The sequence below is a fragment of the Rhodococcus sp. PSBB066 genome (genome assembly GCF_017068255.1).
Classification (GTDB): Bacteria; Actinomycetota; Actinomycetes; order Mycobacteriales; family Mycobacteriaceae; genus Rhodococcus; species Rhodococcus aetherivorans.
Genome location: NZ_CP070859.1, coordinates 5,887,631 through 5,945,301, shown reverse-complemented (window position 1 = coordinate 5,945,301; position 57,671 = coordinate 5,887,631). Strand labels below are relative to the sequence as shown.

Genomic DNA, 57,671 nt, shown 5'->3' with positions numbered 1-57,671 from the left:
GTCGCCGTCGAGGTGCCGGCCGGACTCGGCGACCGGCTCACCGGCCTGGCCCGCGACGCCGGCGTCACCCTCAACACCGTCCTGCAGACCGGGTGGGCGCTGCTGCTGTCCGGGCTGCTCGGCCGCGACGACGTCGTCTTCGGCGCCACCGTCTCCGGGCGACCGCCGGAACTGGCCGGCGTCGAATCCATGGTCGGGTTGTTCATCAACACCGTGCCCGTGCGGGTGCGCCTGGATCCCCGCGCCACCGTCACCGAGCTGCTGCGGCGCGTGCAGCTGGCGCAGTCCCGCACCGTCGACCACCAGTACCTCGGCCTCGCCGAGGTACAGCGCGACGTGGGACTGGGGGAGCTGTTCGACACCCTCACCGTCTTCGAGAGCTATCCCGTGGACCGCGACGCGCTCGACCGTGCCCAGCGCGCCGGCGGGGTCACGATCGCCGCCGTCGAGGGCCGCGACGCCACCAACTATCCGCTCGTGCTCACCGCGGGCGTCGCCGACACCCTCGTCATGACCCTCGACTACCGGCCCGGCCTGTTCACCGCGGACGACGCCGCCGCCCTCGCCGGCCGCCTCGTCCACATCCTCGGTGCCCTCGCCGCCGCGCCGGACCGCCCGGCCGCCGCGCTGGACCTGCTCACCGGCACCGAACGCGGTCGCGTCCTCGGCACGTGGTCCGTCGCGCCGGCCGCGCCCTCGGACGGCACCGTCGCGGCGCTGCCCGCCTCGGCGGGTCCGGACACCCTCGCGGTGGTGTGCGGCGCCGAAGAGCGCACCTTCGCGGAGCTCGGGGCGAACTCGGCGCGGCTCGCGCGCCTGCTGATCGGGTTCGGTGTCGGACCCGACGTGCTCGTGGGCCTGGCTCTGCCACGCTCCGCCGCCACCGTGGAGGCCGTCCTCGCGGTGCTCGCCGCCGGGGGTGCCTACCTGCCGCTCGATCCGTCGTACCCGGCGGAGCGGTTGGCGCACATGGTCGCCGACGCCCGCCCCGGTGTCGTGCTCACCACCCGTGCCGTCGCCGACGAACTCGGAGCGACCCTCACCGGCAGCGGCGCGCGCCTCGTCGTGCTCGACGACCCGGACCTGCGCGCCCGGCTCGCCGCGCTGCCCGCCGCCGCGGTGGCCGACGCCGATCGTCTCCGCCCGCTCCGCCCCGGTCACGCCGCGTACGTCGTCTACACCTCCGGCTCCACCGGCCTCCCCAAGGGTGTCACCGTCACCCACGCCAATCTCACCGATCTCGTTGCCGCGCAGCGAGAGACGATCATGCGGTCGGCGTCCGGCACGTGGCGGGTGCTGCTGACCTACCCGTTCGCCTTCGACTCGGCCGTCGCCGCCCTGACCTGGCTGCTGTCCGGGCACACCCTGCACGTGCTGCCCGACGAGCACCGCACCGACACCGCGTTCGTCGTCGACTACGTGCGGACCCACCGCATCGATCATGTCGACTGCGTGCCCGTGCTGATGAGCGGACTGCTCGACGCCGGTCTGCTCGACGGTGACCGCCCCCGGCCCGCCAAGGTGACCGTCGGCGGCGAGGCAGTCGGATCGGCGCTGTGGCGGCGCCTCGGCGCCGCGGACGGCGTCGAGGCCTACAACTGCTACGGCCCCACCGAATGCACGGTCGACGCAACCTGCTCCCGTATCGCGGGAGACACCGTGACCATCGGCGGACCGACCCCCGGCACCCGGCTGTACGTGCTGGACCGGTGGCTGCGACCGGCACCGCCCGGCGTGGCCGGGGAACTGTACGTCGCCGGCGGGGGTGTCGCCCGCGGTTACCTGGGACAACCCGGCCGGACGGGGGAGCGGTTCGTCGCCGACCCGTTCACCGGCCGGGGCGAGCGGATGTACCGCACCGGCGACGTCGTGCGATGGTTGCCGGACCCGGTCGACACCGAACGCGGTGCCCTCGAATACGTGGGCCGCGACGACGACCAGGTCAAGATCCGCGGGTTCCGCGTCGAACTCGGCGAGATCGAGGCCGCGCTGGGTGCCGTGCCGGGGGTGCGTGCCGCCGTCGTCGTCGCGCACACCGACGCCCGCGACGTGCGCCGCCTGGTCGGCTACGTCACCGGAACGGCCGAGCCCGTGACCGTCCGCACCGCCGTCGCCGCCCACCTGCCCGAGTACCTGGTGCCCGCCGCGATCCTGCGGGTCCCGGAACTGCCGACCACCGCGAACGGCAAGGTGGACCGGAAGGCCCTGCCGGAGCCGGACTTCGGGGCGCTCGCCGGATCCGGTGCGCCACGCACCGCGACGGAGTCGGCGCTGTGCTCCGCGTTCGCGGAGGTCCTCGGCCTCGACCGCGTCGGCGTCGACGACGACTTCTTCACCCTCGGCGGCGATTCCATCGTCTCGATTCAACTGGTGTCCCGCGCTCGCGCCGCCGACGTCCGGATCACCGCGCGCCAGGTGTTCGAACTGCGCACCGTCGCCGCGCTCGCCGCGGCCTGCGAGTCCGACACCGGTGACGAGCAGCCGGCGCGGCCCGCCGGCGCGGCCACCGGCCCGGTGCCGCTCACCCCGATCGTGCGCGAAACCCTCGACCACGGAGGGGATCTGCGGCGCTTCGCGCAAGCCCGCCTGCTGATCGCTCCGCCCGGGCTCACCGAGGCGCACCTCGTCGCGGCCGTCGACGCACTGCTGCGCACCCATCCCATGCTCCGCTCGCGCCTGACCGTCGCCGGAGGCGACGCGGACTGGGTGGTGCCCGAGGGTATTCCGGACGCGGCGACGGCGGTGCGCCGGGTCTACGCGGCAGGTCTCGACGACGCGCGGTGGCGCGCCCTGTTCGAGGCCGAACGCGACCGCGCGCTGGCTGACCTCGACCCCGCGGCCGGGCAGATGATCCGCGTGGTGCTCCTCGACGCCGGCCCCGACGTGGCGGGCCGCGTGTTCGTCGCCGTGCACCACCTCGTCGTCGACGGTGTGTCGTGGCGGATTCTCGTGCCCGACCTCGCGGCCGCCGTCGATCGGGTGCGCCGCGGCGCCGCGCCGGACCTCGAGCCGGCCGGCACCTCCTTCCGGGACTGGGCGCTCGGGCTCACCGAAGCCGCCACGTCCGATCGCATTGCGCAGTCTCTGCCGCGCTGGCAGGAGATCGCCGAGACCACCGAACCGCCGCTGGGCGCCCGCCCGCTGGATCCGGCGCGCGACACCGTCGCCACCGCGCGGTCGCGCGAGGTGCGGGTACCCGTGGCGGTCACCGAGCAGATCCTCACCACCGTGCCCGCCGCGTACCGGGCGGGCGTCGCGGATGTGCTGCTCACCGCCCTCGCGCTGGCCGTGACGTCGGTGCGCGGCGGCGACGTGCTGCGCGTGCACCTCGAGGGCCACGGCCGCGCCGAGCACGCCGTGCCCGGCGCCGACCTCACCCGCACCGTCGGCTGGTTCACCACCCTGTACCCCGCCGTGCTCGACGTGTCCGGCATCGACCCGCACGAGGCCCTCGCCGGTACCGCGGCAGCCGGAACCGCTCTGGCCCAGGTCAAGGAGTCGCTGCGGGCCCTGCCCGACGACGGCCTCGGATTCGGGCTGCTGCGCCGGCTCGCTCCCGAAGGAACGCGGCACTTCCCGGGGTACCGGGCCCCCGACGTGATGTTCAACTACCTCGGCCGGATGACGCTCGGGGAGAACACAGGTCAGGCGTGGTCCGCCGCGCCGGAGGCGGGTGCCCTCGGCGGCGCCGTCGATCCCGGCACACCCCTCGACCACGTCCTCGACGTCAACGCCGTCACCGAGGACGGCCCCCGCGGCCCCGAGATCGTCTGCGAATTCACGGCGGCGGGCGTCCTCGACGAGGAGACCGTCGCCCTCGTCGCCGGCCGGTGGGTGGAGGCGCTCGCCGCGCTGGCCCGGCACGCCGGCACCCCCGGCGCCGGCGGACCCACCCCGTCGGACCTGACCTACCGGGGGCTGGCGCTGCCCGAACTCGCCTCGCTCACCACCGAACTCGGCCCGATCGACGACGTCGTACCGCTCACGCCGCTGCAGCGCGGCATGTTCTTCCTCGCCGGTCTCGACGACGGCACCGGCACCGACGTGTACTCGATGCAGACCGTCCTCGATCTGCGCGGCGACCTCGACCGGGACACGTTGCGGCGCAGCGTCGTCGCGCTGCTGGACCGGCACGCGACCCTGCGCACCGGATTCCGCACGACCGCAGCCGGTGACCCCGTCGGCGTCGTTCTCCGGGACCCCGGCCTGCGGTGGACGGACGTCGACCTCACACACGACCCCACCCCCGTGACCGAATGTCACACCGCTTCGGTCAGATCGACGCGATGTGACATTCGGCCCTTCGAGGAGCGCAGCGACGACCTCGTCGCCGCCGACCGCGCCACCCGGTTCGACGTCGCGGCCGCGCCGCTGGTGCGGTTCACCCTCGTGCGCCTCGCACCGGACCGGCACCGGCTGATCTTCGCCGCCCACCACCTGCTGCTCGACGGCTGGTCGTCGCCGCTGCTGATGCAGGAACTGTTCACCCTCTACGGCGCGGGCGCCGACCCGGCGTCGCTGCCCGGGGTCCGCCCGTTCACCGACTACCTTGCGTGGCTGGGCGACCGCGACACCGACGAGGGCTTGCGCCGCTGGACCGAGGCGCTCACCGGCGTCGAGGAACCCACGCTGCTTGCCCCGGCCGGCTCGTCGCTCGACGCCACGCTGCCCGCCGAACTCTCGGTGCCGGTGCCGGCCGGTCTGGCCGCGCGGCTGCAGCGCCGCTGCCGCGACCTCGGCGTCACCGTGAACACCGCGGTGCAGACCGCGTGGGCGGTTCTCCTCGGCGCCCGGCTCGACCGCACCGACGTGACCTTCGGCGCCGTCGTGTCCGGCCGCGTCCCGGACGTTCCCGGCGTCGAGACGATGATCGGCCTGTTCATCAACACCGTGCCCGTGCGCGTCGCGCTGCGCCCCGGCGAGCCCGCCGCCGAACTGCTCCGGCGCGTCCAGGACGAGCAGAACCGGCTCCTGGAGCACCAGTACGTCGGCCTCGCCGACATCCAGCGCGCCGTCGGCCTCGGCGAACTGTTCGACACCCTCATCGTGTTCGAGAGCTACCCGATCGACACCGACGCCCTCGCCCGCGCGCAGCGCTCCGGTGGTCTCGATGTCACTGACGTCCGCGGTCACGACGCCACCAACTTCCCGCTGGTGCTCGTCGCCGCACTCGACGACGAGCTCGCCCTCACCCTCGAGTACCAGCAGGCGTTGTTCACCGCCGCCGACGCCGGCGCACTCGGCCGGCAGCTCGTGGGCCTCCTCGACCAGCTCGCCGGGGAACAGTCGCTGCGCGTCGCCCAGCTCGACGTCCTCGGTCCGGCCGAGCGAGGGCGGCTGCCCGAACTCTCGTCGACCGCTCCGGCACCGTCGAACGGGCACCGCACCGTGGCCGACCTGCTCGCGGCGCAGATCGCCCGCACCCCGGACGCGGCGGCCGTCGTGTGCGGCGCCGTGCGGCTCACCTTCGCCCAGCTCGGCGCCGCGTCGGCACGTCTGGCACGACGGCTGATCGACGAGGGCGTCGGACCCGAGACGCTCGTGGGCCTGGCCCTGCCGCGCTCGGCGGACATGATGGTCGCGCTCTGCGCCGTGCACGCCGCCGGCGGCGCCTACGTGCCGATGGACCCGGCGTACCCCGCGGAACGCCTCGCGCACATGGTCGGCGACGCGCGGCCGCGGGTCGTGGTCACGAACGGTGCCGTGGCGCAGACGCTGCGACCGGTGCTCGGTGGGGTGCCGGTGCTCGACCTCGACGACGAGACGGTCCGTGCCGGCGTCGGGGCCCGCCCGGCCGCACCCGTCGCCGACCACGAGCGCACCGCACCGCTCCGACCGGAGCACCCCGTGTACGTCATCTACACGTCCGGCTCCACCGGGTTGCCGAAGGGCGTGGCGATCACCCACGCGAACCTGCTCAACCTGTTCGACAGCCACCGCGCCGACCTGTACGTGCCCACCGTGGCGGGGGCGGGCCGGACGAGCGTGGGCGTCGGGCACGCCTGGTCGTTCGGGTTCGACGCCTCGTGGCAGCCGATGCTGTGGCTGCTCGACGGCCACGCCGTGCACGTGTTCGACGAGGACACCCTGCGCGATCCCGAGGCGATGGTCGCGTACGTCGCCGAACACGAACTCGACTTCCTCGAGGTCACCCCGTCGTTCCTCGACCGCATGGTCGCCGCCGGGCTGTTCGACGGCGGACACCGGCCCGCCACGGTCGGGTTCGGGGGCGAGGCCGTCAACCCGGCGCTGTGGCGGCGGTTGCGGGAGCTGACCGACGGACGTGCGTTCAATCTCTACGGGCCCACCGAGTGCACCGTCGACTCGCTCGTCGGACAGGTCACCGACGCCGACACCCCGTGCCTGGGCCGGGCCGTGCACGGCGCCGCCGCCTACGTCCTCGACCGGATGCTGCGCCCCGTGCCGGTCGGCGTCGCGGGTGAGCTGTACGTCGCCGGATCCGGCGTGGCCCGCGGCTACCTCGGCCGCCCCGACCTGACCGGCACCCGCTTCCTGCCCGACCCGTTCGGTCCGCCGGGAACCCGCATGTACCGCACCGGCGACGTCGTGCGCCGGGCCCCGGCCGGCGACGGCCGTGTCACCCTCGAATTCCTCGGCCGCGGCGACGACCAGGTCAAGATCCGCGGCTTCCGGGTCGAGCTCGGCGAGGTCGAGGCGGCCCTGACCGCGGTGCGCGGGGTGCGCGACGCCGTCGCCGTCGCCCACACCGACGAACGCGGCGTGCGCCGGCTCGTCGGCTACGTCGTGCCCGACGGCGACGTGGACCCGGCCGTCGTGCGGGCCGTGCTCGCCGAGCGGCTCCCGGACTACATGGTGCCGGCCGCGGTGCTCGTGCTGGCCGCATTCCCCGTCACCGCCAACGGCAAGGTGGATCGGAAGGCGCTGCCGGAGCCGGACTTCGGGGCACTCGTCGGCTCGGGTGCGCCGCGCACCGAGCGGGAGGCGGTGCTGGCGGAGGTGGCCGCCGAGGTGCTCGGCCTCGACCGGGTGGGCATCGACGACGACTTCTTCGCACTCGGCGGTGACTCGATCGTCTCGATCCAGTTCGTCTCCCGCGCCCGGGCCGCCGGGCTCCGGCTCACGGCCCGGCAGGTGTTCGAGCTGCGCACCGTCGCGGCCCTGGCCGCGGTCGACGAGACGGACACGGCCCCGGCGGCGGTGCCCGCGGTCGCCGCGACGGGCGACGTGCCGATCACCCCGATCGTGTGGGAGGCCCTCGCGTGGGGCGGCGACCTCGCGCGGTTCTCGCAGGCGCGGTTGCTCGTCGCGCCCGTCGGCCTCACCGTGGACACGCTCGGGAAGGCCATCGCGGCGCTGCTCGACACCCATCCGATGCTGCGGTCCCGGTTCGCCGTCGCCGGGGGCCGACCCCGCTGGACCGTCCCCGAGACCGCACCGGGCATCGAGACCCTGGTGCGCCGCGTCGAGGTCGGTGAGGTCGACGACGAGCAGTGGGCGGATCGGTTCGCTGCCGAACGCGAAATCGACTACAGGGCACTCGATCCGGAATCCGGAGTGATGGTGCAGGCGATCTTGTTCGACTTCGGGCCGCACCGCCCCGGCCGCGTGTTCGTCGCCGTGCACCACCTGGTGATCGACGGTGTGTCGTGGCGCATCCTCGTGCCCGACCTCGCCGACGCCGTCGAACAGGCCGGACGCGGCGAGACCGTCGCGCTGACGTCACCCGGCACGTCCTTCCGGGCGTGGGCGACCGGCCTCGCCGAGGCCGCGCGCTCCGAGCGGATCAGGGCCTCGCTGCCCGCCTGGCAACCCGCGGTCGACGCGGTCGAACCACCCCTCGGCGTCCGGGCCCTCGACCCGGCACGCGACACGGTCTCGGCGCTGCGCTCGACGCACGTGCGGGTTCCCGTGCCGGTCACCGAGGACGTCCTCGCCTCCGGGGCCGTGAACGACGCGCTGCTCGCGGCGCTCGCCGTGGCGGTCGCCTCGGTCCGCGGCGGCGACGTCGTGCGCGTCGAACTCGAGGGTCACGGCCGCGAGGAACAGGTCGTGCCCGGAGCCGACGTCGCGCGCACCGTCGGGTGGTTCACGTCGATGTTCCCGGTCGCGCTGAACCTGGCCGGTATCGACCCCGAGGACGCCCTGACCGGCGCGGCCGCCGCGCGCGAGGCCCGCGCGCGAGTCGCGCACGCGCTGAACGCCGTGCCCGACAACGGCATCGGCTTCGGACTACTGCACCGCCTCGCGCCCGACCACGTCTTCGACCGCTATCGGCGGCCCCAGGTGGTGTTCAACTACCTCGGCCGGATGACGCTCGGCGAGGACACCGGCGCCCCGTGGTCGGGCGCACCCGAGGCCGTCGCGCTCGGCGGTTCCGTCGACCCGGCCACGCCGCTCGACCACGTCCTGCACGTCGACGCCGTCGTCGAGGACACCCCGGAGGGGCCCGTGCTCGACTGCGAATTCGCTGCGCCCGACGAGGTGCTCGACGAGCACACCGTCGCCGTCGTGGCCCGGCGCTGGGTCCAGGCCCTCACCGCGGCCGCCCGCATCCCCGCACCCGTTGCAACCGAGAAGGAGTGACCTCATGTCAGCACAGTCCGGCATCCTGGACCGCGAGACGATCCGCACCGATATCGCACGGCTCCTCGAGATCGAGGCCGACGAACTCGACCCCGCGCTCAGCCTCGTCGACCAGGGCCTCGACTCGGTGCGTCTGATGGCGCTCGTGGAGCAGTGGCGCGGCGCCGGCGCGGATGTCGACTTCGTCTCGCTGGCCACCGAACCGCGGCTCGAGGCGTGGTACGACCTGCTCGCCCCGCGGTGACCCGGCCGTGGCCCTGATCGACAAGCTGGTCCTCGACGTCGACCCCCTGCGCACCAGCCGCGAATTCCGCTACATCTTCACCGCCCGGGTCGTGTCGCTGTTCGGCCTCGGCTTCCTCGTCGTCGCCGTGCCGCTGCAGGTGTACCGGCTCACCGGGTCCACCGCGCAGGTCGCCGCCGTGTCGGCGGTGCTCGGCGTGACCACGTTCGCCGCCACGTTCGTCGGCGGGGTGCTCGCCGACCGCTACGATCGCCGGCGCGTCATCGCCGTCGCCCGGGGCACCGCGGGCGTGGCGTTCGCGGTGCTCGCACTCAACGCGTTTCTGCCCGACCCGAAGATGTGGGTCGTCTATGTGGCGGCCGTGATCGACGGCGCGTGCGGCGGCATCTCCGCGACCGCCCTCATGGCCGTCACCCCCAGCCTGCTGCCGCGGGAGAAGATGGCGGCGGCCGGTGCGCTCATGGCCCTCACCGGCGACCTGGGCGCGATGGTCGGACCCGCACTCGGCGGGGTCGTCATCGCCGCCGGCGGAGTCGGGGTGGCCTACGCTCTCGCGGCATTCACCACCGCCGTGACCACGTTCTGCATCACCCGGCTGCCGTCCCTGCCGCCGACGCACGTCGCCGACGAGTCGCCGCTGCGCTCGGTGCTCAGCGGCTTCCGCTACGCGTCGGGGAACCGTGTCATCGGCGGCGTGCTCGTCTGCGGATTCGTGACGATGCTGCTCGCCGGCTGGTCGGTGCTCGTCCCCGAGTACGCCACCGAGGTGCTCGGCGCGGGACCGTCGGTGGTGGGGCTGCTCTACACCGCCCCGGCCGTCGGCGCGGTGATCGGCTCGCTCACCAGCGGCTGGACCGGCCACCTCCGCCGATCCGGGCAGGTGGTCTTCCTGCTCATGGCCGTCTCCGCCGCTGGGCTCGTCGGGGCGGGCCTCACCGCGACCGTCGCGGTGGCGCTGCTGGGCCTGGCCGCGCACGGCTTCGGCGACGCGCTCACCGACATCGTCCGGTACGCGACGGTCCAGAAACACACCCCCGACGAGTACCGGGGGCGCATCGCCGCGGTGTGGGCGGCGCAGGTCACCGCCGGTGCCTCCGTCGGCGCGGTGGTCGCGGGCGCAGTGGCGGCGCTGGTGCCGATCTCGGCGGCGCTGCCCGCGTACGGTGCCGTCGGGCTGGTGATCACCGCGCTGCTGTGGGCCACCTTGCGCACGCTGCGCCGGCTCGACGAGGGGACCTCGCTCGAGCGCGTCGCCTGAGCCCGTCCTGCCGAACGCCGCTGCGCCGGCACCCGTGTGCGGGTGCCGGCGCGGGCCGGTTCCGCTCGGTCGAACACGATCACGCCGCGGATGTTCTTGCCGGCGTGCATGTCCTCGTATGCCTCGGCGACCTGGTCGAGGGTGTAGCGGGTGGTGATCAGCGCGCATACCCCCGAGATCGTGAGCTACGCGGTCCGAAGGCTCGCACCGGCGTGAGACCCGCCTCGTCGTACCGCTGTTTCCGGACTCCGGCGAGGGGAATCCCGACGGCATGTCCACCAACGAACCGTTCGTGCCGTTCGAGCGCACGCCCGGAGAAGAGATCGATGCTGCGCACCCCTCTGCACGCTGGATGACGAGTGACGCAGCGCAGGCCCGGGACTACGACACCTGGTTCGCCAGCCCGTGGGGCGCCCACGCCTGGGCCGTGGAGCGTGGCGCGATCGATGTGGCCCTGCCGGAGGTGGCAGGCCGCACCGTGGTCGAGATCGGCTGCGGGACCGGACGGCTCGTGTGCCATCTTGTTCACCGTGGTGCCCGTGTGCTCGGTGTGGACCTGTCGGCGGGCATGCTGGCCGTCGCGGCCGGCCGGGCACCCGGCCGGGTCGTGCGCGCCGACGCCGCCCGCCTGCCGGTGCCGGACGCTGCGGCCGACGCGGCCGTCACCGTCGCGACCCTCGAGTTCACCGACGCCGCGGCGGTGCTCACCGAGATGGCTCGCATCACTCGTCCGGGCGGGCGCATCGTCGCACTCACCCTGAACCCGACCAGCCCTTGGGGGTGGCTCGATCGGCCCACCCGCCGAGCGCCGTACTCGGACGGACGCTTTGTCACGCGGCGAGAGCTGCGCCGTCTGGGCGCTCGACACGGCCGAGCCCGGGTGCAGGGCCGGTTGTTCACCGCGGCGCATCCGCGGTTCGGGCACCGGCTCGAGCCGCCGGCGGCCCTGATCGGCCGGATCGTCCCGCAGTTCGGTGCCGTCCAGGTGCTGGTCGTCGACCGGATGCGATGAGAGGTGAGTCGCCGTCGCGACGAACATATTTCTGCAACTGGGGGGTTGCAGCCGAGGAAGAAAGGTGCAACCCTGGAGTTGCACAACCCCTACCCGAACTGGAGGCGATCATGGCCCCGCTCGACATCACCCGCACCATCGACATCGCGGCACCGGCCACCAAGGTGTGGTCCGCCCTGACCGAACCCGCACTGATCGCGCAATGGTTCGGCGACAGAATCGAATTCGACGCATCGCCCGGCGGTACCGGCACGTTCGGCTGGACGGGCCACGACGCCGGACCCTTCCGGGTGCTGGTCGAACACGTGGACGAGCCGAAGACACTGATCTACCGCTGGGCACGCGACGCGAATGTGGACCCGGTACCGGGCAACTCCACGGTCGTGCGGTTCGACCTGGCCGAGATCGACGGCGGCACCCGGTTGACGATGGTGGAGACCGGCTTCGAGGAACTCGTCGACCCGCAGTCGGCCCACGACGGCAATGTCGACGGCTGGCGTGCCGAACTCGGCGATCTGGTGGAGTTCCTGGAATCCCGGTGAACGATGTGCCGAAGGGCGTTCCAGCGGTGCTCGCGGTACTGGCCGACGAGACCCGCTGGAACATCCTCACCGCGATCGGCGCCGAGGACCTGTCCGCCAGTGCGCTCGCGGGGCGGCTGCCGGTCAGTCGTCAGGCGATCGCCAAGCACCTGACCGTGCTGGCCGACGCCGGGCTCGTGGAGTCGGTTCGGGTCGGACGGGAGATCCGCTACCGGGCGGTCGGTGCCCGGCTCGGCGAACTGGCCGGCGAGCTGGAATCGATCGGACGGCAGTGGGACCGCCGGCTCGAAGCGATCAAGCGCATCGCCGAACGTCCCTAGCTGCACGGGCGGCCGGAGCGCGGCGAGGCCCGAGCGGCGACGCGCTCGGCGAGGAGGGTGGAGCGCCGTCCCGAGGGGTTGTCCATCGACACCCTCGGGGTGGTGGTGCCGGTCGCCGCCGGCACCGACCCTGTAGTGGTCCGAGGAGAGATTCGCCTCTCCGATCGAGTACCACTGGAGGGCAGGTCGATTCATGGCGGCGAGTGGAGAGCGCAGGACCCGGGACCGGGTCCTGCGGTTCGTGACCGCAACGGGAGCGGCGACGGCACTGATCGTGGGCGGGTTCACGTCTCCGGTCGGCGCGGCCGGCTTCGCCTCGGCGGCGGGGGAGATCCCGCCGGGCCTCGAGCCCTTCTACACCCAGCAGCTCCAGTGGGGCTCGTGCGACGGCTACAGCACCGACGGATCGGACCTGGCCGGGGCCGGGCTCGAGTGCGCGCGGGTGACCGTGCCGATCGATTACGAGAACCCCCAGGGCGATACCGCGCAGATCGCCCTGTCCCGATCACGGTCGACGGGGGAGAAGGTCGGGTCGCTGCTCGTCAACCCGGGTGGACCGGGAGCGTCCGGCCTCGGGATGGCCGTCGTCGGCGCCGGCACCGAGCTCGCCGAGCGGTTCGACGTCGTCGGATTCGACCCGCGCGGCATCGGTGCGTCGACACCGCAGATCGACTGCCTGACGCCCGAGGAGACCGACGCGTGGCGGCAGGACCCCGCGGTGGACATGACCCCCGAGGGGATCGCCCGGGCGGAGCAGAACCGCCGGGAGTACGCGGCGCGCTGCGCCGAACGCACGGGCACCGACGTGCTGGCGCACGTGGGCACCCGCGACGTGGTGCGGGACATGGACGTCATCCGGGCCGTTCTCGGCGACCCGAAGCTGAACTACCTCGGCTACTCCTACGGAACCCGGCTCGGTTCGGCCTACGCGGAGGCGTTTCCCGGCAACGTGCGGGCGATGGTGCTCGACGGGGCGCTCGATCCTCAGCAGGACCCGGTCGAGGAAGCGGTGCGGCAGGCCGCCGGTTTCCAGCAGGCCTTCGACGCATTCGCCACGGAGTGCGCGACCCGCGAGGACTGCCCCCTCGGCTCCGATCCCGCGGTCGCAGTCGAGCGGTTCCGCTCGCTGGTCGATCCCCTGATCGATCGGCCGGCCGCGACGGAGGATCCGCGGGGGCTGAGCTACGCGAACGCGATCAGCGGCGTCATCGCGACCCTGTACTCGCCGGAGGGCTGGGAATACCTGCGGGACGGGCTCGCCGAACTGGTGCAGGGCCGGGGCGACACACTGCTGGTGCTGTCCGACATGTACGAGGGCCGGTTCGCCGACGGTTCGTACTCGAACTCTGCCGAGGCGATGGCGGCGGTGCGGTGCGTCGACGACGCCGCCGTGACCGACCCCGCCGTGGCCGGTGAACTCGACACCCGGTCCCGGCAGGCGGCCCCGTTCCTCGACGACGGCCGCGGCACCGGCAACGCGCCGCTCGGTGCGTGCGCCTTCTGGCCCGTGCCGCCGACGGGAGATCGGCACGCCGTGGAGGTCGACGGTCTGCCCCCGATCGTCGTGGTCTCCACCACCGAGGATCCGGCGACGCCGTATCAGGCGGGTGTGGACCTGGCGAAGCAACTGGACGCGGTGCTCGTCACGTACCGCGGAACCCAGCACGGCGTGGTGCTGAGCGGCCAGTGGTGCGTCGACCTGCCCGTCGCGCGTTACCTCGTCGATCTGGCTGTGCCGGAGGGGGATACGACATGCTGAGCCGGACCGGAGCCGATCCGTCGTGACAGACGTTCGGGGCGCCCGCGGTGGTCACCGCGGGCGCCCCGCGAATTCGGAGCCGAACGGCAGGGTTTCCCAAGGCTGCTGCCAGCTGCGCGGGTCAGTGTGGAGTCGTCCAACGGGCGGGGAACCACCTCGCCCCCGACGAGAGGACTGCGAAGTCGTGAAGGTTCTGAACACGAAGCTGGGCAAGGTCGCGGCGACGGGGACGATCGCGTTGGCCGCAGTGGGCGCCGGCGCCGGCGTCGCGAGCGCCGCACCCGGTTCGTCCCCGGTTCAGCAGCAGCCGGCGCCGCAGCACCAGCCGGCCCCGCAGCATCAGCAGCCCGGGCCGCAGGGGCACGGGTTCTGGCTGTTCGACCAGTCGGTGCCGCTGCCGTGGTGACGACTGCGCCCGTCCATCCCGGCTGAGGGTGCGCGGCGACCGTGCCGCTCCGGCGCGGTCGCCGCGTGCCGCCCTCACGCTCGTCACCGCGGCTCCGGGTCGGCGCCGGGCCGCACCCTCGGCCGACCTGGCAGACTCGATCGGGAAGGCGATGAGGAGACAGACGGTGACGGAAACGGTGGACGGCGCTGACGACGTGCAGCTGAGGCAACCACGAGTCGAGCCGGCGCAGCTCAACCTGGACCCGCCGCAGATCGCGCTCCAACGGGAGTTCCGCCGCGTCCTGATGGTCTACAAGTTCGGTATCGACGAGATGATGACCAAGATCAACATCCTCCGGGAGGAGTTCGGCTTCACCCACGACCACAACCCGATCGAGCACGTCAAGTCGCGGCTGAAGACACCGGAGTCGGTCGTCGAGAAGGCCGTCCGCAAGGACCTGCCGCTCACCCTCGACGCGATCCGCGAGAACATCTACGACATCGCCGGCATCCGCATCACCTGCAGTTTCATCTCCGACGTCTACCGGATCTTCGACTTGATCACCGGGCAGCGCGACGTCCGGGTCGTCCAGGTCAAGGACTACATCGCGCATCCGAAGCCCAACGGGTACCGGAGCCTGCACGCGATCGTCGAGGTCCCCGTGTTCATGTCCGACCGGGTGCAGCCGGTGTTCGTCGAACTGCAGATCCGCACGGTCGCGATGGACTTCTGGGCCAGTCTCGAACACAAGATCTTCTACAAGTACGACAAGGCGGTGCCCGTCGGACTGCTCGACGAACTCCGGGCAGCGGCCGCGACCGCCCGCGATCTCGACGTCCGGATGGAGGCCCTGCACGACCAGGTGCACGGGCCCGACTCGTCGCCCTGACCTCCTGCGGGGCGAGCGAATGTATCGCTCGCTACCGCTGAGGAGATGGACGATACATTCGCTCGGCCCGGGGCGGCCCGGGGCGGCCCGGGGCGGCCCCGAGGCGGCCCAAGGCGCGCGTCGCTCGGCCCGGCTCAGGCGTCGTGCTCGGTGAAGTCCCGGTCGTGATCCGTGGTACGGCCGTACCCGGTCTCGGTCATGCCGTGCCGCCAGTAGCCGATGACGAGGGTGGACCTGCGGTCGAAGCCCGCCTCGTTCCGCAGATACCTGCGCATCCGCAGCACAGTCGCGGATTCGGCCGAGACCCACGCGAACCGCTTCAATTCGCCGTCGGGGATCGGCACGGCGGTCGCCGCGTCGGCCAGGTGTGTGGTGGTGCCCGCGGGCGCCCCGTCGCGGTGCACCCAGCGGATCTCGATGTCGGCGGGGGAGCGCAGATCCTGCCGTTCACCCTCGTCGGCGACCTCGACGACGGCGGTGCCGCGGGCGCCCTCGGGTAGGCGTTCGAGCATGCGGCCGATCGCCGGCAGCGCCGTCTCGTCGCCGACGATCAGATACCAGTCGGCCGGGGGCGCGACGATCCCGCCGCCGCCGGCCGCCGCGATGCGGTCACCCGGACGGGCCCGCTCGGCCCAGGCGCTGGCCAGCCCTTCGTCGCCGTGCCGGACGAAGTCGATGTCCATCTCGGAGGCCGCGGGATCGAGCCGCCGCACGGTGTAGGTGCGGACCTGTGCCTTGAGCGTGGGGTCGGGCCACTCGAGGCGACGGCCGCCGGTGTTGACCGGCAGGTCGAGGTCGCCGTTCTCCCGCGGGAAGATCAGTTTGATGTTGGGCACGCGGGTCGGGTCGCTCGCGTAGACCTCGACCCCGCGGCCGGCGAACGTGACGCGGCGCATGCGGGGGGTGATGTCCTCGACCTTCGCGACTTCGATGACGCTGGGCAGCAGCCCGTCTTCGTTCGACATGACCCACACCTTAGGTGAGCCTTTCCAACCTAAGGGGTGCCGGGTGGTTCGGCGGGCCGGTTCGGCATCGTCGCGGCCGTCACCGCCAGGCTCACCGCGGCCACGAGAAGGGCGACGAACACCGGAGCCACCGCGTCGGCGAGCCGCTCCGGCTCCAAGGGGCCCGACCCGGCGACCCCGTCCGCGGCCAGCGCCGAGTTCGCCAGCGCGCCGAACACCGCGACCCCGACGGCGCTGCCGATCGATCGGGCGAACGAATACGCCCCCGTCACCACGCCCCGCTCGGCCCACGTCACGCTCGACTGCGCCGAGATCAGCGCCGGGCTCGCGATCAGGCCCATCCCGAGACCGACCAGCACGCAGCACACCGCGACGTGCCACACCGGCGATTGCTCGTCGAGCAGCGTCAGCAGACCCGTGCCGGCCAGCACCGGCACGGACCCGATCATCGCGGTGTTGCGGAACCCGATCCGCAGGTAGAACCAGCCGGAACGAGCCGCCGCGAGCGGCCAGCCGATCGTCATCGTCGACAGGGTGAATCCCGCGACCAGTGCCGTGGTGCCCAGTGACCCCTGCACGAACGCGGGCACGTAGGAGGTCAGCCCCAGCACCACGGCGCCGACGAGGGCAGCGACCGCGCTGCTGGTCAGCACCACACGACGGGCGAACACCCACGGCGGCAGGATCGGCTCCGGCGCCCGCCGCTCGACCCACACGAACAGCAGCAACAGCGTCGTGCCGGCCGCGAACACCCCGGCGCTCGGCGCCGATGCCCACGCCCACGCCTGCCCGCCCTCGAGCAGACCCAGGATCAGCAGACCCGAACCCGTGGCGAGCGTCGCGGCGCCGGCCAGGTCCACCCGCCGCCGGGCGGCCGGGGGCCGTGGCTCGGCGAACGCCCGCAGGAGCACCCCCGCGGCCAGCGCACACAGCGGCAGGTTGACCCAGAAGATCCACCGCCACGACACATAGTCGGAGAACACGCCGCCGACGGCGGGGCCGACGATCGCCGACATGCCCCACACGCTCGCGAGGTAGCCCTGCGCCTTTGCGCGCTCGGCGACGGTGTAGATGTCGCCGGCGATGGTCTGCGCCATCGGCAGCACGGCCCCCGCCCCGAGACCCTGCACCGCGCGGAAGGCGATCAGTGCCGGCATGCTCCACGCCAGCGCGCACAGCGCCGAGCCCAGCGCGAACAGCGCGATGCCGAACAGCAGCACGGGTTTGCGCCCGTACACGTCCGACACCTTGCCGTAGACCGGCACGAGCACGGCCTGCGTGAGCAGGTAGCTCGAGAACAGCCACGGGAACTGCGTGAAGCCGCCGAGGTCCGCGACGATGGTCGGGACGGCGGTGGCCAGGATGGTGCTCTCGAGTGCGACGAGCGCGGTGGCGAGCATCAGAGCCGCGAGAATCGGTCCGCGTTCCGAGCGCAGACCCACGTCGATCCGGGGTGCGGCCGACATCACGCTCCTGTTCGGGGTGGGGTTCCGGTCACGATCATTGTCATAGTGAACGATCCGGCGATCGGACGGGGGTGCGGTGCAGGTCGGCGCGGCGCACTAGGGTGGCAGCGTGCGTCCATCACTCCAGTCCTACCCCCACCTCGCCGGCGGCAAGGTCCGGGACCTGTATGTCATAGACGACGAGCACCTGCTCCTCGTGGCCAGCGACCGGATCTCGGCATACGACCACGTGCTCGACACCCCGATCCCCGACAAGGGCCGGGTGCTCACCGCGATGAGCGTGTTCTTCTTCAACCTGCTCGAGGTGAACCACCACCTCGCCGGGGAGCCCGACGACGAACGCATCCCCGCCGAGGTCCTCGGCCGCGCCCTCGTCGTCAAACGGCTGAAGATGGTGCCGATCGAGTGCGTGGCCCGCGGCTTCCTCACCGGGTCGGGCCTGCTCGACTACCGGAAGACCGGCGCGGTGTGCGGCGTCCCGCTGCCCGAGGGCCTCGTGGAGGCCAGTCAGCTGCCGGATCCGATCTTCACCCCGGCGAGCAAGGCCGAACTCGGCGACCACGACGAGAACATCACCTTCGAGGAGGTCGCCGACAAGGTCGGCGTGGATCTCGCCGTGAAGCTGCGCGAGGACACCCTCGACATCTACGGCCGTGCCGCGATGTACGCGGCGGACAAGGGCATCCTGCTCGCCGACACGAAGTTCGAGTTCGGCCTCGACGACGACGGCAACCTCATCCTCGCCGACGAAGTGCTCACCCCGGATTCGTCACGCTACTGGCCCGCCGAGGGCTACGAGCCCGGCAAGGTGCAGCCCAGCTTCGACAAGCAGTTCGTGCGCAACTGGCTGACGGGCCCCGAGTCCGGCTGGGACCGTGCGTCCGACACCCCGCCGCCGCCCCTGCCGCAGCACATCGTCGACGCCACCCGGGAGCGCTACATCGAAGCCTACGAACGGATCTCGGGCCTGTCGTTCGCCGACTGGTGGGGGCCGAGCGCATGACCCCGCCGATCGCCAAGCGGGTCCCGTCCGAGCGGGTCCATCACGGACACACCTTCGTCGACGAGTACGAGTGGCTCCGCGACAAGGAGAATCCCGAGGTCATCGCCCATCTCGAGGCCGAGAACGCGTGGACCGAGAAGCAGACCGCGCATCTGGCGCCGCTGCGGGAGCGGATCTTCGAGGAGATCAAGTCCCGCACGCAGGAAACCGACATGTCGGTGCCCACCCGCATGGGGGACTGGTGGTACTACGCCCGTACCGTCGAGGGCAAGCAGTACAGCATCCAGTGCCGCTGTCCGATCGCCGACCCCGACGACTGGAATCCGCCGGAGCTGGCGCCGGGTGTGGAACTGCCGGGCGAGCAGGTGCTGCTCGACGGCAACGTCGAGGCGGCCGGGCACGAGTTCTTCTCCCTCGGCGCGTTCTCGATCAGCCACGACGGGACGCTGCTCGCGTACTCGGTCGACGTCGTCGGCGACGAGCGCTACACGCTGCGGTTCAAGAACCTCGGCACCGGCGAGCTGCTCGCCGACGAGATCCCCGGGACCGCACCCGGCGCGACGTGGGCGATCGACCACAGCCACATCTTCTACCTCACCGTGGACGAGTCGTGGCGGCCGGACACAGTATGGCGGCACCGTCTCGGCACGTCCCACACCGAGGACGTCAAGGTCTTCCACGAGCCCGACGAGCGGTACTGGGTGTCGGTGGGTACCACCCGCAGCGAGAAGTATCTGATGATCTGGGTGGGATCCAAGATCACCACCGAGGGCTGGGTGCTCGAATCCGCGGATCCCACCGGCGAATTCCGGGTGTTGCTGCCGCGCCGCGAGGGCGTCGAGTACGGCGCCGAGCATGCCGTCATCGGCGGCGAGGACCGGTTCCTGGTCATGCACAACGACGTCGTCGAGGTGGTGAACGACGCGACGGGGGAGATCACCCGCGAGAAGGCGGAGAACTTCGTCCTCGCCGAGGCGCCCGTGGACGATCCGTCGGCGCTGCGCACTCTCATCGGGCACCGGCACGACGTGCGTCTCGAGGACGTCGACGCGTTCGCCGGGCACCTCGTTCTCGGGTACCGGCGGGAGGCGCTGACCCGGCTCGCGGTGTGGCCGCTGACCGCCGACGGCTACGGCGAGCTGACCGAACTCGAGTTCGACGAGGAGCTCTTCGCCGTCGGCCCGGGTGCGAATCCGGAATGGCACCAGCCGATGCTGCGGCTCGGCTTCACGTCGTTCATCACCCCCAGCCGGGTCTACGACTACGTCGTGGATTCGGGAGAGCTGTTGCTGCGCAAGGCCCAGCCGGTGCTCGGTGACTTCGACCCGTCGAACTACGAACAGCGCCGGGACTGGGCGGTGGCCGAGGACGGCACCCGTATCCCGCTGTCGATCGTGACCCGCAAGGGCACGCCCGAGAACTCGCCGGCGCTGCTCTACGGTTACGGGTCGTACGAGGCCAGCATCGACCCCGGTTTCTCGGTGGCGCGCCTGTCGCTCCTCGACCGGGGCATGGTCTTCGCGGTGGCGCACGTGCGGGGCGGCGGCGAGATGGGCCGGCACTGGTACGAGAACGGCAAGACGCTGGCGAAGAAGAACACCTTCACCGACTTCGTCGCCTGCGCACGGCACCTGATCGACGCCGGTGTCACCGGCCCGGACCGGCTCGTCGCCGACGGCGGCAGCGCGGGTGGCCTGTTGATGGGCGCGGTGGCGAACCTGGCGCCGGAGCTGTTCGCCGGGATCCTTGCGAACGTGCCGTTCGTCGACCCGCTCACGTCGATCCTCGATCCGTCGCTGCCGCTGACGGTGATCGAATGGGACGAGTGGGGAAACCCCCTCGACAACCCCGAGGTGTACGAGTACATGCGCTCGTACAGCCCGTACGAGAACGTCGAGGCGAAGGACTACCCGGCGATCCTCGCGATCACCAGCCTCAACGACACCCGGGTGCTCTACGTCGAGCCGGCCAAGTGGGTGGCCAAGCTGCGCGCCACCAAGACCGGTGACGCCCCGTTGCTGCTCAAGACGGAGATGAGCGCCGGCCACGGCGGCGTGTCCGGCCGGTACGAGAAGTGGCGCGAGGTGGCCTTCGAGTTCGCGTGGGTGCTCGAGACCTCCGGGGCATACCGCGGCTGAGAACCGCCGGGGCCGAATGTCACACGCGTTCGATGTAAACGACACGGTGTGACATTCGGCCACAACGGCCGCCGCTCAGCGCGGGGCGTAGCGGATCTGCGGACGGCCGGCACGGCCGTACTCGGTGTGCCGGGAGGCGACGCCGTCGTCGGCCAGGCGCTCCAGATACCGCCACGCCGTCACCCGGGACACGCCCACCGCGCTGCCCACCTCGGCGGCCGTCAGCGGGCGCGACGCGTCCCGCAGGCACCGGGCCACCGCATCGAGGGTTTGCGGCGCAACGCCTTTCGGGGACGAGGCGCGCGGATCGGAGGTCCGCAGCGCAGCCATCGCCCGGTCGATGTCGTGCTGGCCGGTGGCCGTGCCCGACGCGCCGAGCGCGTCGCGGTAGGCCAGGTAGTGGTCGAGCTTGTCGCTCAGGGCCGCGAATGTGAACGGCTTGAGCAGATACAGCACGATGCCCCGGGCGACGGCGGTGCGGACGACCTCGAGGTCGCGGGCGGAGGTGACGGCGATGATGTCCGGGCTCGGGCGGATCCCGCTCATCGCTGCAGCCACGTCGAGGCCGCTCATGTCGGGCAGGCCGATGTCCAGCAACACCAGATCCACCGGCTCGGCGGTCCGCGCGGCGTCGGCGACGGCGCGCAGCGCGGCCTGCCCGGTGTTGGCGACGGCGACGACCCTGAACTGCGGCAGCCGATCGACGTAGGCGCGGTGGGCATCGGCGATGCGGGGCTCGTCCTCCACGACGAGGACGCGAATCATCGTGCGCCGCCTCCGTGCTCGGCCTGCAGGGGGATCTCCGCGACGACCATCGAACCCAGCGACGGTTCGGTCCGCAGAGTGCCGCGGTGCCGCGCCACCACCTGCGCGACGAGGGCCAGGCCCAGGCCGTGGTGGTCCGCCTTCGTGGAGTAGCCCCGCGCCATGGCACGGGCGAGGGTTTCCGGCGACATCCCCGGCCCGCTGTCCGCCACCTCGACGATCATGTTCGAATCATCCTGCCGTATCGTCACTTCCACCCAGGGCTCGTCGACGGCCCGCGCGGCGTCGATGGCGTTGTCCACCAGGTTGCCGACGAGCGTCACCAGGTCCCGGGTGCCGAGCGGCGTCGCGCCCAGTGCGGTGTCGTCGGTGACTGTCAGCTCCACGCCGCGCTCGGCGGCGTCGTTGATCTTCCCCAGCAGCAGGGCGACCAGCGCGGGTTCCTGCACCGACGCGGTGAGCCGGTCGATGAGCTGCTGCGACAGGCGTAGCTCCTCCGTCGCGAACGCGACCGCCTCCTCGGGGCGTCCCAGTTCGACCATCGTGACGATGGTGTGCAGCCGGTTCGCCGACTCGTGCGCCTGCGCGCGCAGCGCGTCGGCGAATCCGCGCACCGAGTCCAGTTCGCCCAGCACCCTCCGCAATTCGGTGCGATCCCGCAACGTCATCACCGTGGCGATCCGTCGGTCCTCCCACTGCACCGGGCTGCGGTCGACGACCAGGACGCGGTCCTCGGTGAGAAGTACGTCGCCGCGGGCGTCCGGGTCCGAGCCGGCCACCCGCAGCGCCTCGGGCAGGTCCTCCGTCGTGACCGGGCCGTCGCCGAGGCCGAGCAGGCGCCGCGCCTCGTCGTTGACGACCTCCACACGTGCGGGCTCGTCGGTGCCGAGCACGATCAGGCCCTCGCCGATCGCGTGGAGGACCGCGTCGTGGTGCTCGTAGAGCCGGCGCAGCTCGTCCGGTGCGAGTCCGAGGGTCTGGCGGCGCAGGCGCCGGCTGACGAGCACGGCGCCGGCGGCCGCGACGGCCAGGGCCGCGGCCGACAGGCCCAGGAGGGCGGGCAGCCCACGGGCGAACTGGTCGGCGACCTTCGCGCGGGTGACGCCGACGGCGACCAGGCCGACGACGCGTTCGTCGTCGAGGATCGGCGCCACCGCCCGGATGGACGGGCCGAGCGAGCCGGCGTAGGTCTCGGTGAACGCGGTGCCGGCGAGGGCCGGTTCGATGTTGCCGCTGAACGGCAGACCGATCATCGCGGGGTCGGTGTGGGTGTACCGGGTCCGGTCCGGCGCCATCACCACGATGAAGTCGGTGCCCGTCGCCTCCCGGATCCGTTCGGTGCGCGGTTGCAGCACCGCGGTCGGGTCCGGCGTGCGCAGCGCCGCGGCCGTCGAGTCGGACCCGGCCAGGGATTCGGCGATGGCGAGGACGGTGCGGCGGGTGGCGTCGTCGCTGTCGCGGCGCTCGTCGATCCCGACGAGGACGGTACCTGCGGCGATGACCAGGGCGAGCACAGCCAGCTGCAGCACCAGCAGCTGACGTGCCACGCTCATCGACGGCCGGTGCGCGGTCGGCGGCACGGACGTACTCCTTCCGGATGCCGGTGGGTCCGCCTCGTGAGCGCGACATCACCTGAACGAAATGAACGCAATCTTCACCGGGTGAGGCTGCGCTACCACCATTTCTATCAGGAACGTGACCGCGATCACGAAGTCCCCCGAAACGTCCCATCCGAGAGGATCCGCCATGAGCACGTCCACAGACTCCCGGCCACCCGGTGCCAAGTCGCCGGCCAAGCGCAAAGACCGGACGCACTGGCTCTACGTCGGTGTCATCGTGGCGGTGGTGGCCGGCGTCCTCGTCGGCTGGCTCGCCCCGGACGTCGCCAAGTCGTTCGGCGTCCTCGGTACGATGTTCGTCGATCTCATCAAGATGATGATCAGCCCGGTCATCTTCTGCACGATCGTCCTCGGCATCGGCTCGGTGCGGGCCGCCGCCAGCGTCGGCAAGGTCGGCGGCCTGGCGATGGTGTACTTCCTCGGCATGTCCACCGTCGCGCTCGCTATCGGCCTGGGGGTGGGTAACCTGCTCGATCCGGGCAGCGGCCTGAACCTCTCTCCGGAGACCGCCGGCACCGGTGCCGCGCTGGCCGACAAGGCCCACGCCGCGGGCGGGACCATGGACTTCATCGCGTCGATCATCCCCACGTCGCTGCTGTCGGCGCTGACCGAGGGCAGCGTGCTGCAGACCCTGTTCGTCGCACTGCTGGTCGGCTTCGCGCTGCAGGCCCTCGGGAAGACCGGCGAGCCGGTCCTGCGAGGCATCGGCTACGTGCAGAAGCTCGTGTTCAAGATCCTGTCGATGATCCTGTGGCTCGCTCCGATCGGTGCCTTCGGCGCCATCGCCAACGTGGTCGGGCAGACCGGTCTCGGCGCGGTCGTCCAGCTCGGCACCCTCATGATCGGGTTCTACCTCACCTGCGTGCTGTTCGTGTTCGGTGTGCTGGGCTCCCTGCTGCGCATGGTGTCCGGGGTGTCGATCTTCAAGCTGGTCAAGTACCTGGCCCGCGAATACCTGCTGATCTTCGCGACGTCCTCGTCCGAGTCCGCGCTGCCCCGGCTCATCGCGAAGATGGAGCACGTCGGTGTCGAGCGCACCACCGTCGGCGTCGTGGTCCCCACCGGCTACTCGTTCAACCTGGACGGCACCGCCATCTACCTGACGATGGCCTCGCTCTTCATCGCCGATGCGCTCGGTTCGCCGCTGTCCCTGGCCGAGCAGCTCTCCCTGCTGGTGTTCATGATCGTCGCGTCGAAGGGCGCGGCCGGAGTGAGCGGCGCGGGCCTGGCCACGCTCGCCGGCGGCCTGCAGAGCCACCGTCCGGAGCTGCTCGACGGCGTCGGCCTCATCGTCGGCATCGACCGGTTCATGTCCGAGGCGCGCGCGGTCACCAACTTCTCCGGCAACGCCGTCGCCACCCTGCTGGTGGGAACGTGGACCGGCACCGTCGACCGCGGCCGCGTCCGCGACGTCCTCGCCGGCCGCATCCCGTTCGACGAGGAGACCATGGTCGACGACGGCCACGGTCCGGTCGCCGAGCCGAAGCCGGCCGTCGCCGCCGAGCCGGAAGAGAAGGTGCTGGCACGCGCCTGACCCGCCTCCGCGAAACCCCTTGTGGCCGAATGTCACACCGGTTCGATCAGATCGAGCCGGTGTGACATTCGGCCACAGGCGTTCGGTCAGACGTGCGTCCGGGACAGCGCGGCGAGGTGCGCCCCGACCCGCTCGACGAGGTGGTCGAAGAACAGCGGCGGGTCGGTGGCGACGACGATCTCGGCGTTCGGTTGCCGGCCCCACATGCCGGACCAGTCGGCGACGGTGGTGCCGCGGGTGAGCCGGCCGTCGAGTTCGACGTCGACCGTCGCCGGACGGGTGGTGACGGGCACCGCTCCCAGGGCGACCGCCGCCGCGAACGGATCGTGGACGTGTGCCAGGAAACCCTGATCCTGATCGCGGTGGAATTCCATGTAGAAGCGCAGGGCGTCGGACAGGTACCGCACGACCGGGTGGGACGCCTCCGAGCGCAGTCCGCGCGGATCGTCCGGCGAGAGGATTTCGGCCGGCACGCTCCCCGCGGTCTCGGCGAGCCGTCGCAGGTGTTCGGGTCGCATCGCGATGGACTCGGTGGTGTCGAGCGAGCACACGATCGGCCGACGGCCGGGCTCGACCGCGGAGAACGCGTCGAACACCGCCTTCGCGGCCTCGGGGTCCACCGCGACGTTCCACTCGGAGGTGGGTGTGGTGTTGCCCGGGTAGTTGAACGCCCCGCCCATCACGACCAGACGACGCAACCGGTGGGGGAGTTCCGGGTCGAGCCGGACCGCCAGTGCGAGATTGGTGAGCGGACCGGTGACGAGCCCGACGAGTTCGCCGGGGTGGGCGCGGGTCAGCTCCACCCATGCCTCGGCGGCGCTGCGGCCCGACGGGCCGCGTCCGGGGGCGGGCAGGTCGGCGTAACCGACGCCGCGCGGGCCGTGCGTGTCCTCGGTGGTCATCAGCGGCGCGACGAGCGGGGCCTCGGAGCCGACGGCGACCTCGATGTCCGGCCGGCCGCACACCTGCAGCCACGCCAGGTTGTTCGTGGTGACCTGCTGCACGGGCACGTTCCCCGCGGTGGAGAGCACCGCGACGAGCTCCGCGTCCGGACTCGCCAGCAGGTAGAGCAGGGCGAGTGCATCGTCGATGCCGGTGTCGACGTCGGCGACGAGGCGGGTGGGTTCGGGCACCCGCCCATCCTGCAGTACGCGGCCGCGGCCCGGAACGGTCGGGGCGGGCCGGATGGGTGTGGATGCCGACCACACCGCGGACGGACGGCCGATCGCGGCTCGGGCAGTGCGATTGCGGTCTCAGCCGACGATGCGCCGCAACTCCTCGCGGCAGCGGCGGTAGACCTCCACCGGTTCCGCGGCCTCGCCCGCGAGGGCGAGTTCGCCCCAACGCTCCCAGCTCGTGCGCCACACGGCCACGGCCGTCTCGGCGACCAGCAGGATCGTCGCCGGGTCGTAGTGCGGGAGCTGTTCGGTCAGGCGGGCCCGGAGGCGGGACGTGAGGACCTGCTCCTGCGATGCGGCGAGCGCCTGCAGGTCGGGCTCTTTCGCCAGCAGGCGCGCGACGCGCCGGTGTTCCTCCAGGTCGGGGTCGGTCTCCCGGCTCATCACCGCCTCCGCGGCGGCCTCGACGCTTCTCAGGACGGCGGCGGGATCCGGGCCGGAGACCTCCAGGGCGTCGATCACCAGGAGCAGGCGGCGCTGTCCGGGCAGGGCGGCCTGCTCCTTGGAGGTGAAGTACCGGAAGAAGGTGCGGGCCGAGATGCCGACCCGGTCGGAGATCTGCTGGACGGTGGTCTCGCGGACGCCCTGTTCCTCGAACAACTCGAGGGCAGCCCGGTGGATCTCCTGGTGGGTGTCCAGGCGGCGCCGGGTCCGCAGATCGCGGGGGATGTCGACGTTCATGCGGTCCTTCCTCAGCCGGTGTCCTGCGATTATGACCACCTCCGTCGATGCCGGCGTGCGGGCGGCGACCCGGCCGTCGCCTCGGGTTGCCGGCTCAGGAGGGCGGTGTCGTGTCGACCAGGCCGGCGGGGAGCTGGCGGAACATCTCGGCGAGCTGAGGCAGGAAGTCGCGGAAGCCGCTGCTCTTGCGCCAGAACATGCCGATGCGGCGATGCGGGACGGGATCTTCGAAGCGCAGCAGCCGGATGTCCGGCGGCTGGGTGACCGGGGTGGTGACGGCCAGGCGGGGCAACAGTGTCACCCCGACCCCGGCGATCACCATCTGACGCAGGGTCTCCAGGCTCGTCGCCCGGAAGCCGTTGCGTTCGGCGGCTCCGGTCAACCGGCACACCTCGAGGGCTTGGTCCCGCAGGCAGTGACCGTCCTCGAGCAACAGAAGGCTCTCGTCCGCGATCACCGACATAGGGGCAGGTTCGGCCGTGGCGGCCAGCGGATGCGTGGCCGGGACGGCGAGCACGAAGTCCTCGGAGAACAGGTACTCCTGGTGCAGGTGTTCGTCGTTGACCGGGAGCGCCAGCACGGCGACGTCGAGGTCGCCGCCGCGGAGCCGCTCGAGGAGGTCCTCGGTCTTCTCCTCGATCAACAGCAGTTCGAGGTCGGGGAACCTCGCCCGCACCTTCGGCACGACATGGGGGAGCAGGTACGGCGCGAGGGTCGGGAACAGGCCGATGCGGAGCGTGCCCGACTCCGGGTCGGAGGACTGCCGGGCGATCTCGCGAATGTTCGCCGTCTCGCTCAGAATGATCCGGGCCCGCTCCACGATCTGCCGGCCCGCGTCGGTCAGGGTGATCTGACGCGGGCTCCGCTCGACGAGTTCGACGCCGAGTTCCTGTTCGAGCTTGCGGATCTGGGTCGACAGCGTCGGCTGACTGACGTAACAGGCCTCCGCCGCCCGGCCGAAGTGGCGGTGATGCGCCACCGCGGCCAGGTACTCGAGATCACGCAGGTTCACGAGGGACGAACTATCGGACGACCGCGGCGACCGAGTCCTCGGCCGGGGCGCTGGTGCGGATGAGATGGTCGAACGCGCCGAGCGCTGCCGTCGCTCCGGCGCCGGCGGCGATGATGATCTGCTTGTACGGCACCGTGGTGCAGTCGCCGGCGGCGAACACGCCGGGCACCGAGGTCTGGCCGCGGTCGTCGACGACGATCTCGCCGCGCGGCGACAGCTCGATCGTCCCGGTGAGCCACTCGGTGTTGGGCAGCAGGCCGATCTGGACGAAGATGCCCTCCAGTTCGAGCGTGTGCGCGGTCTCGGTGGTGCGGTCCTGATAGGTCAGGCCGGTGACCTTGTGGCCGTCGCCGAGGACCTCGGTGGTCAGCGCGCTGACGACGATGTCGACGTTCGGCAGGCTGCGCAGCTTGCGCTGCAGCACCTCGTCGGCGCGCAGCGCCGAGTCGAACTCGAGGAGCGTGACGTGCGCGACGACGCCGGCGAGATCGATCGCGGCCTCGACGCCGGAGTTGCCGCCGCCGATCACGGCGACGCGCTTGCCCTTGAACAGCGGTCCGTCGCAGTGCGGGCAGTAGGTCACGCCCTTGTTCCGGTACTCGGTCTCGCCGGGCACGTTCATCGAACGCCACCGTGCACCCGTGGACAGGATCACGCTGCGGGCGAGCAGGGAGGCGCCGCTCTCGAGCTCGACCTCGACGAGGCCGCCCTCGGTCGCAGGCACGAGCTTCGCCGCGCGCTGCACGTTCATGATGTCGACGTCGTACTGGCGGACGTGGTTGTCGAGTGCGGCGCCGAGCTTGGGGCCTTCGGTGTAGGGCACGGAGACGAAATTCTCGATCGCCATCGTGTCGAGCACCTGGCCGCCGAAGCGCTCGGCGACGACACCGGTGCGAATACCCTTGCGGGCGGCGTAGATCGCGGCCGCGGCACCGGCCGGGCCGCCGCCGACGACGAGCACGTCGAACGGGTCCTTCTCGTCGATCGCGGCCGCCGCCCGGTCCGCGGCGCCGGTGTCGAGCTTGCCGATGATCTGCTCGAGGCTCATGCGGCCCGAGTCGAACAGCTCGCCGTTGAGGTACACCGTCGGCACGGCCATCACCTGACGTCCGTCGACCTCGTCCTGGAACAGGGCGCCGTCGATCGCGACGTGCTTGATGCGCGGGTTGAGCACGCACATCAGGTTCAGGGCCTGCACGACGTCGGGACAGTTCTGGCAGGACAACGAGAAGTAGGTCTCGAAATGCAGCTCGCCGTCCAGGTCTCGCACCTGCTGCTGCAGCTCCTCGGGCTCCTTCGACGGGTAACCGCCGACCTGGAGCAGTGCAAGCGCGAGCGAGGTGAACTCGTGGCCCAGCGGGATGCCGGCGAAGCGGACCTCGATGTCGGTGCCGACGCGGCGCACCGCGAAGGACGGGCGACGCGCGTCGTCGTCGCGACGCTCGTAGGTGACCTTGTCCGACATCGCCGCGATCTCGGTGAGCAGTTCGGCGAGTTCGGCGGACTTGGGTCCGTCGTCGAGGGAGGACACGAGCTCGATCGGCAGGGTCAGCCGCTTGAGGAGGGACTTCAGTTGGCCGGCAAGCGAGGCTTCGAGCATAGGGATCTACTCCATCGACGGGGCGGAACGGTGATCGGGGCGAAGGGAACTGCGCCGGGTGGTTCGGCGCTCCGGGGGTGGCGCGGGGTCCGGCGGACCGGACCCCGCGCCGCACTACCGGGGTGTCGAATCCGGGTGCGTCAGATCTTGCCCACGAGGTCCAGCGACGGGGCGAGGGTGTCGTCGCCCTCTTCCCACTTGGCCGGGCAGACCTCGCCCGGGTGCGACCGGACGTACTGGGCGGCCTTGACCTTGCGGACGAGTTCGGCGGCGTTGCGGCCGATGCCCTCCGCGGTGACCTCGGTGAACTGGATGATGCCGTCCGGGTCGACGAGGAAGGTGCCGCGGTCGGCCAGGCCCTCGTTCTCACGCAGCACCTCGAAGTTGGTGCTGATCTGCAGGGTCGGGTCGCCGATCATGGCGTACTTGATCTTGCCGATGGTCTCGGACGAGTCGTGCCACGCCTTGTGCGTGAAGTGGGTGTCGGTGGAGACCGAGAAGACCTCGACGCCGAGCTTCTGCAGCTCCTCGTAGTGGTCGGCCAGGTCGCCGAGCTCCGTCGGGCAGACGAAGGTGAAGTCGGCCGGGTAGAAGAAGAAGATCGCCCACTTGCCCTTGATGTCCTCGTCGGACACGGAGACGAAGCCGCCCTCCTGGTAGGCGGTCGCGGAGAAGGGCTTGATCTGCTTGTTGATCAGGGCCACGTTGAACCTCTGTTCGGTCGATATGGGTTTCTGACGTTGTGAACACTAACGACTTTCGATAGATAATGCCAATCGACCGGTCTGATTCGATTGATAGTCTGCATCTATCGGTATGATTGGTCGCGCCCGTCACCGCACCATGAAGACGGCGAGAGTTGTTCTCTCCGCTGCCGAGCGGGGCCGGCGCAGCCCTGAGGCTCAGCCCGCCTGCAGGAACGGCAGGAACGGGTAGTCGGTGTAGCCCTCGGCGCCCGGCGAGTAGAACAACGCCGGCCGCAGCTCGTTCTCCGGGTGCTCGCCGTGCCAGCGCTCGACCAGATCGGGATTGGCGATGAGCGCCCGGCCCACCGCCACGGCGTCGGCATGGGCGGCCTCGATCAGCTGCACCGCCTCCGCACGGGTGGTCGGCGACGCGAAGCCGCTGTTGGCGATCAGCCTGCCGCCGAAACGCCGGCGCAGCTCCTGCACCAGCTCACCGGCCGGGTCCGCGTGCAGCACGGACAGGTAGGCCAGATTCAGCGGGCGCACCTGCTCGAGCAGGGTGCCGTAGGTGGCCAGGACGTCGTCCCGGTCGGTTTCGTAGGCGTCCTGGATGTTGTGCTCCGGCGAGATCCGCAGCCCGACCCGGCCGGCGCCGATGGCCGATGCCACCGCCGTGACCACCTCCACGACGAAACGGGCCCGGTTCTGCGGCGAACCGCCGTACTCGTCGGCGCGCTGATTGGCGGCCGGGGAGAGGAATTCGTGCAGCAGGTAGCCGTTGGCGCTGTGGATCTCCACGCCGTCCAGCCCGGCCTCGATCGCCCGGCGGGCCGCGGCGACGAAGTCCCCGATGATCGCCCGCGCCTCCTCCGTGGTCAGCGCGTGCGGCACCGGGTACGGCTGCTTGCCCTTCTCCGTGTGCCCCACACCGTCGATCGCGATCGCGCTCGGGGCGACGACCCGCCGGCCGCCGTTCACGTCGGGGTGCGTGACCCGGCCGCCGTGCATCACCTGCAGCACGATGCGGCCGCCGCGGTCGTGCACCGCCTCGGCCACCCGCCGCCAGCCGGCCACCTGCTCGCCGGTGACGATCCCCGGCTGGCCGACGAAGGCCTGCGATTCGTGGTTCACATAGGTGCCCTCGGCGATGATCAGCCCGGCACTCGCCCGCTGCCGGTAGTGCTCGACCACCAGGTCTCCGGGGACGCCGGAGGCGCCGGACCGCAGCCGGGTCAGTGGGGCCATGACAACGCGATTGGCGAGTTCGAGGTCTCCGAGGGTGACAGGTGTAAACAAATCCATGTCGGGCGCAACCGGGCTGGCGTACCCGCGATTCCCGAACGTGACCGACTGCGACCGGCGTCACGCCCGCCGCGGCGGTTGTGCCGGGTCATGCTGCGCGCGAAGATGGTCCGATGACCGGCCACGTCGAGGTCCGGGCGTACGCCGAGCTGAACGACTTCGTGGCGCCCGAGTCGCGGGGCATCGCGGTGCGGCGGCCGTTCCGTGCCCATCAGACGGTCAAGGACGTCGTCGAGGCGATGGGCATACCGCACACCGAGGTCGATCTGATCGTGGTCGACGGCGAGCCGGTGGATTTCGCGTACCGGCCGCACTCGGGCGCCCGCATAGCGGTCTATCCCTTGTTCGAGGCGCTCGACATCGAGCCGATCACCCGGCTGCGCCCGGTTCCCCTGCGTGACCCCCGGTTCGTGGTCGACGTCAACCTGGGCCGGCTGGCGCGCCTGCTCCGGTTGCTGGGGTTCGACGTGATCTGGACGTCCGACATGGACGACGCGGAGCTGGCGAGGATCGGGCGTGCGGATCAGCGGATCCTGCTGACCCGCGACCGGGGACTGCTCGAGCGTCGGGAGATCACCCACGGGCTGTTCGTGCACGCCGACCGCCCGCTCGAGCAGATCGTCGAGGTCGTCCGCCGGCTCGATCTCGCGGCGCGGTTCGCCCCGCTCACCCGGTGCCTGCGCTGCAACGGCCGGCTCGACCCGGTGCCCAAGGACGAGGTCCTCGATCGGCTCGAGCCGCTCACCCGCCGCTTCTACGACGAGTTCTCCCGGTGCACGGACTGCGGCCGCATCTACTGGGCCGGCTCGCATCACGGGAAGCTGGTCGCCCTCGTCCGGGAGATCGCGGCGGAGGTCTGACGTCCTCAGATGCGCACCTCGACGTCAGATGCGCAACCCGACGTCGACGATCGCCTGCGCGACGGCGCGCACCGGCGCCTGATGGCGGCGCGCGTAGGCGCGGATCAGCTCGAACGCCGCGGCCGGCGTGACGCCGCGGGCCTGGGCGGTGATGCCCTTGGCCTGCTCGACGACGATGCGGGTGTCGAGCGCGGTCTGCAGTTGCGCGGAGAGCTGCTCCTGCTGGCGCAGCTTGTCCGAGTTGACGATGTAGCCGGTGGCCATGTCGGCGAACACCTGCGCGGCGGCGAGCTCGTCGTCGGCCCATTCCCGGGGCTCGCGGCAGTAGAGGTCCAGGGCGCCGACCTTGACCTCGCCGAGCTGCATCGGGACACCGGCGACGGCGGCGATCTCCCGCCGTCGCGCCTCGGCGGCGAACTCCGGCCACAGATCGTCGCGGCGGCGCACATCGGAGACGGCGATGGTCTCGCCATGGGCGAAGGCGTGCGCGCACGGTCCGGCGGCGAATCGCTCCTGGCACCGCTCCATCGCTTCGATCTGTTCGCCGGCGGCGGTGACGAACCGGAGCCGGCCGTCGATGTGCAGAGTCACTCCCGCTCCCGACAGCTCGAGCACGGTGGTCACCTTGCGGACGACTGCGTCGAGGGCGGCGTCGACCTCGTACGGGGTGAGGAGGCGCTGCGCGAACTTCGACAGCGCAGCGACGAATTCCCTGTGCCGGTAGGCCATCACCACCCCCTGTGCCGCGCGGACGGGCCCAGTTTCCGTCGTCTGTACCGGAGTGTTCCCCGAAACGCCGAGATAATGCCGCGAAAGTCCGGATCCGGCCCGCTCCACGTCGCCGAGTGGCGTCGAGCGGCCGGATCCCTAGGATTCGATCACGCGATCCGGGCGCCGCGAGGGCGCGGACGACGGAGAAGGAGGCAGCGCGATGACCGACGAAGCCGGCGCTCGGGACGTCCCCGTCCCCGCGGCGAGACCCGAGTTCCGGTCCAGCTACCGCCACGGCTTCCTGCGGGTCGCGGCCTGCGCGACGCCGACGACGATCGTCGATCCGGCGGCCAACGCGGCGGCGGTGCTGCGGGCCGCCCGGGTCTGCCATGACGACGGGGTCGGGCTGGCGGTGTTTCCCGAGATGACGTTGACCGGGTACTCGGTCGAGGACCTGTCGATGCAGGACACCGTGCTGGAGGCGGCCGAGCGGGCGCTGGCGGAGATCGTCGCCGGCTCGGCCGGCCTGCTGCCCGTCCTGCTGGTGGGCCTGCCGCTGCGGCATCGGCACCGGATCTACAACGCCGTCGCGGTCGTGCACCGCGGCCGGGTCCTGGGGGTCGCCCCCAAGTCGTATCTGCCGACGTATCGGGAGTTCTACGAGCGCCGGCAGATCGCGCCGGGGGACGATGCGAGCGGCACGGTCCGGGTCGCCGGTCACGACGCACCGTTCGGTCCCGATCTGCTGTTCGAGGCCACCGACGTTCCCGGTCTGGTGCTCCACGTGGAGATCTGCGAGGACATGTGGGTCCCCATCCCGCCCAGCGCGGAGGCCGCCCTGGCCGGCGCGACGGTGCTGGCGAACCTGTCGGGCAGCCCGATCACCGTCGGCCGCGCCGAGGACCGTCACCTGCTGGCTCGCTCGGCGTCGTCGCGGTGCCTGGCCGCCTACGTGTACTGCGCGGCGGGATCGGGGGAGTCCACCACCGACCTGTCCTGGGACGGGCAGGCGATGGTGTACGAGAACGGGATGCTGCTCGCCGAGACCGAGCGGTTCCCGCGCGGCGAACAGCACGCGGTGGCCGACGTCGACCTCGAACTGCTGCGCAACGAGCGCACCCGCATGGGCACCTTCGACGACAATCGGCGTCATCACGCGGCCCGCCTCGACGCGTTCCGCCGTATCGCGTTCACCCTCGCGCCTCCGCTCACCGACATCGGGTTGCGGCGCCGGGTGGAGCGATACCCCTTCGTGCCGTCCGATCCGGCCCGCCTTGAGCACGACTGCTACGAGGCGTACAACATCCAGGTCGCCGGGCTCGAGCAGCGCCTGCGTGCGCTGAGTGGTCCGACGCGGGGCGGTCCGAAGGTCGTGATCGGCGTGTCGGGCGGACTGGACTCCACGCACGCGCTCATCGTCGCCGTCAAGGCGATGGACCGCCTCGGCCGTCCGCGCGAGGACGTGCTCGCCTTCACCCTCCCGGGGTTCGCGACGAGCGACCGGACCCGGGAGAACGCCCGCCGGCTGTGCCACTCGCTCGGGGTGACGCTCGAGGAAATCGACATCACCCGTGCCGCGCGCGTGATGCTGGAGGACCTGGGTCACCCGTTTGCGCGCGGCGAGCGGGTCTACGACATCACGTTCGAGAACATCCAGGCCGGGCTGCGCACCGACTATCTGTTCCGGGCCGCGAACCAGCGCGGCGGCTTGGTGCTCGGGACGGGCGACCTGTCGGAGATCGCGCTGGGCTGGTCCACGTACGGCGTCGGGGACCAGATGTCGCACTACAACGTCAACGCCGGGGTGCCGAAGACGCTCATCCAGCATCTGATCCGCTGGGTCGTCTCGTCCGGGCAATTCGACGACGAGGTCGGCGCCACCCTCGAGGCCGTGCTGGGCACCGAGATCAGTCCCGAGCTCGTCCCCGTCGAGGAGGGGGAGACGCCGCAGAGCACCCAGGCCACGATCGGTCCCTACGACCTGCACGACTTCTTCCTGTTCCAGGTGCTGCGCTTCGGGTTCCGGCCGTCGAAGATCGCCTACCTCGCATGGCAGGCCTGGCACGAGGCCGGCGCCGGGGAGTGGCCGTCCGGCCATCCCGGGCATGCCCGCCGCGAGTACGACCTGCCCGAGATCCGGCGGTGGCTGGGTGTGTTCGTCCAGCGGTTCTTCGCCTTCAGCCAGTTCAAGCGGTCCGCGATGCCGAACGGGCCGAAGGTCGCCGCCGGGGGGTCCCTCTCACCGCGCGGGGACTGGCGTGCGCCCTCCGACGCGTCCGCGCGCATCTGGCTCGACGAACTCGATCGGGAGGTGCCGGAGGACCGGGGCGGATCAGGTTCCGAGGAACTCCGTCAGCGGTGAGACGGCTCGTCGCCCGCGCATCGCCGCCGAGATGCCGTCGAGGATGTGCTCGAGGACAGCCGCCGACGTGGCGAAGTTGATCCGCACGAATCCCGCTGCCGCGCTTCCGAAGGGTCTGTCGCCGTCGACCAGCACCCGGCCGAGGTCCCGGATCCGGCGGATCGGATCGTCGACGGGGAAAGCCGAGACATCGACCCAGCTGAGGTAGGTGGCTTCCGGCAGATGGTGGCGGGCTTCCGGCAGGTGCTCGCGCAGGACCGTGTCGACACGTCGCCGGTTGCGGTCGAGCACTCGGAGCAGCGTGTCCTGCCAGCGCTGGCAGCGTTGCCATGCGGCCAGTGTGCCGAGCACCGCCGGGGTCGATACGGTTCCGTACAGGTCGGGCGGTTCGCCGTCCCGCACGGCGAGCAACTGCTTCGACCCGTAGTGCGCGACGGCGCAGCGCAGTCCGGCGATGTTGAAGGCCTTTCCGGCCGACGTGACGGTGATCGTCCGAGCTGCCGCCTCCGGACTGATCGACGCGAACGGGATGTGCCGGTGCGGCGCGTAGATCAGCTCCGCATGAATCTCGTCGCTGACGACGAGAAGGTCGAACTCGACGGCCAGTTCGGCGATGCGGGTGAGTTCGGAACGGGTGTGGACGCGTCCGGTCGGGTTGTGCGGATCGACCAGGACGAGCACTTTCGGGCGCTCGGCGGCGAGCGACGCCCTGAGCGTCTCGAAGTCGAGCCGCCACCCGTCCTGTGTGTCGGCGAACGGGAATTCGACCGTCCTGCGGCCCATGGCCGCGATGGTGGCCAGGAACGGCGGGTAGTTCGGAGTCTGGATCACGACGGCGTCGCCGCGCTCGGTGTGCAGGTGCAGGATCAGTTGCAGGGCCTGGATGAGATCGGTCTGCTCCCGGACGTCGGCGGGGTCGACCGTCCATCCGTATCGGGACTGCATCCGCCGGGCGAATTCCGCACGCAGCGGGGTACCGCCGAGCCAATCGGGGTAGCCGAGTTCTCCCGACCGGGCCGACTCGCACAGCGCGTCCCGGATCTCGGGGGCGATCGGGAAGTCCATGTCGGCCACCCAGGCCGGTAGGGCGCCCGCGCGGACGGCACGTGCCCACTTGACCCCGGTGCGACGGACGAGATCGCCGATCTCGATATCGTCGAATCCGGGATACCGGGCCTCCGATGCCGGAGGCAATCCGGTCATCGGACGGTCCCGGAACGGGGGTCCCCCGAGCAGTCCATGCAGTGAGTGTGCCCGTGCCGCGTACCGGACGGAAGCGAACCCGAAATCCGATCCGCCTTCGTCCGCAGCTGCCCGTGCACTCCGCGAGTGGTCGATCGACGTTCGAAAGCGCCTGCCTGCCGTGCCGACTGCTGCCACCCGACCACTGGACCGGGCGGGCCTGTGTCCCCGTCGCGCAGCACCGGGCACGGGGCGTGGTTGACGGCGCCTGCGTGATGGGTGGAGCCTGACGACATGGCGAGGCGGTTGCCGGAGTGGGAGTTGCTGGTACCCGGGGAGGGGCCGTACGTCGGCACGATCCGGATCGAGGACGAGGCGGGGCGGCCGGTGCCGATCGCCGGCGGGGTTGCGGTGGGGGCGTGCGCGTGGCGGGCGGAGTGTCTGCATTGTGACTGGCTGGGCAGCACGGCGGTGCGGGTCGGTTCGGGCGAGGCGTTGCGTCCGGGGCGCCTGACGCGGGAAAAGCTCGAGGAGGAGTGGGTGCGCCACATCTATCGGGTGTCGGCGAAGGCGGCGGTGCTCGATGCGCTCGAGCAGCTCGACCGGTTGGCGGCCGAACAGCAGGCCCTGACCGAAGTGGTGGACGAGGGGGTACGGCGCCTGCGCGCCGAGGGTGCCTCGTGGGCGCAGGTGGGGGAGCTGGTGGGGATGACGCGTCAGTCGGCGTGGGAGCACTGGGCGGACTCGTCGGCGGCGCGCCGGCACCGCCGATGACGGTTGAAGAGTGCGCGCGCCGTAAATCGGGGCTGTCAGCCCCTCCTGACCCCTGACGTTGATGTGGCGGCGTGAACAGTGGAGTTCTGCGCAACGGTGAAGTGCCGGTCGGTGCCGGGGCGCTCGATTTCGTCCAGGGCGGCCACGGCGAGGTCCTCTGCGGTGATGCGGGAGGTGCCGTCCGGCTCGGTGAGCAGGGTGGTGGTTCCCCGGCGGTACGTGCCGGTGCGGGTACCGGGTTCGAGGATCGCGGGCGGGCTGAGATAGGTCCAGCGGTGGTTCGGGTGCTGGACGCAGGTGCGGAGTTGGGTGGCGCTGGCGTCGGCGATCGCTCGCCATTCGATCGGCACATAGTTCGGATCGTCGATTACCGACAGGTCGCCCTTGTGCGGTGAGCGTAGGGGCCCGGCCCCGCCGATGACGAGTAGACGGGCGCCGGCCCGGCCTGCCGCGTCCAGAACTGCGGTGGTCAGCGGTGCGATCGTCTGCTCCTGGCCGGGAGCGGCACGGACGGCGAGGATCGCGGCGTGGGCGTCGGCGAGTGCGGCCTCGAGTTGCCCGGGTGCGCCGGCATCGACGGCGAGGGGAGTGACGGCGGGGTCCGGGTGTGTGCCGGGGTGCCGGGCGGCGGCGGTGACGCGGTGCCCGCGGGCGGCGGCTTCGGTGACGAGGCGCGAGCCGACCATGCCGGTGGCGCCGATGACGGTGATGTTCACGATGGGAGTCCTTTCCTCGTACGGGGACGAGGGATGACCTGTCCGGCGCCCAGCGCTGCGAGGGCGAGCGCGAAGCCGACAAGTTGGAGTGCGCTGAGGGTTTCTCCTGCCACGACGACGCCGAGGACGGCGGCCACGAGTGGGGAGAGCAGTCCGAGCAGAGCCGTCGCGGTGACCGGCAGGGTGCGCAGGCCGTTGAACCAGAGGGAATAGGCGAGAAGCCCGCCGACGATGCCGAGCCAGAGGTAGCCCGCCACGGCGGGGGCGCCGATTCGGTTGGGAATCCCCTCGAGCAACAGCGTCGGGGCCAGCAGCACCAGGCCTCCGGCGGTGAGCTGCCAGCCTGCGAAGCCGATCGCGCTGACTTCCTCGGGCCGGCCCCACCGTTTGGTGAGAACGACGCCGATTCCCATCGCAGCGGCACCGGCCAGACCGGCGATGATGCCGACGGGGTCGAACATCGCTCCGGGGCCCAGCACCACCAGCCCCACCCCGACCACGCCGACGACGCCCCAGCTCAGGCGCCAGAGCGAGAGGCGTTCGGACAGAACGATCACGGCGAGGACGGCGACGAGGATCGGCTGGGCCGCCCCGAGAGTGGCGGCCACTCCGCCGGGCAGTCGTTCCGCGGCGAGGAACAGCAGCGGGAAGAACAGACCGATGTTCAAGGCGCCCAGCACCGCGGCCTTCCACCACCATGCCCCGCGCGGAAGCGTGCGGGAGAGCAGGAGGCCGAGTGCGCCTGCGGGCAGAGCGCGCATGAGCGCGGCGAACAGGGGGTGGTCAGGCGGCAGCAGTTCGGTGGTGACGAGGTAGGTCGTGCCCCACACCACCGGGGCCACGGCGGTCGCCGCGGTGAGCGCCGCACGATTCGTCACCGGGCCGGGTGACGTGGGCGGAGAAGTGGTCGTCGTAGTCACCCCACCACTGTCGTGCCCTTTCGGTTGATGAGTCCAACACATGCTTTTCATCACAACGATCGCGATGCACGATAGATGGATGGAGTTGCAGCAACTGCGGTATGTGCTCGCCGTGGCAGAGAAGAAGAACTTCACCCGAGCGGCCGAGCAGTGCTTCGTCGTCCAATCGGCGCTCAGTCACCAGATCAAGGCGCTCGAACAAGAGCTGGGCGTGCCGCTGTTCGCCCGGACCAGCCGTCGGGTCGAGCTCACTGATGCCGGGGCGGCGTTCCTGCCCGCGGCGCGGGCGAGTCTGGAGGCCGCCGAGCGTGCTGCCGCCGACGCGGCAGCGACCGTAGGGCAGATCCGTGGCCCGTTGACGATCGGTGTCATCCCCACCGTGACCGCCATCGACATTCCCACTGCGCTGGGCGAATTCCACCGCGCTCACCCGGCGGTGAGCATCGCGCTTCGAAACGGCGGCAGCGACGAACTCGTGACCGCGATCCGCGCGGGCGAGGTCGACATCGCCGTGCTGGGCCTGCCTGACGCGACCACCCCTCACCGTGTCCGGTTCGTCGAGTTGGCCCGCGAACGTCTCGTTGCCGTTCTCGCCGCTGATCATCGACTGTCGGGGCGGCGCCGCCTGCGCCTACGCGATCTGGCAGACGAGACCTTCGCGGATTTTCCCGCCGGGACGCAGGGGCGCGCACAGAGCGACCGGGCCTTCGATGCTGCCGAACTCCGGCGCGAGGTGACCTTCGAATCGATGTCTACCGATCTGATCCTCGACCTCGTGAAACAGGGCCTCGCCGTCGCACTGCTGCCCCCCGCCTTCGTCCCCTCGAACCCGAATCTGGTCAAGGTGCCCGTCAGCGACGGGCCGACCCGAGTCGAATACCTCGCCTGGAGCGACTTCGACCCCGCGCCCGCCGCGGTGGCATTCCTGGACGCATTGCACTCTCAGATGGCATCGAATCGACTGAATTCCCAACCTATTCCGATGCGACCATCGTCCTGGGAGTCGGATGCTCAGGCGAGGACGTTGTCGCGCAGGTAGTTCGCCAGCTGGGTGCGGGACCGGATGCCGAGTTTCCGGTACAGCCGTCCCAGATGCATTTCGATGGTCTTGACGCTGAGGAAGAGCTGCTCGGCGATCTCACGGTTGGTGCCGCCGCGGGCGGCGAGCCGGGCCACCTGGAGTTCCTGCGGGGTGAGCCGGTGTCCCGCGGCAGCGGCGGGCGCGTCGACCGGCCGGCCGACGGCGCCCAGTTCCGTCGCGGCCTGTGCGGCCCACGTGCGGGCCCCGATGTGCCGGAACGCGTCGAACGCCACCTCCAGATGCTTGCGGGCGTCGCGCCGGCGCCCGGCGCGGCGCAACCGTTCGCCGTAGCACAGCGCGGTCCGGGCGGTGTCGAACGGGGACGGCGAGCGTGCGTGTAGTTGCAGGGCTTTGGTGAACCAGGTGTCGTACTCCGCGTCGTCGCCGATCAGTGCCCGGCCGCGGCAGATCAGGGCTCCGAGCGCATCGGGCAGCGCGAGTTCCGTGAGCAGCCGCAACTGTTCGCGAACCGCGTCCGGCACGTCGCGTCCTGATCGGACGTACGCTTCGATCAGGTCGGCGGACGACGCTCGCGCGACGAGGAGACCGTCCGCGTACCCGGACGGTCGCCGGTTGGCCTCCTCCAGATGGTCGACGGCACGGTCGGGCCGATTCAGGCTCAGTTCCAGCAGCCCGAGTCCGTCCAGGGCGTCGCGGTGCATCTCGCCCAGACGGGTCCTCTCGCGGATCCGCAACGAGTCGGCGGCGTGCGCCCGGCAGGCCTGTTCGTCACCGAGTTGCGCCTCGAGTTCCGCCAGGCATCCGAGCGCCGCGCAGAGCGCGAGCAGATCGCCCGTGCGGGTGGCGAGTTCGACGGCCTCGGTGGCCGCGCGACGACCGGAGTGCAGGCGTCCGAGGCGGCTGTCGGCCAGCGCCGTGACGTACAGCGCCAGGGGCAACTGCCCCCAGGCGCCCTCGGCCCGGAGCCGGTGGACCAGCGGGTCGAGCACCTGCCGCGGATCGCCGTCCTCCCCGTGCCAGGCCACCGCGCCCAGCTCCGCGAACAGGACCCATTCGACGTCGGCGTCGGTGCCCCACCGCGCGAGCGCCGCCGCATCCTGCAGCCAGCGCATCCCGTCGGAGGGGTTGCCGGACAACGACAACGCGCTGCCGATGACGAGCGAGCCGAGGAGCGTCGTGTCGGTGTCCCGGGGCGGCGCCGATCGGATCGCCCGGCGAGCGAGCCGCAGTGCCCCCTCGGGCTCGCCGGCGACGAGTGCTCCCTCGGCCGCCATGGCCAACAGGTGGGCGCCTCGCGCCGGGTCTCGTCGACCGATGTCCGCGGCGCCCGTCTCCCACACCCGGCGTGCGATACACGCTGCGCCGGTGTGGAGTTCGACCCGTCCGCGGACGCCGGCGCTGGCGGCCCGCAGGGCCGGATCGGTGGTGTGGTCGTCGGATCGGTCCAGCAGCCGCAGCGCGGTCGTGCTGCGGCCCGCGCGCCGGGCCGCGTCGGCCGCCGCGCAGAGACGCCGGGCCGTACCCGCCTCGTCGGCGGAGAACGCGGCAGCCTGCTCCATGACGACCGCGGCGGCCGCGTACCCGCGCCGTTCCGACGTCAGCCGCGCGGACTGCTCCAGTTCCCGGGCGGTGCCCTCGTCCGGGGCGAGGGTGGCTTCGGTCAGGTGCCACGCACGTCGGTCCTGCTGCGCTGGATCGGTGAGCATCTCGGCCACTGCGCGGTGCAGCGACCGCCGCCGCGTCGGCGGGAGATCGGATACCGCGGCGCTGCGGATCAACGGATGCGGAAAGGACAACCGGCCGCCCGCGAACGACGTCAACCCGGTGTCCTCGAGCGTTCCCAGGGCACCTCCGGCGATCCCCAGGTGCGCCAGGACGGCGGACACCACCGGCAACCCGTCGTCGGCCGCCACCGCCGCGACCTGGAGGGCTCGGCGTGTCGCGTCGTCGAGCGTGGCGATGCGCGCACCGAAGATGCGGGTCGCGGCCGACCCGGCGCGTACCGGGAGGCGCAGCGGACGGGTTCCGGTGAGTTCGTCGCACGAGAGAGTGCCCGCCAGCTCCAGCAGCGCCGACGGGTTGCCCCCCACCTGTGCGGCCGCCGCCGCCACCACGTCGTCCGGCGGGCGCCGGCCCAGGAGGGCGGCCAGCAGCTGACCGGCCGCCTCGTCGCCGAGACCCCGCACCACCGACGTCTCGACGCCGGCCGGACCCTGCGGCTCGCGGGTGGCGACCAGAATCCCGATCCGCTCGGTGGTGAGCCGCCGAGCGGCGAAGGCGACGGCGTCCAGGGTCGGCCGGTCCAGCCACTGCGCATCGTCGATCACTACCAGCAGTGCCGCGCTGCGTGCGGCCGCTGTCAAAATCCGGAAGAATCCGGCGTAGATCGCGAATCGGTCCTCCGGCCCGGGAATTTCGCGCTCGGTGGAGCCGCACAACGGGCGCACCCTGGGCAGCGACGCGATGGGCCCCGGCACCGGCGCCAGCAGGCGTTCGAGCGCCGCGAAGGGGATCGGGGCCTCGGCTTCCGCACCCGTCACCGACAGCACCCCGAGCCCGGAGGCATGCTCGCGGGCGTAGTCGAGGAGGGCGGTCTTGCCGATTCCCGCTTCCCCGCTCAGCACCACTGCTCCACCCGCTCCCTGCCGGAGTGCGGCAAGCAGCCGATCGATGCGTGCGCATTCCGGTCCCCGCCCGAACAGCACAGCTTCACCGTAGCCCCCGGGTGGGGGCCGGCGCCCTCTTCTCAACCGAAATGGAAGCATCGGGGCCGGCCTCGACCGAAACGAGACCCGTCGGTACGTGGCCATGCCCGAGTCGTCGCGATGCAGGGTTTTCCCCGTCGCCCGGCGTCGGGTTCGTCGGCGATGCTGATATACAGCCGATCCATTTCCGTGCCGTGGGCGCGTATCGGTCGCGGCACGCGACGCGAGGAGAAACACCATGAGCAGGACTACGTTTCGCGCGGCGGTAGCGGCGACCGCCATGGCCCCCATGATCGCCCTCGGCACCGGTGCCGCGACAGCGGCCCCCGCCATCCCCACCGCGCCTGCCCCGATCGCGGAATCCGTCCAGCCGGCGGTCCTCGGCCCGTTCGGTGTCGTGTGCGTTCCGTTGCTCTTCGTTCCGGTCGTCGGAGTGCCGCTGTTCGTGGTCTGCCTCGTCTGACACCGGGTCGACCCCTCGTTGCGGCGAGCCGGCCCGGCCGGCCCGCCGCAACGAGACACCCGTACCTGCCGAGATGCGCAGCCGGCATCTCGGCGGCCCCTCCCTACCGTGACGGTCGTGTACCGAGGCGACCGGTGGGTATCCCGAAGGACGGATCGCCGGCATCGGCGGGGCGCCCGGCACGGACCACGGGAGGAAACGAACAGTGACCGACTTCGGCTACACCATGCTCTGCGAGCAGTCCCGGCCGGACCACCTCGTCCGCGACGTGCAGATGGCGGAGAAGGCCGGCTTCGACTTCTCGGTGATCAGTGACCACTACAACCCGTGGCTGGAGGAACAGGGGCATTCCGGCTACGCGTGGTCCATCCTTGGTGCCGCTGCCCAGGCCACCGAGCAGATCCCGCTCATGACCTACGTGACCTGCCCGATCCTGCGGTACCACCCGGCGGTGGTGGCGCAGAAGGCGGCGACGATGCAGATCCTGTCCGGGGGCCGGTTCCGCCTCGGCCTGGGCGCGGGCGAGAACCTCAACGAACACGTCGTCGGCAAGGGCTGGCCCGCGGTGGGCACCCGTCACGAGATGCTCGCCGAGGCCGTGGAGATCATTTCGGCGCTGTTCGACGGCGGCAACGTGAACTTCCGCGGCGACTACTTCGACGTCGAGTCCGCGCACCTGTACGACCTGCCCGAGACCCGGGTGCCGATCGGCATCGCCGTGTCCGGTTCGCAGTCGTGCGCCCTCGCCGGGGAGAAGGCCGACCTGATGGTGGCGACCGAACCCGAGCCGGAGCTGACCCGGATGTTCGACGAGGCCGGGGGAGCGGGCAAACCGCGAGTCGGGCAGATCGCAGTCTCCTACGACACCGACCGCGACGCGGCGGTGCAGCGGGCGCATGAGCAGTTCCGGTGGTTCGGCCTCGGCTGGAAGGTCAACCCGGACCTGCCCGCGCCGTCCTCGTTCGCGGCGGCCACCCGGTTCGTGACGCCCGAGCAGGTCGGGGCGCAACTTCCGTGCGGCGACGACATCGACGAGTACGTGGACAAGATCCGGCCGTTCGTCGACGCGGGATTCACGGAGGTCGCCCTCGTCCAGATCGGAGGTGACCGGCAGGGGCCGTTCATCCGGTGGGCCGAACAGGAACTGCTGCCGGCGCTGCGCAGCCTGTTGCCGGGCTCATGAAGCGCAGCCTGTTGCCGGGCTCATGAAGCGCAGCCTGTTGCCGGGCTCGTGAAACGCCGCGCGCTCGCGGCGCGATGGTCTCGGTAGTAGTCAGTTTCGCTGACGCCGCAGATCTCGGACCCGCATGCTCCCGCGAGCGCACCCGACGGTCGCCGGCGTCGAAGGGTGCCGAGATGAACGTCGAACCGCGGATGGCCGGGTTGCGCCAATGGCGCACCGATCGCCTCGAGGATCTCGTGGCCCAGCTCGAACGCACGACCGATCCCGCGCTGCCCTGCTTCGCCCGCGACGTCGCGCGCACCGAGCTGGCGCTGCGCCGGGAGGGCGGAACGGTGGACTGGGTGTGCCGTGTCAGGGCACAGCCGAGGTCCGACGGTCGTTCCGTGCTGCTGACCCTGGCGTTGCCCACGACGCTGTCGGAGCCGGAGGTGCGCGACGCGGCTCTGGTCCGCGCCCGCGAACTGTTCGGGTCCGACGTCGTCGTCGACAGCGTGCAGTTCGGCGACTGAGGGGTTCGCCGAGCCGGTCAGGGTCCGAGCCGGACGGCCGAGACCAGGCCGGACACCGTGGCGACGGTACCGACCGCCACGAAGCCGGTCACCATGGTGGCGACGGCCCCCGCGGAGACGACCGTGCCGAGGACGGTGCCCACGCGGGGACGCAGGCCGGAGGCCGGACGGATCGGGGCCGGCTCCTCGAGGCGTATCGAGTGGGGCGCCGCCGGAATCGTCGCGGCCGGCAGAGCGAAGAGGGGGTCGGGTCGGTGGGCGATGTTCTCGGACATATCAGTGTTTCCCCGTCCGTCGTTGACACCTTGTGCCTCCAGTGTCGCGGCGGCGGGTCTCCGGCAGATGGCCGCATTTTGAACTCTGGGTTTCGTGGAGTCGGCGTCGTCGGTCCCGGTTCCGGGGCACCGCGGGCGAGGCAGCGGCGTGGCAGTACGGTGATCCGCCCGAGTGTGCCGGCCCGCACGCGCCCGGATGCCGGTCACCGCCCCCTGCGCGGTGACCGGCCCCGCCGGTCCGCCGCATCACCCGACGTTCCGGCGCGTTGCCCCTCGGAAGAGGGGCCGGTGGCGACGCCCCGGCCGCACGAGGGCGCAGTCCGTTCGACAGCCACCATCAATCGGAACGCACCGGGGATCGCCGCGGTTCCGGAGCCGAGGTCGCGAACGGGGTGAAAGTGAGGGTGAAAACCGGGGGAGGGCGGCGGACGATGGAACGGCGCTCCGGGTGGCCGTCCCGACGGACCCGCGCACCGGTGGCCGACCCTGCGATGCGAGCCGGCCGCCGACATGCATAATGGCCGCAGCGTTGCTGACGCCCGTGCAGGGAAAGTCCGGTCCGAGTCCGGCGCTGACCCGCAACGGTAGGCCGTCCATCCGACGGTGAGCCCGATCGCCTGCACGGGGGTGCGCGACTCCGGTATTTCGTCGTGGTCTACGAGATGGAGTCCAGCAGGGTAGCCGGTGCCCGCTGTCCGGGGTCGCTGCCGTGCCGGAGTCTGCCTCGTGCCACCTGAGCAGAGCACGAGGTCCCATGCCCGTCGACTTCCGCCGTCCCGTGCGAGACGCCGCCGCGGTTCTCGCCGCCCTGACCGTCGCCACCGCGGCCCTGTCGGGTTGCTCGCGGGGCGCAGACACCGGCGCCACCCCGCCGGCCGCGGCCTTCGGCGAACCGGTGACGATCACCAACTGCGGACGCACCGCGACCTACGACGCGCCCCCGCAGCGGATCGTGTCGATGAACGACCACGTCACCGAAACCCTGATCCAGATGGGCGTGGGGGATCGCATCGTCGGTATGGGCTACGGCGAGAAGGACGACCCGCTGCCCGAGACGGCCGAGCAGTTCCGGGCGATTCCGTCGCTGGCTGCCGAGTACCCCACGTACGAGCAGATCCGCGACCTCGACCCGGATCTGGTCGTCGGCGGGATGCGCAGCGCATTCGACGACAAGACCGGACGCGGGCGGGACGCACTCGAGCAGGCGGGTATCCGCACGTTCCTGTTCTCCGAGTACTGCGGTGCCGGCTTCTCCGATATCGCGTTGCTGGAGAACGACTTCGCCCAACTCGGCGCCCTCCTCGGTACCGAGGAACAGGCCGCGGCCCTGACCGAATCGATTACCGCGGAACTCGACGCGGTACGCGCCCGCCTGGAGCAGGCCGCCGTCGCGCCGGTGCGCACCTTCTTCTACGACTCGGGCGAAGCCGAGCCGCTCTCGGTCGGCGGCGTGGGCATCGGCAACCTCATCGCCGAATACGCCGGCGCCGACAACATCACCGCCGAAGGCCCGAAACCGTACTTCACCACCGGCTGGGAGGTCGTCGGCGAGCGCGCACCCGAGGCGATCGTCGTACTCGACTACGGCGCGACCAGCGCGGAGGACAAGATCGCCTATCTGAAGAACCAGCCGATCGTGGCCACCACGCCCGCCGTGCGCAACGATCGTTTCGTCGTCGTGCCGCTCGACGACTTCTTCGAGAGCTCGCGCATGGTCGACTCGGTCGCGACGATCGCCCGCGGACTGCACCCGGCCGCGTTCACGGATCCGGAATGACCCCCGCCGGTACCCTGGCCGACGCATCGGCGCCGCACGCCGGCGCCGCGGCGCCGGCCGCGCGGGGACGGGACGGGGGCGCGGCGCGTCGTTCGCTGTGGCTGATCCTGCCGCCGCTGCTCGCCGCACTCGTGCTGGCGCTGGCGGGCGCCGTGTCGCTGGGCACGGTGAACATCCCCTTCGGCGACGTGTGGGCGATCGTCGCGCACCGCCTCGCACCGGGGGCCTTCACGCCGTGGTGGACCGCGGCGCGGGAAGCGATCGTCGTCGAATCACGCCTGCCCCGGGCGTTGACGGCCGCCGTCGTCGGTGCCGCGCTCGCGATCGCCGGGGTGGTGGCGCAGGCGGTGACCCGCAACCCGCTGGCCGACCCCTACCTGTTGGGCGTGTCCTCCGGTGCCGGGTTCGGGGTGGTGCTGGTGACGGTCCTGGGTGTCGGCAGCGGCGCACTCGGAGCGTTCACCCTGCCGTTCGCGGCCTTCCTCGGAGCCCTGTTTCCGCTCGCCGGCGCGATCGCGGTGAGTCTGCGCGCCCATGCCGTCACCGCGATCGTCCTCGTCGGCGTGGCGATGTCGATGGTGTTCTCTGCGGCGACCACCTTCACCCTGCTGGTCCTGGGTGACGACCGTCAGATCGGTACGGTGATGCGTTGGCTGGCAGGAGGATTCGGGGATGCGACGTGGTCGATGCTCGCCGCGCCGGCGCTGGTCCTGCTCACCGTCGGCGGCGGCGTCCTGCTGTGCGGCCGGCAGCTGAACCTGCTGCTCGTCGGCGACGACGGGGCGACCGCCCTGGGAATGGACGTGCGGCGGTTCCGCATCCTGATCCTGCTGGCGGTCTCTCTGCTCACCGCCGCGGCGGTGGCCGTCTCGGGGACCGTCGGATTCATCGGACTGCTGATCCCGCACATCGCCGGCCATCTCGTCGGCCGCAACACCGTCCGGCTGATACCCGTGGCGGCGGTGGCCGGGGCGCTCGCGCTGGTCCTGGCCGACATGGTCGCCCGTTCGGTCAGCGGCTCGACCGAGCTGCCGGTGGGGGTCGTCACCGGTCTGCTCGGTGCGCCCGCCTTCCTCGTCATGCTGTGGCGCAGCTACGGGCGGGCACGATGACCCGCCTGCGCGCCACCGGGGTCCGCGCGCGGCTGGGCGAACGCACCGTACTCGACGGGGTGGACCTCGACGTGGCCCCGGGCCGGGTGCTCGCCCTCGTCGGGCCCAACGGCAGCGGCAAGACGACCCTGCTGCGCGCCTGTTACCGCGCGGTGCGGGTCGGGGCCGGCGCGATCACCGTCGGCGACGAGGACGTCACGGACCTGAAGCGCCGCACGCTCGCGCGCCTCGTCGGGGTCGGCGTCCAGGAGCCGGTCTCGCTCGGTGGGACGACCGTGCGCGAATCGGTGCAGCTGGGACGCACCGCCCGGCGGGGATGGCTCGAACCGTTCGGTGACGACGACCGGGTGGTCGTCGAGGATGTGCTCGGCCGGCTCGGGCTGCTGCACCTCGCCGATCGCGACGTGCTCGCCCTGTCCGGTGGGGAACGCCAGCGTGTGTCCATAGCCCGGGCCCTGGCCCAGCAACCCCGCGTGCTCCTGCTCGACGAGCCGACGAATCATCTCGACCTGCGCCACCAGCTGACCGTGCTGGAGTTGCTGCGCAGCCTCGCCGCGGACGGGCTCGCCGTGCTGGTGACGCTGCACGACCTGCGGCTGGCGGCCGCGTACTGCGATCGCATGGCGGTACTGGACCACGGATCGGTGGTCGCTGCGGGAACCCCGGAAGACGTCCTGCATCCCGCCGTGCTGGCGGGGGTCTTCGGAGTTCGTGGCCGGGTGGCTGTGGACGGCGACGGACGACGCACGCTCGAGGTCTGGGGGCTCGCCGATGCCTGACGGGCACGCCGACGCCGCGGCGCGTGCCTACGCCGCGGCCCGAACCCTGCTCGGCGACTTCGCGCACACCGTCGACCTCGGGACCGCCGTCCTTCCGGGCACGGTGACGACCGATCCGCAGTGGCTGGCCGGACGGGTATCCGACACCGGCCGCAGGTGGGACTGCAGCGACCCTCGGGTCAACGGCACGCTCTGGTGGTACTCGGCCAGTTCGACCCTGGTGGCCGGACCCGTCGCGATGCTCCTGGCCACCGGCCACGCTCCCGATCCCGACCCGGCCCGGTTGCGCTGCGTGCTGCGGGAGGACGGCTACCTCGGCGCGGTGCGTTCCTCGCGCCTACTGCCCGGGCGCGATGCCTTTGCGCGCGCTCTCGTGCCGGCGCTGTCGGCGATCATCGCGCCGCTCGCGCGGGTGTCGGGTGCGCCGGAGCGGGCGTTGTGGGCCGTCGCGTCCGACTCGATCGCCAACCGTGCCCTCGACGCCGGGCGTGCCGCCCACCGCGTCGACGACGGGTGCACCCTCGCCGCCGCGCTGTCGCGGCCGCCGCTGCTGCCACCGCGTTTCGTCGACGTCGATCCCACCGGGAGCGTCACGGCGGCAGCTCCCGGATCGCCGGAGCCGGCGGACGGGCGACGCTTCGTGCGACGCAGCTCCTGCTGCCTGATCTACCGGGCGACCGACAGCGGCAAGTGCACGAGCTGCCCGCGCCGGTCACCGGCCGACCGCGCCGCGGCGCTGGGGCGGTACGTCGCCGCGCAGGAGTAGCGGATCAGGCTGCCGCGAGCGCGATCAGCGCGATCGCCGGTGGCGTGCACTGCGCCGCGGCACCCCCGAGCCCGGCGCCGCGGGGCCGGCTCATGGCCATGCGGTCCGAGACGAACAGGGCGATCCCGGCGAGCAGCATGAACGAACACGTGTAGAGCACGAGCGCGCGTCCGACCGTGTCCTCGCCGGCCCGCCACAGGGCCACCCCCATCAGCGCGCCGGTGCCGAGGAACAGGTTGTAGAAGCCGACGTTGAACGCCCACATCCGCACCGCTGCGACGTCGCCGGTGGGGATGCGGAACAGGTCTTCGTGTATCGACGGCCGCCGGAACAGCAGCGTCTCCCACACGAAGGCGAGCAGATGCACGGCCGCGCCGACCAGCGCGGCGACCTGCGCGAGAACGATCACGACGCACCTGCCTCCGCTGCGAGCGTGACCCCGTACCGGTCGGCGACCTCTCGGAGAATCCGACCCGTCTCGTCCGGTGGACGCTCGTGCCCGAGGGCGTCGACCGCGCCGAAGAATCCGCCCATCGAGGTCCCGGCGGCGATCAGCAGGAAGGTCGCGGCGTCGGTCAGGACGGTGAAGGAGTTCACCGTTCCCGGCGCGAGGGTGATCGTGTCCCCGGCCGCGAGCTCGTGACCGGTCGCTGCGGCACGGACCAGGATCCGGCCGCTCAGCACGTGATACGACTTGGCCCACGGTTCGGCGTGCAGCGGCGCCGGCTCGGTGCGCGGGGCCTCGACGAGGAAGAGCTCGTAGGCTCCGCCGGCGTGTGCACCGGTGGACAGGACCGTGACGGTTGCGTCGGGCAGGGTGAGGCGACGGCCCTCGCCCATCCTGCAGAGTTCGATGTTGTCTGACATGTCTGTCACGTTAGGAACCGCCCGGCCGGTGGCCCATCCCCGAAAACGGGGATGGGTACAGGCCCGCCACCAGCGCATACTGGGTTCATGCTCGAGATCCGGGCGGAGAAGGTGGGCCGCGAGGTGGTGGCGCTCGCGGCCGCGGGCGCCGATGTGACGCAGGTGCACGGGCGCGCCATCGAACTCGTCGGCCGGACGGTGCGCAGCGACCTGACGTGCTGGGCGATGATCGATCCCCGGTCCCTGACGATCGGTTCCATGACGAGCGGACCCGACCGGGTTCCACCGGAATACGAGCCGCTGCTCGCCGAGAGCGAGTACCGCGGGCGGGATCCCGGCACTTTCGCCGAGCTGTTCCGCAACGGCCGCAGTGCGGCCCGGGGATCCGAGCTGCCCCCGGACGAGGTGGCCCACAGTCTTCGCCACGCCGGGGTGTGGCGTCCGCTCGGGTTGGACCACGAACTGCGCGTGATCTTCCGCATCGGCGGACTGTGCTGGGGTGCGGCCGGATTCGTTCGGTCCGGGGCGGACTTCACCGACTCGGAGGTCGAGTTCCTCACGCGGGTGGCGCCGGCGGTGGCGTCGGCGACCCGCGCCGCCGTGTGCGCCACCGCCGCCTCGCGCCTGGGCGACCCGGGTCCGGCGGTCGTACTCACCGGGGCCGCGGGTGAGCCGCTCGCGCTCACAGCGGCCGCCCGCGACTGGCAGGACCGATTCGACGAGATCGCGCCCGGACGGCTGGCCGTCATGGTGCGCGCCGCCGCGTTCGGGGCGCGTGCGAGCGGTTCGGGTGTGTTCCGAACGCGGATCCGCGACGCCACCGGCGGGTGGATCCTGATGCGGGCCACCGCGCTGCTGGGCGGTGCCGAACCGCAGACCGTGGTCACCATCGAGCATGCGACCGGCCTCGAACTCGCCGAGTTGCTGCTCGCCGCATACGCGCTCACCGCCCGCGAACGGGACGTGTGCCTCGAGGTGATGGCCGGATACTCGACCGCCGAGATCGCCGACCGTCGCGGTATCACTCCGAACACCGTCCACGATCACCTCAAGGCGATCTACACGAAGACCGGAGTCCGCAGCAGGGCCGAACTCACCGCCCGCCTGCGGTCCGATCGGGACCTGCGCCGAACCACAGCCGCCGGGCCGGAGTGATCGCACCGGCCGAGCGCATCTGCCAAGATCAGGCATGCCCCTGAACCGGCGGATCCTGTCCGTGCTGTGCGCACTCGGCCTCCTGACCGCCTGCACGTCGACGGACGATGCCGCGCCCGGCCCGTCCGGATCCGCCGACACCGCGGCCGCATCGGGGACCGCCTCGTCGGCCGACCCCGCACAGGCCGAGGCCGTGGACCGGATCGTGCGCGACACCATGGCGGAGACGCACCTGAAGGCGGCGGTCGTGCGCGTCACGGTCGACGGCAGGGAGATCCTCACCCGCGCCTACGGCGTATCCACCACCGGCGTGCCGGCGACGACCGACATGCACTTCCGCAACGGCGCGGTGGCCATCTCCTACGTCGCCACGCTGCTGCTGCAACTCGTCGACGAGGGGAAGGTCCGCCTCGACGACAAGGTCTCGACGTGGCTGCCCGACATTCCGAATTCGGACCGGGTCAACCTCGGGCAGCTCGCCCAGATGACCTCCGGCTATGCCGACTACGTGCAGAATCCCGAACTGTCGGATGCGATCTACCGGGACCCGTTCCGGAACTGGACGCCCGACGAGCTCATCGCCTACGGCACGTCCCAGCCCCTCTTCTACGAGCCCGGCACCAACTGGAACTACGCGCACACCAACTACGTGATCCTCGGCCTGGCCCTCGAGAAGATCACCGGCCGGCCGGTGGCGGAACTGCTGCAGGAGAAGGTACTCGATCCGCTCGGGCTGGACGGCACGACGCCGTCGCAGACGCCGGCGATCCCGGAGCCGGTGCTGCATGCGTTCAGCTCGGAACGCCGGCAGGCGCTCGGGATCCCCGCCGCGACACCCTTCTACGAGGAATCCACGTTCTGGGACCCGTCCTGGACCATCACCCGCGGCGCCGTCCAGACCACCGACATCCACGACCTGCACGACACCGCGGTCGCCGTCGGCACCGGCACGCTGCTCTCCCCGGAGTCGTACCGGGCGATGGTGTCGACGGACCTGCGCGGCCGGACCACCGCGCTGCCCGGCTGCCCCACGTGCTTCCCGCAGTCCGAGGGCTACACCTATGGCCTCGGTGTGGTGGTCACCGGCAACTGGCTGATGCAGAACCCGTTGTTCGGTGGGTACGCCGCGGTCGAGGCATACCTGCCGTCGCGGAAGATCGCCGTCGCCGTCGCCGTCACCTTCGACCCGGCGGCGTTCGACGACACCGGTGCGTACCGGAACGAGGCCGACACGCTGTTCCGTCGGATCGGTGCGCACCTCGCCCCGGACGACGCACCCCCGCCGCGGCCCACCCGGTGACGAACCCCGCCGCGGCCCACCCGGTGACGAACCCCGCCGCGGCCCACCCGGTGACGAACCCCGCCGCGGCCCACCCGGTGACTCACGCCGTCACAGCAGCCCCGACAGGCGTGCCGAGCCGTCGAAGAGGAACCGCACGAGCACCGCGTCGTCCGGGGTGACCCGCGACGCCGACCCCTGCAGGTAGAGGCCGCCGACGACGAACGCCGAACGGTCCCGGATCGGCACCGCCAGCGCGGCCCGCTCGGTCCGGCACTCCTCGCCCTCGTACGCGTAGCCCGCGGCGGCGACGGCGCGCAGTTCCTCGGCGAGGACGTCGTGGTCGCAGATCGTGTGGTCGGTCAGGCGCCGCAGTTCCGGATCGGGACGCACGTGCGGATGGTGCGCCAACATGAGCTTGCCGAGGGCGTTGGCGTGCAGGTTCTTCGCGAGCACGCCGATGGCGATGATCTCGTGGTCGGGGTCCTTGTCGACGAACCGCAGCCGCCCGGCCGCGAACGAGGCGACGTGCACCCCGAATCGGGTGTGGGTGCGCAGTTCCTCGACGACGTCGTGCAGCGTCGGCGACGGGCTCGTCTCCGCGGCCGCCTGCGCGAGCTCCGCGGTGCGACGACCCAGCGCGAAGCCGGACAGGTCCGGCACGCGGACGAGGAATCCGTCGGCCACGAGCAGGTTGAGCATGCGGTACGCGGTGGTCGGCGGCACCCCGGCGAACCTGGCGATCTCCTTCGCGGACGTGCCGGGGCCGAGCTGCGCGACGGCCTCGAGCATCCCCAGCGCCTTCTGCACCGCGCGCGGCTGCTGTCCGCTGAAGTGCGAATCGTCCGCGTGCACGGACACGTGCGCGGTCAACCCGGGTTCCCGTCGCGGGGACGGGCGTCGTCGCCGGGGTGCGGGACGTCCGGGAGGATGCGCCGCCGCCCGTCCGCGCCGATCACGAGGGTCCCCGCCCCGGGGAGGATGTCCCCGGTCTCGACCGAGTCGAACGCACCGATGGTCGTCAGGCTGCCGGGCCGGACCCGGCGCAGCACGTACTGCCACACCGTGCCGGACGCCGCGACCGCCGAGAGTGTCGCGGGCACGACCCATACGCCGTGCGCGGTGCCGTCGACGGCGATGTAGCCGAGCAGGCCCATCCCCAGGACCGAGACGAACAGCGCGGCCGCCCGCGTCACGACGGTGTGCTCGCCGATGCGGTGCAGGAATCGCAGCGACGCGACGGCCACCAGCGTGTAGGCCACGACGAGGCCGATCTCCACGACGCCGTCGAACGCCCCCGAATCCGCCCCCGCGAGGGACGCGTACAGGCACGCGCCGGCGAAACCCGCGGCGGTGAAGGAGAGCACGCCCACGTGCGGGGTGCGGAACCGGTCGTGGACACGGGCGAGGGCGCTCGGCAGCACCCGCTCGACACCCATCGAGTACAGCAGCCGGGAACCCGCCTGCGCGCACCCCAGGGTCGACGCGAGCCACGAGCACGTCATGCCCGCCTGCACCGCGAGCACCACACCGACGCTCGCGCCGGACGCCGTGCCGTCGAAGTACGCGCCGACGACGACGGCGCCGTGGCCGGACAACGCGGCCCACGCCGCGAACACGAACAGGACACCGACGACGACGGGGGAGATCAGCACGGTGCGAGTGACGGTCACCAACGGCCGCTTGGCCTCCGGGCCGAAGAACGCGGCGCTCTCGAAGCCCGCCATCGACAGCACGGTGAGCATCGCGAGGAACGGCATGAGGCTCAGGGGTGCGTCCGGCAGTTCGGTGGTGGCCGTGCCCGCACCGGCCGGGGTGCCGAGCATGAGCGCCACGATGAGCACGAGCGAGCACGCCTCGACGAGCAGGATGGCGCGCGTCGCGAACCGCACGCCGCGCACCGTGATCACCGCGACGGCAACCGCGACGAGACCGATCGTGACCGACCACGGCGCGGCGCCGGGCACGTGCATGCCGAGCAGGTCTGCGATGCGGAGCAGGCTCTGTGCGGCCTGCGACATCACCGAGATCGAGATGCCGAGATAGCCCAGCAGCAGCGCCGCGCCCGTGGTGAGGGTCGCGCGGGCACTCAGGCCCTGGAACACGAAGCTGTAGAGCGACCCGGCCGCGGCGAGGCGCCGCGTGAACTGCGTGATGCACAGCGCCACCAGCACCACCACGGCGGTGGTCCCCGCGATCGCCAGCAGACCGCCGACGCCCGGCCGGTGGGTCACCATCCACAGCGCGATGAACACCATCCCGGTTGCCGGCGCGATCGTCGACAGGGACTGGCCGAGCAGATCGATCGGGGTGAGCTGACGGCGGCCGAGGGCGCGCAGCGGCGAATACACCGGATCCCGATGGGTTTCGGCGTCCCGTGAGCGGGCAATCGCGGCCCGGAGTGCGGTTGTCACGATCGTCGTATCCCGTCTGTGCGTCCGTGCAGCCGGCGGTGCCGGCACCTCGGGCGGTGAAGCGCCTCAGGGCGAGGGACAACGTAGCGCCGCGGTGTTACGCGACGGTTACCTCCGCGAACGACATGTGGACGGCAAGTGGGAATCCGCCCGACGCGGCGCTGTGGCCCGCGCCACCGCACGGCCCCGTGCCCCGTGCGGACACGGTCCCCCGAGCGCCGGAGACCGTGTCCCACCTGCAGTGTCCGCATGGGGCGCGCCGCCACGGCCGGTTCCACTCGCGGTGCCCCCGGACGTTTCCCCGACGACCCGTTCGCGACGCATCCGGTGCGCACGATTGACCGGCACGATCACTCGACTGCGAAGGGGACGACCATGATCTGGGCGGTGGTTGCGGCGCTCGTCGGCGGGACGTTGTTGCTCGCCGGGGTGCCGAAGGCCGGCGATCACGAGGGGCTGCTGCGCGTCGTCCGCGGCTATCGGCTGCTGCCGCCCGTGTTGGAACGGGCGGTCGCGCGGGTGTTGCCCGCCGCGGAGATCGCCGTGGGTGCCCTGCTGGTGCTCGGCGTCGCCGGCAGTGCCGCCGCGGCTGTCGCGGCGGTGCTGTTCCTCGGCTTCTTCGTCGGTCTCACCGTGAACCTCGCGCGGGGCCGGCGCGAGCTCGACTGCGGCTGCTTCGCGTTCGGCGGCCACGGCGAGGCACCGCGCATCGGCTGGTTCCACTCCGTGCGGGCCGGTGCGTTCGCCGCCGCGTCGATCGTGCTGGCCCTCACCGGACCCGCGACGATCGCCGCGCTCCAGCAGGTGGCGGCAATCGCGCTCGCGGCGCTCGCGCTCGCCGCCGGGCTCGCGGTGGCCCAGTTGCGCTCCGTGGTCCACGTCGGGCGCCGGCCCGTCGACGAGCACCTGACCGGCGCGTCCATCGAACTGCGCGCGGTCTCTGCCGTGTCGCGCTACGGGGCCTGAAACCATTTCTTCCACAACATTTTCCGAGACAGGACGACAGATGGACACCATATTTCTCGTTGCGATCATCGTGCTGGTGGTGGCGGTCGCCGTGTTGTTCCTGATGGTGCTCGCGCTGGCCCGCGAGATCGGCCGGGTGCAGGTCCGGCTCGGCCCCCTCGGGGCCCGCATGATGGACACCGGTCCGAAGATCGAGCAGGCCGGCCCGTCCTTCCGGGGCCTCACCGACCATGTGGGCCGCACCGTCGACGTCGGCGGCCACCGCGACAGGCCGCAGCTGCTGCTGTTCACGGCGCCCACCTGTTCCACCTGCAAGAGCCTGCTGCCCGGCATCCGGGCGATGGCCAAGGCGGAGAAGGACCTCGACGTCGTGATCGTCTCCGACGGCACACCCGAGGAACACCGGCAGTTCCTCGCCGGAAGCAACATCGGCACCGAACTGAGCTACGTCGATGGCCGCGACGTCGGCATCGCCTACCAGGTCGGCACCACCCCCTACGGGGTGATCCTCGACGAGCACGGCAGGATCCGCGCCAAGGGGCTGTGCAACCACATGGCCCAGGTCGAGAGCCTGCTCAACGCCCTCGAGACCGGCACCCCGTCGCTGCAGCACCTGCACGAACAGGCCAAGGCCCGCGCCGCCGCGAGCGCCTGAATCCCGCCTTCCCCCTGGACGAACGGAGAGATGCGTTGGAAGAGATGTACGAGAACCGGTATCCGGTCGACGAGGAGACCGTCAAGGAACAAGCCGCCTGGATGGCCGGCAAGGGCGGCTCGTTCATGAGCCGGACCGGACGCCGGATGTCGGAACAGGTGTCGCGCCGCTCGATGATCAGCCGCCTCGGCCGCTGGACGATGGGCGTGTCGGGGGTGGCGCTCATCAGTTCGCTTCCGGTGACGCGCACCGCGTTCGCGCAGGAACCCGCCCCCGAGGCCGGCCCGGAACCGCTCGTGCCCGTGTACGACGGCAAGGATCCCGCCGAGTGCGAGTACTGGCGCTGGTGCAACATGGACGGCACCTCCTGCGCTGCCTGCAACGGAGGCGGAGTGACCACGTGCGCGCCGGGCAGCAAGCCGGGCGCCGAATTCTGGGTGGGCTGCTGCACCAACCCCGACACCGGCAAGACCTACCTGATCGCCTACTACGACTGCTGCGGCGCCCCGTCGTGCTCCAACGCCTTCTGCGGCGAGCCCGATATGCAGGCCGTCATGTACAACCCGGTCTCGGGCAGCTACGACCAGGAGATCATCTGGTGCGTGTCCGACGAATCCCAGTCGTACACCTGCACCATGGCCCCCATCATCGGCGAGGACTGCCAGGCTCGTCCCGCCGACCGCCCGAAGGTCGGTGCCGGATCATGACATCGCGTTCCCGCCGCCTCGTGCGTCCCGCCGCGGCCGTCGTTCCGCTCGCGCTGCTCGTCACCCTCGCCGGTTGCGGCTCGTCCGGCGACGACGCGAACACCGCCGGCGACGTCACCTATCCCACCGTCGAATTCAGCACCCCCGGCGAGGGCATCTCGCTCGGCCACGACGACCAGGAGATCGGCGACACCATCCCCGAACCGCTGCACGTCGCCGAGATCGACCCCATCCGACGTGACCAGCTCGTCGCCGTGGCAGGCGGATTCGGCAAGCTCGAGCTCGGCGTCAACGTCCTCGACCCGAAGACGGGCGTCGCCGGCAGCCGCATCGTCGTCGGCCCCGGCATCTGGGACCCCGTGATCCACGGCTTCGTCGGCGAGACCCCGTCCGATCCGGCCGTTCTCGCCGCCGAGGTGTGGCGCCCCCGCGGCTCGCGGGGGGCCGCGGACTTCACCGTCAGCACCTACTCCGGGAATCTGCTCGAGCCGGCCGAGGCGCTGCTGCCCGACGTCGCGCGCGTGCACTCGCGGCCCGGTTCCAACGCGGTCACCTCCGACGGGCGG

Annotated in this window: 49 protein-coding genes and 1 riboswitch (2 of these 50 running past the window's edge); of the genes, 29 read left to right on the top strand and 20 right to left on the bottom strand. The window is 71.5% G+C overall.

From position 1 onward, the window contains the following. The 9 genes from JYA75_RS27120 to JYA75_RS27080 form a co-directional block, all read left to right on the top strand. On the top strand, positions 1-8,565 hold the 3' portion of the coding sequence (locus JYA75_RS27120) for a non-ribosomal peptide synthetase (RefSeq protein WP_203329547.1). Its footprint begins 708 nt before the window's first position; the window shows 8,565 of its 9,273 coding nt (coding positions 709-9,273); the start codon falls outside the window, past its left edge; it ends in the stop codon at positions 8,563-8,565. Positions 8,566-8,569: 4 nt separating this feature from the next. After that, positions 8,570-8,809 carry a phosphopantetheine-binding protein gene (locus JYA75_RS27115; RefSeq protein WP_006931923.1) on the top strand — a complete coding sequence of 80 codons (240 nt, stop codon included), beginning with the start codon at positions 8,570-8,572 and terminating at the stop codon, positions 8,807-8,809. A gap of 7 nt (positions 8,810-8,816) precedes the next feature. Beyond that, the gene (gene entS / locus JYA75_RS27110; protein WP_029541337.1) at positions 8,817-10,067 is read left to right on the top strand and encodes an enterobactin transporter EntS; all 1,251 of its coding nucleotides are present in this window, start codon (positions 8,817-8,819) and stop codon (positions 10,065-10,067) included. Positions 10,068-10,338: 271 nt separating this feature from the next. Further along, positions 10,339-11,079 (top strand): class I SAM-dependent methyltransferase, encoded by a 741-nt coding sequence (locus JYA75_RS27105; protein ID WP_006931926.1) that lies wholly within the window; start codon positions 10,339-10,341, stop codon positions 11,077-11,079. A gap of 110 nt (positions 11,080-11,189) precedes the next feature. Beyond that, entirely contained in the window at positions 11,190-11,621 is a 432-nt protein-coding gene (locus JYA75_RS27100; RefSeq protein ID WP_006931928.1) for an SRPBCC domain-containing protein, read from the top strand. Beyond that, on the top strand, positions 11,618-11,941 hold the full coding sequence (locus JYA75_RS27095) for a metalloregulator ArsR/SmtB family transcription factor (RefSeq protein ID WP_006931930.1): 324 nt from the start codon (positions 11,618-11,620) through the stop codon (positions 11,939-11,941). The genes JYA75_RS27100 and JYA75_RS27095 overlap by 4 nt, the downstream gene beginning before the upstream one ends. Positions 11,942-12,134: 193 nt before the next feature. Next, positions 12,135-13,700, top strand: a complete 1,566-nt coding sequence (locus JYA75_RS27090) for an alpha/beta hydrolase (protein WP_029541344.1) — start codon at positions 12,135-12,137, stop codon at positions 13,698-13,700. Between the two features lie 184 nt (positions 13,701-13,884). Next, positions 13,885-14,106, top strand: coding sequence for a hypothetical protein (locus JYA75_RS27085; protein ID WP_203329546.1), 222 nt, complete (start codon positions 13,885-13,887; stop codon positions 14,104-14,106). A gap of 178 nt (positions 14,107-14,284) precedes the next feature. After that, the gene (locus tag JYA75_RS27080; RefSeq protein ID WP_029541349.1) at positions 14,285-14,977 is read left to right on the top strand and encodes a GTP pyrophosphokinase family protein; all 693 of its coding nucleotides are present in this window, start codon (positions 14,285-14,287) and stop codon (positions 14,975-14,977) included. Positions 14,978-15,111: 134 nt separating this feature from the next. On the opposite strand, the gene JYA75_RS27075 is transcribed toward JYA75_RS27080, so the two are convergent. Both JYA75_RS27075 and JYA75_RS27070 read right to left on the bottom strand, forming a co-directional pair. Beyond that, complete coding sequence (locus JYA75_RS27075; RefSeq protein WP_065922998.1) at positions 15,112-15,942, bottom strand: siderophore-interacting protein; 831 nt, start codon at positions 15,940-15,942, stop codon at positions 15,112-15,114. Positions 15,943-15,971: 29 nt separating this feature from the next. Then, entirely contained in the window at positions 15,972-17,408 is a 1,437-nt protein-coding gene (locus JYA75_RS27070) for an MFS transporter (RefSeq protein WP_203329545.1), read from the bottom strand. A 109-nt stretch (positions 17,409-17,517) separates the two neighbouring features. On the opposite strand from JYA75_RS27070, the gene JYA75_RS27065 reads away from it, so the two are divergent. Further along, positions 17,518-18,411 carry a phosphoribosylaminoimidazolesuccinocarboxamide synthase gene (locus JYA75_RS27065; protein WP_006931941.1) on the top strand — a complete coding sequence of 298 codons (894 nt, stop codon included), beginning with the start codon at positions 17,518-17,520 and terminating at the stop codon, positions 18,409-18,411. Continuing rightward, positions 18,408-20,549 carry a S9 family peptidase gene (locus JYA75_RS27060; protein ID WP_037201420.1) on the top strand — a complete coding sequence of 714 codons (2,142 nt, stop codon included), beginning with the start codon at positions 18,408-18,410 and terminating at the stop codon, positions 20,547-20,549. The genes JYA75_RS27065 and JYA75_RS27060 overlap by 4 nt, the downstream gene beginning before the upstream one ends. Positions 20,550-20,624: 75 nt before the next feature. Here JYA75_RS27060 and JYA75_RS27055 read toward each other — a convergent pair whose 3' ends face one another. Together JYA75_RS27055 and JYA75_RS27050 are read right to left on the bottom strand one after the other, a co-directional pair. Continuing rightward, positions 20,625-21,314 (bottom strand): response regulator, encoded by a 690-nt coding sequence (locus JYA75_RS27055; RefSeq protein WP_006931945.1) that lies wholly within the window; start codon positions 21,312-21,314, stop codon positions 20,625-20,627. Next, a complete protein-coding gene (locus tag JYA75_RS27050; RefSeq protein WP_037201423.1) occupies positions 21,311-22,867 on the bottom strand; it encodes a sensor histidine kinase in 1,557 nt (518 codons plus the stop codon). The genes JYA75_RS27055 and JYA75_RS27050 overlap by 4 nt, the downstream gene beginning before the upstream one ends. A gap of 193 nt (positions 22,868-23,060) precedes the next feature. Between JYA75_RS27050 and JYA75_RS27045 the strand changes: the two genes are divergently transcribed. Next, positions 23,061-24,467: a C4-dicarboxylate transporter DctA gene (locus JYA75_RS27045; protein WP_006931951.1), complete on the top strand. Its 1,407-nt coding sequence runs from the start codon at positions 23,061-23,063 to the stop codon at positions 24,465-24,467. A gap of 86 nt (positions 24,468-24,553) precedes the next feature. Here JYA75_RS27045 and JYA75_RS27040 read toward each other — a convergent pair whose 3' ends face one another. The 6 genes from JYA75_RS27040 to JYA75_RS27015 all read right to left on the bottom strand — a co-directional run bounded on the left by JYA75_RS27040 (position 24,554) and on the right by JYA75_RS27015 (position 30,926). After that, positions 24,554-25,600, bottom strand: coding sequence for a nucleoside hydrolase (locus tag JYA75_RS27040; protein WP_102800108.1), 1,047 nt, complete (start codon positions 25,598-25,600; stop codon positions 24,554-24,556). A gap of 120 nt (positions 25,601-25,720) precedes the next feature. Further along, positions 25,721-26,326 (bottom strand): TetR family transcriptional regulator, encoded by a 606-nt coding sequence (locus JYA75_RS27035; RefSeq protein WP_006931956.1) that lies wholly within the window; start codon positions 26,324-26,326, stop codon positions 25,721-25,723. Between the two features lie 94 nt (positions 26,327-26,420). Further along, the gene (locus JYA75_RS27030; protein WP_006931958.1) at positions 26,421-27,338 is read right to left on the bottom strand and encodes a LysR substrate-binding domain-containing protein; all 918 of its coding nucleotides are present in this window, start codon (positions 27,336-27,338) and stop codon (positions 26,421-26,423) included. Between the two features lie 10 nt (positions 27,339-27,348). Further along, positions 27,349-28,938, bottom strand: coding sequence for an alkyl hydroperoxide reductase subunit F (gene ahpF / locus JYA75_RS27025; RefSeq protein ID WP_203329544.1), 1,590 nt, complete (start codon positions 28,936-28,938; stop codon positions 27,349-27,351). A 140-nt stretch (positions 28,939-29,078) separates the two neighbouring features. Next, positions 29,079-29,642, bottom strand: a complete 564-nt coding sequence (gene ahpC / locus JYA75_RS27020; RefSeq protein ID WP_050034622.1) for an alkyl hydroperoxide reductase subunit C — start codon at positions 29,640-29,642, stop codon at positions 29,079-29,081. 198 nt (positions 29,643-29,840) lie between these two features. Next, positions 29,841-30,926, bottom strand: coding sequence for an alkene reductase (locus tag JYA75_RS27015; RefSeq protein WP_203329543.1), 1,086 nt, complete (start codon positions 30,924-30,926; stop codon positions 29,841-29,843). Between the two features lie 113 nt (positions 30,927-31,039). Between JYA75_RS27015 and JYA75_RS27010 the strand changes: the two genes are divergently transcribed. Next, entirely contained in the window at positions 31,040-31,786 is a 747-nt protein-coding gene (locus tag JYA75_RS27010; RefSeq protein ID WP_006931970.1) for a Mut7-C RNAse domain-containing protein, read from the top strand. 24 nt (positions 31,787-31,810) lie between these two features. Here the strand turns inward: JYA75_RS27010 and JYA75_RS27005 are convergent, their stop codons facing one another. Then, the gene (locus JYA75_RS27005; protein ID WP_206530702.1) at positions 31,811-32,515 is read right to left on the bottom strand and encodes a GAF and ANTAR domain-containing protein; all 705 of its coding nucleotides are present in this window, start codon (positions 32,513-32,515) and stop codon (positions 31,811-31,813) included. 202 nt (positions 32,516-32,717) lie between these two features. Between JYA75_RS27005 and JYA75_RS27000 the strand changes: the two genes are divergently transcribed. After that, positions 32,718-34,859, top strand: coding sequence for an NAD(+) synthase (locus tag JYA75_RS27000; protein ID WP_006931973.1), 2,142 nt, complete (start codon positions 32,718-32,720; stop codon positions 34,857-34,859). Here the strand turns inward: JYA75_RS27000 and JYA75_RS26995 are convergent. Then, positions 34,830-36,062 carry an aminotransferase class I/II-fold pyridoxal phosphate-dependent enzyme gene (locus JYA75_RS26995; RefSeq protein ID WP_006931975.1) on the bottom strand — a complete coding sequence of 411 codons (1,233 nt, stop codon included), beginning with the start codon at positions 36,060-36,062 and terminating at the stop codon, positions 34,830-34,832. The genes JYA75_RS27000 and JYA75_RS26995 overlap by 30 nt on opposite strands. Before the next feature lie 273 nt (positions 36,063-36,335). Here JYA75_RS26995 and JYA75_RS26990 point away from each other — a divergent pair, with 273 nt between their 5' ends. Next, on the top strand, positions 36,336-36,815 hold the full coding sequence (locus tag JYA75_RS26990; protein WP_006931977.1) for a hypothetical protein: 480 nt from the start codon (positions 36,336-36,338) through the stop codon (positions 36,813-36,815). A gap of 35 nt (positions 36,816-36,850) precedes the next feature. Here the strand turns inward: JYA75_RS26990 and JYA75_RS26985 are convergent, their stop codons facing one another. Continuing rightward, entirely contained in the window at positions 36,851-37,531 is a 681-nt protein-coding gene (locus JYA75_RS26985) for an NAD(P)H-binding protein (RefSeq protein ID WP_006931980.1), read from the bottom strand. Beyond that, on the bottom strand, positions 37,528-38,493 hold the full coding sequence (locus tag JYA75_RS26980; protein ID WP_239010504.1) for an EamA family transporter: 966 nt from the start codon (positions 38,491-38,493) through the stop codon (positions 37,528-37,530). Before JYA75_RS26980 ends, JYA75_RS26985 begins: the two co-directional genes overlap by 4 nt. Here JYA75_RS26980 and JYA75_RS26975 point away from each other — a divergent pair. Further along, the gene (locus JYA75_RS26975; protein ID WP_306413671.1) at positions 38,492-39,490 is read left to right on the top strand and encodes a LysR substrate-binding domain-containing protein; all 999 of its coding nucleotides are present in this window, start codon (positions 38,492-38,494) and stop codon (positions 39,488-39,490) included. The two genes, JYA75_RS26980 and JYA75_RS26975, sit on opposite strands and share 2 nt — an antisense overlap. On the opposite strand, the gene JYA75_RS29160 is transcribed toward JYA75_RS26975, so the two are convergent. Beyond that, positions 39,463-42,258 (bottom strand): LuxR family transcriptional regulator, encoded by a 2,796-nt coding sequence (locus JYA75_RS29160; protein WP_275408343.1) that lies wholly within the window; start codon positions 42,256-42,258, stop codon positions 39,463-39,465. The genes JYA75_RS26975 and JYA75_RS29160 overlap by 28 nt on opposite strands. A 178-nt stretch (positions 42,259-42,436) precedes the next feature. Here JYA75_RS29160 and JYA75_RS26965 point away from each other — a divergent pair, with 178 nt between their 5' ends. The 3 genes from JYA75_RS26965 (at position 42,437) to JYA75_RS26955 (ending at position 44,353) form a co-directional block, all read left to right on the top strand. After that, positions 42,437-42,661, top strand: coding sequence for a hypothetical protein (locus JYA75_RS26965; protein WP_139310946.1), 225 nt, complete (start codon positions 42,437-42,439; stop codon positions 42,659-42,661). 205 nt (positions 42,662-42,866) lie between these two features. Beyond that, positions 42,867-43,844, top strand: a complete 978-nt coding sequence (locus JYA75_RS26960; protein ID WP_083662398.1) for an LLM class F420-dependent oxidoreductase — start codon at positions 42,867-42,869, stop codon at positions 43,842-43,844. Between the two features lie 173 nt (positions 43,845-44,017). Further along, the gene (locus tag JYA75_RS26955; RefSeq protein ID WP_029541385.1) at positions 44,018-44,353 is read left to right on the top strand and encodes a hypothetical protein; all 336 of its coding nucleotides are present in this window, start codon (positions 44,018-44,020) and stop codon (positions 44,351-44,353) included. Between the two features lie 17 nt (positions 44,354-44,370). Here JYA75_RS26955 and JYA75_RS26950 read toward each other — a convergent pair whose 3' ends face one another. Further along, positions 44,371-44,628, bottom strand: a complete 258-nt coding sequence (locus tag JYA75_RS26950; protein ID WP_006932002.1) for a hypothetical protein — start codon at positions 44,626-44,628, stop codon at positions 44,371-44,373. Positions 44,629-45,144: 516 nt separating this feature from the next. Further along, a riboswitch (cobalamin riboswitch) is annotated at positions 45,145-45,264 on the top strand. A 118-nt stretch (positions 45,265-45,382) separates the two neighbouring features. Between JYA75_RS26950 and JYA75_RS26945 the strand changes: the two genes are divergently transcribed. From JYA75_RS26945 to JYA75_RS26930, 4 genes are read left to right on the top strand one after another with little or no spacing between them, the layout of a single operon-like run. After that, a complete protein-coding gene (locus tag JYA75_RS26945; protein WP_102800113.1) occupies positions 45,383-46,405 on the top strand; it encodes an ABC transporter substrate-binding protein in 1,023 nt (340 codons plus the stop codon). Next, positions 46,402-47,517 (top strand): iron ABC transporter permease, encoded by a 1,116-nt coding sequence (locus JYA75_RS26940; protein WP_006932005.1) that lies wholly within the window; start codon positions 46,402-46,404, stop codon positions 47,515-47,517. The genes JYA75_RS26945 and JYA75_RS26940 overlap by 4 nt, the downstream gene beginning before the upstream one ends. Then, a complete protein-coding gene (locus tag JYA75_RS26935) occupies positions 47,514-48,296 on the top strand; it encodes an ABC transporter ATP-binding protein (protein ID WP_029541391.1) in 783 nt (260 codons plus the stop codon). Before JYA75_RS26940 ends, JYA75_RS26935 begins: the two co-directional genes overlap by 4 nt. After that, entirely contained in the window at positions 48,289-49,062 is a 774-nt protein-coding gene (locus JYA75_RS26930) for a (2Fe-2S)-binding protein (protein WP_006932009.1), read from the top strand. Before JYA75_RS26935 ends, JYA75_RS26930 begins: the two co-directional genes overlap by 8 nt. Before the next feature lie 4 nt (positions 49,063-49,066). On the opposite strand, the gene JYA75_RS26925 is transcribed toward JYA75_RS26930, so the two are convergent. After that, positions 49,067-49,471, bottom strand: coding sequence for a DUF1304 domain-containing protein (locus JYA75_RS26925; protein ID WP_006932010.1), 405 nt, complete (start codon positions 49,469-49,471; stop codon positions 49,067-49,069). After that, positions 49,468-49,929, bottom strand: a complete 462-nt coding sequence (locus JYA75_RS26920; protein ID WP_043801529.1) for a hypothetical protein — start codon at positions 49,927-49,929, stop codon at positions 49,468-49,470. Before JYA75_RS26920 ends, JYA75_RS26925 begins: the two co-directional genes overlap by 4 nt. An 87-nt stretch (positions 49,930-50,016) precedes the next feature. On the opposite strand from JYA75_RS26920, the gene JYA75_RS26915 reads away from it, so the two are divergent. Both JYA75_RS26915 and JYA75_RS26910 read left to right on the top strand, forming a co-directional pair. Next, on the top strand, positions 50,017-51,084 hold the full coding sequence (locus JYA75_RS26915) for a helix-turn-helix transcriptional regulator (protein WP_006932013.1): 1,068 nt from the start codon (positions 50,017-50,019) through the stop codon (positions 51,082-51,084). Positions 51,085-51,118: 34 nt separating this feature from the next. Next, entirely contained in the window at positions 51,119-52,384 is a 1,266-nt protein-coding gene (locus JYA75_RS26910) for a serine hydrolase domain-containing protein (protein ID WP_203329541.1), read from the top strand. Between the two features lie 90 nt (positions 52,385-52,474). Here the strand turns inward: JYA75_RS26910 and JYA75_RS26905 are convergent, their stop codons facing one another. Beyond that, positions 52,475-53,236: an IclR family transcriptional regulator C-terminal domain-containing protein gene (locus JYA75_RS26905; RefSeq protein WP_203329540.1), complete on the bottom strand. Its 762-nt coding sequence runs from the start codon at positions 53,234-53,236 to the stop codon at positions 52,475-52,477. Next, on the bottom strand, positions 53,233-54,777 hold the full coding sequence (locus JYA75_RS26900; protein WP_051446146.1) for an APC family permease: 1,545 nt from the start codon (positions 54,775-54,777) through the stop codon (positions 53,233-53,235). The genes JYA75_RS26905 and JYA75_RS26900 overlap by 4 nt, the downstream gene beginning before the upstream one ends. 375 nt (positions 54,778-55,152) lie before the next feature. Between JYA75_RS26900 and JYA75_RS26895 the strand changes: the two genes are divergently transcribed. The 4 genes in view from JYA75_RS26895 to JYA75_RS26880 are tightly spaced (at most 44 nt apart) and all read left to right on the top strand, a layout consistent with a single transcriptional unit that may run on beyond the window. Further along, positions 55,153-55,743 carry a MauE/DoxX family redox-associated membrane protein gene (locus JYA75_RS26895; RefSeq protein ID WP_235431167.1) on the top strand — a complete coding sequence of 197 codons (591 nt, stop codon included), beginning with the start codon at positions 55,153-55,155 and terminating at the stop codon, positions 55,741-55,743. 40 nt (positions 55,744-55,783) lie between these two features. Continuing rightward, complete coding sequence (locus JYA75_RS26890; RefSeq protein ID WP_203329539.1) at positions 55,784-56,398, top strand: redoxin domain-containing protein; 615 nt, start codon at positions 55,784-55,786, stop codon at positions 56,396-56,398. Between the two features lie 44 nt (positions 56,399-56,442). Continuing rightward, entirely contained in the window at positions 56,443-57,105 is a 663-nt protein-coding gene (locus tag JYA75_RS26885; RefSeq protein WP_168580523.1) for a methylamine dehydrogenase light chain, read from the top strand. After that, a protein-coding gene (locus JYA75_RS26880) for a hypothetical protein (RefSeq protein ID WP_065922984.1) crosses the window boundary here: on the top strand, positions 57,102-57,671 show its 5' end (the start). The gene runs 744 nt beyond the window's last position; the window shows 570 of its 1,314 coding nt (coding positions 1-570); it begins with the start codon at positions 57,102-57,104; the stop codon falls past the right edge of the window. Before JYA75_RS26885 ends, JYA75_RS26880 begins: the two co-directional genes overlap by 4 nt.

Bases quoted from the DNA above. Each gene is read 5' to 3' on its own strand.
- JYA75_RS27105 (WP_006931926.1), top strand. From the start codon at position 10,339: ATGTCCACCAACGAACCGTTCGTGCCGTTCGAGCGCACGCCCGGAGAA.
- JYA75_RS27005 (WP_206530702.1), bottom strand. From the start codon at position 32,515: ATGGCCTACCGGCACAGGGAATTCGTCGCTGCGCTGTCGAAGTTCGCG.
- JYA75_RS26995 (WP_006931975.1), bottom strand. From the start codon at position 36,062: ATGACCGGATTGCCTCCGGCATCGGAGGCCCGGTATCCCGGATTCGAC.
- JYA75_RS26950 (WP_006932002.1), bottom strand. From the start codon at position 44,628: ATGTCCGAGAACATCGCCCACCGACCCGACCCCCTCTTCGCTCTGCCG.
- ahpF (WP_203329544.1), bottom strand. From the start codon at position 28,938: ATGCTCGAAGCCTCGCTTGCCGGCCAACTGAAGTCCCTCCTCAAGCGG.
- JYA75_RS26935 (WP_029541391.1), top strand. From the start codon at position 47,514: ATGACCCGCCTGCGCGCCACCGGGGTCCGCGCGCGGCTGGGCGAACGC.
- JYA75_RS27060 (WP_037201420.1), top strand. From the start codon at position 18,408: ATGACCCCGCCGATCGCCAAGCGGGTCCCGTCCGAGCGGGTCCATCAC.
- JYA75_RS26945 (WP_102800113.1), top strand. From the start codon at position 45,383: ATGCCCGTCGACTTCCGCCGTCCCGTGCGAGACGCCGCCGCGGTTCTC.
- JYA75_RS26980 (WP_239010504.1), bottom strand. From the start codon at position 38,493: ATGTGTTGGACTCATCAACCGAAAGGGCACGACAGTGGTGGGGTGACT.
- JYA75_RS27100 (WP_006931928.1), top strand. From the start codon at position 11,190: ATGGCCCCGCTCGACATCACCCGCACCATCGACATCGCGGCACCGGCC.
- JYA75_RS26890 (WP_203329539.1), top strand. From the start codon at position 55,784: ATGGACACCATATTTCTCGTTGCGATCATCGTGCTGGTGGTGGCGGTC.
- JYA75_RS26930 (WP_006932009.1), top strand. From the start codon at position 48,289: ATGCCTGACGGGCACGCCGACGCCGCGGCGCGTGCCTACGCCGCGGCC.
- JYA75_RS27000 (WP_006931973.1), top strand. From the start codon at position 32,718: ATGACCGACGAAGCCGGCGCTCGGGACGTCCCCGTCCCCGCGGCGAGA.
- JYA75_RS26940 (WP_006932005.1), top strand. From the start codon at position 46,402: ATGACCCCCGCCGGTACCCTGGCCGACGCATCGGCGCCGCACGCCGGC.
- JYA75_RS26885 (WP_168580523.1), top strand. From the start codon at position 56,443: ATGTACGAGAACCGGTATCCGGTCGACGAGGAGACCGTCAAGGAACAA.
- JYA75_RS27075 (WP_065922998.1), bottom strand. From the start codon at position 15,942: ATGTCGAACGAAGACGGGCTGCTGCCCAGCGTCATCGAAGTCGCGAAG.
- JYA75_RS27055 (WP_006931945.1), bottom strand. From the start codon at position 21,314: ATGATTCGCGTCCTCGTCGTGGAGGACGAGCCCCGCATCGCCGATGCC.
- JYA75_RS26920 (WP_043801529.1), bottom strand. From the start codon at position 49,929: ATGTCAGACAACATCGAACTCTGCAGGATGGGCGAGGGCCGTCGCCTC.
- JYA75_RS26965 (WP_139310946.1), top strand. From the start codon at position 42,437: ATGAGCAGGACTACGTTTCGCGCGGCGGTAGCGGCGACCGCCATGGCC.
- JYA75_RS29160 (WP_275408343.1), bottom strand. From the start codon at position 42,258: ATGCTTCCATTTCGGTTGAGAAGAGGGCGCCGGCCCCCACCCGGGGGC.
- JYA75_RS27115 (WP_006931923.1), top strand. From the start codon at position 8,570: ATGTCAGCACAGTCCGGCATCCTGGACCGCGAGACGATCCGCACCGAT.
- JYA75_RS26910 (WP_203329541.1), top strand. From the start codon at position 51,119: ATGCCCCTGAACCGGCGGATCCTGTCCGTGCTGTGCGCACTCGGCCTC.
- JYA75_RS26975 (WP_306413671.1), top strand. From the start codon at position 38,492: ATGCTTTTCATCACAACGATCGCGATGCACGATAGATGGATGGAGTTG.
- JYA75_RS26895 (WP_235431167.1), top strand. From the start codon at position 55,153: ATGATCTGGGCGGTGGTTGCGGCGCTCGTCGGCGGGACGTTGTTGCTC.
- JYA75_RS27045 (WP_006931951.1), top strand. From the start codon at position 23,061: ATGAGCACGTCCACAGACTCCCGGCCACCCGGTGCCAAGTCGCCGGCC.
- JYA75_RS26990 (WP_006931977.1), top strand. From the start codon at position 36,336: ATGGCGAGGCGGTTGCCGGAGTGGGAGTTGCTGGTACCCGGGGAGGGG.
- JYA75_RS27050 (WP_037201423.1), bottom strand. From the start codon at position 22,867: ATGAGCGTGGCACGTCAGCTGCTGGTGCTGCAGCTGGCTGTGCTCGCC.
- JYA75_RS27070 (WP_203329545.1), bottom strand. From the start codon at position 17,408: ATGTCGGCCGCACCCCGGATCGACGTGGGTCTGCGCTCGGAACGCGGA.
- JYA75_RS27090 (WP_029541344.1), top strand. From the start codon at position 12,135: ATGGCGGCGAGTGGAGAGCGCAGGACCCGGGACCGGGTCCTGCGGTTC.
- JYA75_RS26955 (WP_029541385.1), top strand. From the start codon at position 44,018: ATGAACGTCGAACCGCGGATGGCCGGGTTGCGCCAATGGCGCACCGAT.
- JYA75_RS27010 (WP_006931970.1), top strand. From the start codon at position 31,040: ATGACCGGCCACGTCGAGGTCCGGGCGTACGCCGAGCTGAACGACTTC.
- JYA75_RS26915 (WP_006932013.1), top strand. From the start codon at position 50,017: ATGCTCGAGATCCGGGCGGAGAAGGTGGGCCGCGAGGTGGTGGCGCTC.
- JYA75_RS27035 (WP_006931956.1), bottom strand. From the start codon at position 26,326: ATGAACGTCGACATCCCCCGCGATCTGCGGACCCGGCGCCGCCTGGAC.
- JYA75_RS27015 (WP_203329543.1), bottom strand. From the start codon at position 30,926: ATGGATTTGTTTACACCTGTCACCCTCGGAGACCTCGAACTCGCCAAT.